A 52,046-nucleotide genomic window follows, 5' to 3' on the forward strand; every position below is an offset into this window, starting at 1 on the left:
AATTAATTTCTCGGCGGTTGCCATCGCTAAAGAAAGCCCATCAAATGTGCTTGTGCCTCTGCCAATTTCATCCATAAGCACCAAAGAGTTTTGTGTGGCATTTTTTAAAATATGTGCGCACTCTGTCATTTCAACCATAAAAGTTGACCTGCCACTACTGATATCATCATGAGCGCCAATGCGGGTGAAAATGGCATCAGTGGGACCAATTAAAGCAGATTTAGCAGGGACGAAGCTCCCGATATAAGCGAGAAAGACAACATGGGCAATTTGGCGCATGTAAGTGGACTTCCCACCCATGTTAGGGCCTGTGATAATCTGAAATTTACGGCTATTATCGAGTGTGGCATCATTAGCAATAAAAGGAGTATTGAGCGTTTGCTCAATCACAAGATGCCTTGAGGCTTCAATTTTAAGGATGTTTTTTTGGGTAAAGGCGGGTGCTGTGAGCTTAAGTGTGAGTGCACGCTCTGCAAGATTGGTATAGACATCCGTTTTTGCAATGGCTTTTGCTAATATTTGCAAGGTTGAAAAGTGCTCATTTATCTGTAAAAGCAAGCTTTGGTAAAGATGTTTTTCGTAAGAAAGTGCTTTTTCCTTTGCACTTAATATTTTATCTTCAAAGGCCTTTAGCTCATCGGTGACATAGCGCTCAGCATTTTTTAATGTCTGGCGCCTGATATAATCACAAGGCAGCTCCTTATGCTGCGCTTTGGTAATCTCAATATAATAACCATGCACTTTGTTATAGCCAATTTTAAGCCCTGAAATTCCCGTTCGCGCTTTTTCTTTTTTCTCAAGTTCCAGTAAGTACTCATGAGAGTTATGGGAGAAGCGCTTAAGTGTATCAAGCTCAGCGTCATAGCCCTTTTTAATAACCCCTCCATCTTTTATGGTAACAGGGGGCTCATCGACAAGTGCATGATTAAGCGTTTGACTTAACTCAGGCAGTAATATCAGATTTAAGCCAAGTGCTTTGATGTGCTCATTGTGTTGAAACTGATCAAGCTGTGTTTTTAATTGAGGTAAATGGTTCAGAGTATCTTTTAAAGCGACAAGGTCTTTTGGTTTTGCTGTTCCAAGGGCAATACGAGAGCTAATACGCTCAATATCTTGTATATAAGATAATGTCGATTGAATGTGCTCAATAGCGTTACTTTCCACCAAGGTTGATATAATGCTCTGGCGAGTGGTAATTACATTCATTGCCGTCGTTGGTTCTTTAAACCATTCTCTTAAAAGGCGCTTGCCAAGTGCGCTTTTGCAGTGATCCATAACACTCAGCAGTGTACGTTTATGATTACCTGTGATGGCATGATCAAGCTCTAAGTTTTTGCGACTGGCAATATCGATATTTAATAACGTATCGGTTTTTTCAATTGCTATGGAGCTTAGATGTGAAGGGATTGATTTTTGTGTTTCAATAATATAATTAATAAGTGCGCCAGCTGCACAAACTGCCAGAGGATATGCTTTTAATGCCTCTTCACTTTGCTGCCCAAAAACCTCATTAATCAGTTTTTTGCTTGGCATAAGCTGAAACTCCCATTCACCTCGTGGAACAAGAGAAATAGCATTCTCCAGTGCGAAGCTTTGCAGCTGCTCAAGCTGACTTTCATCAATTAGAACTTCTTTTGCCTTAAGTCTAATAAGCTCATCATTGAGTGTTGATTTACGCTCATTAAGTGTAATGAGTTTAATTTCCCCTTGTGTGTAATTTAAATAAGCAAGCGCTGTTTTTTTTGCTGTTTGTAAAACAGATAAAATGACATTGCTTTCACTACTGTCCAAAAAGCTCTCTTCAGATACAGTGCCGGGGGTAATCACCCGAACAACTTCTCGCGCTACAGGGCCTTTATTGCTGACTTCACCAACTTGCTCACAGATTGCAACACTCAAGCCTTGTTTTACAAGCTTAGCCAAATAGTTCTCGGCTGCATGATAGGGAACCCCTGCCATGGCAATTGGCTCGCCATTAGACTTTCCACGCGTGGTCAAACTGATATCTAAAAGCTTTGCTGCCTTATGTGCATCTTCATAAAATAGCTCATAGAAATCTCCCATACGGTAGAATACAAGCGTATTGGGGTATTCAGATTTAATGCTAAGGTATTGCTGCATCATCGGTGTGTGCTGTGTGGCAGTATCAGGCATAATGTAGATATATGAAGTTATAAAGCTGCCAGTATACACTACAGATTTAAGTGAGATCTATATTCACTTTAAAATGATTTGTAATTAGATGAGGCAAATGCATCAAACTTATTTTAATTCAAAGCCATGTGCTTTGGCGCGTTGGTGCATCATAAATGAAAAGATAAAATAGATAGCACCAAGTACAATGCAAACAATGCCAAGGCCAATAAAGTAGTTCATATAAGTTGGTAAGGACGCAAGAGCTGATACTTTCCCATCTGGCATGGCAACAAGTTGTCCAAGCTTTCCAGATAAAGCGCCGCCTGCAGCAAGGGCCAGCATAAAAAAGCCCATTCCTAGGGTGACTATTTCTTTTCTAAAGTAAATTGCAATTAAAGAGAAGCCGATAGCAGCAATAAGAAGCTCAGCAAAGGCAGCAAAAAAGAAATAAAGAATCATCCAGTTACCATTAATGAATCCATCTTTGGCGGTATAAAGGCATACAAGATAAAGTGAAATAAAAGCGATGCCTGAGAGAATGGTGCCAAAGGCATATTTGTTCGGAATATTGATCAATTTGTTATTGTGCAACTTGGTATATACCACTGCTAAAATAGGGCTTAGTATGACAAGCCAAACCGCATCTAAAGAGGCATAGGTTGCAGGAGAGACGCTCAAACCAACCAAGGTTAAATGGATGTTATGTTTAGCAAATAGTGTCAGTGTGGAGAACATTTGATTATAAATGACAAAATAAACAATCGCCTCGATGACAAGTAAAATGCCAATGACTTGCATAAAACGCTCTTTTTTGTTCTCTAGCTTCATCGAGTCTATTAACATATAGATAAACATAATGATGCAAAGCGCAATGATTAAATAAAACGAAACGTCAGTGACCTGAAACAGTAAATAACAAATAACAATCTGGATAATGCAAACAGCCCCAATGAGAAGTGCAGCGTTCTTTGTCAGTGGTTTGGTATCATGCGCGCCATTGATGTCTTTTAGTAAGCTTGCGCGGATGGTGTAATTTAAAAGTGCGACGATCATGCCAATGACTGACACCCAAAAGGCATTTGAATAGCCAGTATGCTGGGCAATGATAGGGGTGATGGCAATCCCTAGGAAACTGCCGATATTAACCCCCATGTAATAGAGTGTAAATGCTGAGTGAGAGCTTGAAGCATCATTGCTGAATATCTTTGAAATAAGTGCCGTTGGTGCGGGTTTAAAAAGCCCGTTTCCAACAATAATAAAGGACAGCGCCCATGATATTTGTGCTAAAGAATGTGATGATGCTAAAATGGCATAACCAATAAAAAGTAGTACGCCACCAATTAAAAGTGCGCGTTTAATGCCAATGAACTTATCAGCAATATAGCCGCCGATAGTAGGGGTTAGATATAATAAGGCTGCAAAGATGCCAAAGATGAGATAGGCCTGATCTTCACTGATATGTTCAGCGGTAATAAAAAGGAGAAAGAGTGCTTGGAAGCTGTAAAATGCATAGCGCTCCCACAACTCTACAAACCAGATAACCCCAAATTGTCTTTTTTTAATCGAACGATTCATTTTTATTTATCTTCTGTTGTATGAATGGCTAAAGAGAGATATTATCATGACAGAATGTATCGGTTTGTAAATACCCAAAGAATCTAAAAGGTCTGATTTTTGATCATGATGTGTTGGGTAAACTCGTGAAATGGAGTGTGTTGATGAGTATGCTTAATTGGCTTGATTATGTTTTTATTGCCATTGTCTTAATCTTTAGTGTTTGGGGCTTTGCACAAGGATTTTTACGTGGACTTTTCTCACTGGTTATTTGGCTTGTGGCGCTGGTGATCGCGTATTTTTTTGCAGATGTTGTAACCACCCATTATACAAGCAGATGGTTTGATTCAATAGATGTGGCATTTTGGATTGCATTTTTTGCGATTATCATCATTGTCTGGCTTGTGGGGCATTTGATCCGTCTTATCTTTTCAATTTTTAAAAAAAGTACGCAATCACTTACCGACAGATGCTTGGGATTTATATTTGGCTTTGTAAAGTCAACACTTGTTTTAAGTATGGTCGTTGGTGTATTAAGCTTCAATCCTGTCATTCAAAAGCAGACATCTTGGGAAGATTCTTTGCTTGTCCCATGGCTTGTAAAGGGCGCTGTGTGGGCTAAAAATCGTATGCCAGAGGGATTGCCTCAAAAGGTTCAAACCGGCAGTGCTAGTCAGAGTAAGTCATTGAATAAAAGTGCTGAAGAGCTAAGAGCAATCGGTTGAAAATTCATTTTTTTATAGTGTCGCCCATTTCTGCCGCTGTTTACATGGCTCTTGAACCCTCAAGAACCAGGTGGGTACATTAACCTTCTCGTTGGGCGTCTCAGCTAAACTGAGCTTGCACGCGTGAAAAAGTATAAACTGTTCCCTATTTATTACGCATCGGCTCAAGACTGTAAAAACTGGCCAACAGTACAGGCAACACTAAACTCTAAGAGTTAATCCAATCATAGGTTTTTCAGCACTTAAGTGCAAGTGATTTATGTCAAAAAAAATCGAGATAAAACGTTGTGACAATGATAGGATAATGCTATAGAAAAAATGTTGCATACAAAAGCGCTTTTGATGCAGCGATACGAACTAGGTAATAAAAAATATGTCACAAGATAACACGCTGCCAAGTTATGCGTCGATTAGCGACGCATTAAGGCGTATTAATGCTTTATCAGAAGCCTCTGAGGCGCATGCACTTTTATGTGCTTTATTTACTGTGGGAGCAGATGTTAGAATTCAAGCTTGGGTGGACTCATTAATGGCCTCTCCCATTGATCCAAATGATGCTATGGCCAAGCCTGCGCTTAAAGTATTATCCGAAATGTACCAAGCTACAAAAACACAGTTTGAAAGTGGTGATTTGAGTTTTGATTTATTATTGCCAGATGATGAAGAGCCATTTCATAAAAGAATTGATGCTTTAGCGATGTGGGCACAAGGCTTTTTATCTGGCTTAGGCTTGATGGAGATTAATTTAAATGATGGTTCAGAGGCCGTTGGCGAGGCAATTAATGATTTGATTGATGTCTCACGTCTGCAATATGATGATGAAGTGACAGGGGAGGCTGTGGAGGAAAGTGCCTATATGGAGCTTGCTGAGTATACAAAAGTTGCGGTCCTTTTGATTCAAAGTGAGTTTGGACTGACAGGTGAATCTTCATCAGAAGAAACAAAACATTAACTGTCATGTTGGATTTTGAGGCATTGAGCACAAATGATGTCGCTATTGTTGGCGGCGGGGTTGTTGGGATGCTCTTGGCGCTGTCACTTGATGAGCTTCACTTAAAAACACTTGTTATTGAACAAAAGCCCTTTGAATTGCTAGTCAATGATAATAGGGCAATTGCGCTTTCTTATAGCTCAATAAGTGTGTTACATAGCCTTGGTTTATGGGAGATGATTAAACATGATGCCTCTAGCATTAAGCATATTCATGTATCTGATAAAAAAGCATTTTCACATGTCAAGCTTCATGCTGAAGAAGAGTCATTACCGTTTTTGGGTGCTGTAATAAAGCTAAGCACTCTCTTAGCGGTATTACTTGATCGCCTAAAAAAATGCAAGAACGTAACATTATTAAGTGGATATACATCTTGTGATGTAAAGCTTAAAGATCAAACTGATAAAAGCTATACACTTGGGATCAGTAAGCTTACTGATAAAGATGAGATTCATTATCTGGCACCAAAGCTAATTATTGCCGCAGATGGCGCTCATTCTAAATTGCGCAAAATGGTAAAGCTAAAGGAGCATTATCATGACTATCAGCAAAAAGCTGTTGTTTGTGATGTAAGTTTAAAGCGAGATCATGGAAACTGGGCATATGAGCGTTTTGTTACCAATGGTGTATTAGCTATGTTACCTACGGCAAAAAATGCGGTCAGTTGTGTTTGGGCAACGACAAATGATAATGCAGATCATTTATGTATGCTTTCTGATGCAGCGTTTATTAACACATTGCAAAGTGAATTTGGCTATCGCCTTGGTCAAATACAAAAGGTTACCTCGAGACAAAGCTTTCCATTATTACTTGTAAAAGCAGAGCGCCTTTATCAAAACAACCTTTTACTTTTTGGGAATGCCGCACATTTTTTGCATCCAGTTTCAGCGCAGGGGTTAAATTTAAGTATCCGTGATGTTGCTGTTTTGTTTGATTTGATTAAAGAAGATGTACATTTAGAGAAAATAGCCTCTCTTTTGGAAGCATATACACTTAAACGCCAGCAAGATCATAAAAGAACGGCAATGATTACGCATGAGCTGATGGATTTATTTACAGAAGATAAATTATACTTGCAAAAAATGCGCCGTTTAGGGATGTATTTTTTAGCACGAGACAGGCATATGAAAAAAATATTTAGTCAGCTAATGATGGGGAAAATGAATTACGGATCAAGCTTGATGCAAAAGAAGGTTTTATAAATGGAAGATCTCCAATTTGATGTGACGATCATCGGCGGTGGAATGGTTGGCTTGTCTTTGTCTCTTTCCCTTGAAGCTTGTGGCTTTAAAGTGGCTTTGATTGAAACAAAAAGCTTGAATACACATACACCCTCAGAGACAAAGAAGGTGACTCGGCGTGTTAGTGCAATTAATGCAGCCTCTGAAAAGTTGTTAGAAGATCTAGGGGTTTGGCAAGATATTTTTATCAATGGATTGGGTGTCTATCGTGAGATGAAAGTCTGGGATGCTAAATCTGCTGCAAGGCTTGAAATAACAGCAAAAGAGTTCTCTTTAGATGCGCTTGGTTATATCATTGAAAATGATCTTATTAGCTACCATTTGGCAAAAAAGTTGCAAACAAGTGCTGTCAGTATTTTTGATGCCGTAAAGATAGACGCTATGACAGAAGTGGATGAGCTTTGGCGTATTGATTTGTCATCTAAAGTGCGCTTATTGTCTTCTTTAATTATTGGCGCAGATGGTGCTAATTCCTATACGCGAGATTTTTTTGGTTTTGAGTTTAATTCAAATACATATCAGCAAAGTGCACTTGTTGGCACAATTAAGCTTGAAAAGCCACATAATGATACAGCCTATCAGCGCTTTTTCCCAAATGGTGTTTTGGCGCTTTTGCCACTTCAAGATGCTCATATGGCTTCAATTGTCTACTCACAAAACACAAATGATGCAAATGAAACATGTTCATTGGAAAAGGATTTTTTTGAGGCTAAATTGCAACAGGATTTTGATCACTTGTTTGGTGAGATTGAGCTTGTGTCCAAAAGGCAAATATTTCCACTTTTGGAGCGGCATGTAAAATCCTATTATCAAAAAGGTGTGACCTTAGTAGGTGATGCCGCTCATACCATTCACCCTTTAGCAGGGTTGGGTGTTAATATGGGCTTTCAAGATGTAGTAAGCTTAACGAGAGTGTTAGCGCAAGCAAAAAGAAAAGGAAGGTTCATTCGCAGTATTGATACCTTGGATGAATATCAAAGATGTAGAAAGTTAGACAATGAAATGATGCTAAAAAGTATCAAATTGATAAAAGTGCTATTTTGTAATCAGAACCCAGTGATAACATTAGCAAGATCAGTGGGTGTTAATGCGGTTAATAAAACAAAGTGGCTTAAGCAGTTTTTTGTTTATCAAGCCAGAGGAAAATAAAATTAAAGATTTATGAAAACAGAAATATTTGACTATCAGTTACCAGAGAAGCTTATTGCAAGATATCCAACAAAAGAGCGCGATCATAGCCGCCTTTTACATTTAAATCGACAAAGTGGCGCGCTTCAAGATAAATACTTTTATGATATTGTTGATGAAATTCAAGGGAATGATCTTTTGGTTTTCAATAACTCAAAAGTGATGGCAGCAAGGCTTTTTGGGCAAAAGCCAACAGGTGCAAAGCTTGAGTTTCTGGTGGAAAAAGTGCTGGATGAGGCAACATTTACCAGTCATATTCGTGCGAATAAAGCACCTAAATTAGGATCTGAAGTTCTCATTGAAAATCACAAGGCAATTGTGCTTGAAAAGGCGCAAGGCTTATACACAATAAAGCTTGATGATATCACGATCTGGCAGCTAATGCATGAGTATGGTCACATGCCTTTGCCGCCTTATATGAAACGAGAAGATGAAAGTTTTGATGTTGAGCGCTATCAAACGGTATATAGTAAGCTTTTAGGCTCTGTTGCAGCGCCGACAGCGGGGCTTCATTTTACTAAAGCATTATTGAGAAAGATTGAGCAAAAGGGAGCGAAGCTTGCTTATATTACTTTGCATGTTGGTTCAGGGACATTTAAACCTGTGCAAGCAGAGGATATTACAGCGCACCAAATGCACAGTGAGTTGATTGATGTGCCAAAAAGTGTGTGTGATTTGGTTAATGAGACAAAGGCAAAAGGCGGGCGCGTGATTGCAGTTGGAACAACGAGTGTGAGATCGTTAGAAAGTGCAGCGATATCTGGTGCTATAAAGCCATTTTATGGTGAAAGTGATATCTTTTTATACCCGGGGAAAACATTTAATGTCGTTGATGCGATGGTGACCAACTTCCATTTACCAAAATCAACTTTAATTATGCTTGTGAGTGCTTTTTCTTCATTGGATAATATCAAAAAGGCATATGAGCATGCAGTGAATAATGAATATCGCTTCTACAGTTACGGCGATGCGATGTTTATTAGTTAAAAGTGTTATTCAAATAAGCAATGTAGGAGTAAAGTGTGACAATGAAACAAATATTAACCTTGTTATTTACGCTCTTAATCGGTTACACATATTCATTTGCGGCTGATAACTTGAGTCCCAAAGCGGCGCCTACAATGCAAGTCATTGCATCGGGCGATAAGTCACTTTCTTTAAACGAGCAATTAAGTGGTGTTGCACCGCCGCCGAAAGCTGTGCCGATCAGTACGCCAAAAGTGCAAACAATCAATTACACTGCAACAACGGGCAATGAGCCTGAAATTAGAAAATTTCAAATGGATATTGTAAATGCCTTTCATAATGCGGATAAAGAGGCAGACGATTTCACAAAGCCAGAGCAATATACGTTGTATATGCTATATAAGCAGGCAGAGCAAAATCAATTACAATTAAAACAAAATGATCAAATGATTCTGGCATTAAAGGAAATTGCGGCACAAAATGACAGGCTTATTACACTTATGGATGAGTTGAAATCAGAAAAATCGCAGCAAAACAATCAGCAAAAATAACGAGCAAGGAGTGGGTGATGGCAGTTTGTGAAATTATTCGTCTTGGCAATCCCGTATTGCGACAAAAAGCAAAGCCTTTTACAAAAGAGGAAATTTTAAAGCGTGAGACAAAAGCGCTTATTAAAGATATGGATGATACTATGGCGGCTTTAGGTGGCATTGGCATTGCAGCGCCTCAAATAGGTATCTCTAAACAAGCTGCAATTATTGAGATTAAAAAAGACAATCCACGTTATAAAAATCTAAATGTGTCTGGTCGATATGTCATATTTAACCCGATTATTAGCATTGTTGATGATCAAAAAACGGGGTTTTGGGAGGGGTGTTTATCTGTTCCTGGAATAAGAGGCTGTGTTGAAAGAGCAAGTGCAATTAAAGTTGAGTATCTAGATGAAACAGCAAACGCGCAAAGTTTATATTTAGATGATTTTAGAGCAGTTGTCTTCCAGCATGAGCTTGACCATCTCTTCGGGGTAGTTTTTTTGGATAGAATTACGGATACAACAAAAATTGCCTTCCAAGAAGAGTTTGATCAGTTTATTTCACCAGCACAATCTTAAGCAGACAATTGTTGTCAAAACACCATCAGTCATGTACATTAGTCAAGCTTTAAAATTGTAATTTCAAACAAATAAATGTATTGATAGTCTATAAAGGAGAAAGTAATGAAAAAACTATTAGCAATTTTATCTTCTGTGTTATTGCTAAGCACAAGTGCGTTTGCTGCCGGTGAAGCCTCTGGTTCAGCAATGAGCTCAATTTTAATGTTGGTAGCCTTTTTTGCCATTTTTTACTTTTTGCTTATTCGCCCTCAAATGAAGCGTAATAAAGAGCAACGTAAAATGCTCTCTGAAATTGCGAAAGGAGATGAGGTGATGACAACTGGTGGTATCGTCGGCAAAATTGTTAAAGTTGGTGAGAATTATACTGAGCTTGAAATCTCTGATAATGTGATTGTTAAAATTCAAAAAAGTGCTGTTTCTGGTGTGCTGCCAAAGGGAGCTGTGCAAACAAACTAATTTGGATAAGATAAGGTTTTATTATGCTTAATCCCAGACAAAAAGTGGCAGTAAATAAGTATCCTGTTTGGAAATATCTTCTCATACTTGTAATCACTGTTTTGGCAATTTTATATGCGCTTCCGAATCTTTTTGGAGAGACGCCCTCACTGCAAATTTCACCGAAAGATGGCACAGTTAATGCAGCGCTTATCTCAAAGGTTGAAACGACACTTGAAAAAGACAAGGTTGAATATAGCTCATTAAAACAGGTCTCTGACACCGTTATTCAAGTTCGGTTTTCAGATGCCAATGAGCAGATCAAGGCAAGAGGCGTATTGCAAAAAGCAATTGGTGATAATTATATTGTTGCACTTAATATGGCTGCAAATACACCTAATTGGTTATTAGCACTTGGTGCAGAGCCAATGAATCTTGGACTTGATCTTAGAGGTGGAATGTATCTTGTTTTGGAAGCAGATACGCAAACGGCTATTAATGCAAGATTAAATAACACCCTTGAGTCTATTTCAAATGGACTAAAAGCTCAGGGAGTTGAGAAGCTTTCTGAAGTGAAAGCAACACAGCAAAAGAACATTGCTAAAGGCGTTGATGCACCTTTATCCTACAGTTCTGTGGGTTATGTGGCTATTAATTTTGCCTCTAGCTCAGAGCTTGATAAGGCCAAGGCGTATCTCAATGATACCTACAGCAAAACGCAAAACAATCAGCTTATATATAGCTCTGTTGGAAATACACTAATCGTGAGCTTTAACTCTCAGCTGTTGATGCAAATCAAGCAAGAGGCAATCTCGCAGGTTGTGACTGTGATGCGAAATCGTATTAACGCACTTGGTGTGGCCGAGGCATCGGTTGCAGCATCAGGTGACTCGCGTGTGATCATTGAGCTTCCGGGGCTTCAAGATGCAACAAGAGCTAAGCAAATTCTAGGTGGGACTTCAACAGCGAGTTTCTATATTGTTAAGCCGGTATTGAATCGTTTGCAAACAGAAGAGCAGGGAATTAAGGTTTATCCGCTCACAGCAAATGGCCAAACGATCTACTATCAACTAGAAGGTAATGCAGTTGCTGGAGGAAGCCAGATTGTCAATGCCTCTCCTGGTGTGGATCCACAAACAGGTCAGCCGATTGTTGCTGTGCAATTAAGCTCAGATGCATCGGGTCATTTTAGAGAAGTGACCAGTAAGAACATTAACAATTTGATGGGGGTGATGCTTGTTAACACCACCTATCAAAAAGAGATGGTTAATGGCAAAGAAGTTAATAAAGTTGATAAGAATGAAAAGCTAGTGAATGCCGCAACGATTCAATCAGCATTAGGGGCAAACTTCCAAATTACGGGCCTTGATCAAAGAGAGGCGAATAACCTTGCGCTTATGATTCGATCTGGCGCACTTCAAGTGCCTGTCCATATTGCTCAAGAGCAGCAAATTGGCCCAACGCTAGGGAAACAAAATATTGAGCAAGGTGTTATCTCAATTGTGGTTGCCTTGGTGTTGGTGATTTTATTTATGGCGATTTATTATCATTTATTTGGTATTGTCGCTAATGTGGCATTGGTGCTTAATTTAATCTTGATTGTTGCTGTAATGTCTATTATTCCAGGTGCTACATTGACTTTGCCGGGTATTGCGGGCATTGTGCTGAACCTTGGGATGTCAATTGATGGTAATGTACTTATCTTCGAGCGGATTCGAGAGGAGCTAAGAAATGGCATGCCGGTGCAAAGTGCTATTCATGCCGGTTATGAAAGAGCATTTGGTACGATTCTTGACTCCAATGTGACGACATTAATTGTTGCGGTGATTTTATTTGCAATTGGTACAGGTGCGGTTAAAGGCTTTGCAGTAACGTTGATTATCGGTATTATTACATCGATGTTCACAGCAGTGACAGTTTCTCGCGCAATGACCAACCTGATTTATGGCTCTCGCCGAAATCTTAAAAAACTATCTATTGGGATATAGGAGCGAGTCATGGAATTTTTTAAGAAAAAAACTGATTTTGATTTTATGGGTATTCGCAAGTGGACAGCACTTGTATCGATTATTTTAATTGGTATATCCATTGCCTTTCTTGCTGTAAGAGGCCTGAATATGGGGCTTGATTTTACAGGCGGCTATCAAATTCAAGTAAACTATACACAAACGCCTTCTACCACGGATGTTACTAATCGCTTAAAGGGAGCTGGGCTCTCAGGCGCGCAGGTGACAACCTTCGGCTCAAGTGATAGCTTGATGATTAAGCTTCCAGTTGAGCAAAAAGGTAAAAATCAAGGCGCTATTAACCAAGATGGTGAGTCGGTGCAGCAAGCGCTAAAAGCAGAAGTATCTAAAGCACTAGGTACTCAAGCGACAGTTGCAAGCTTAAACTATATTGGTCCGCAAGTGGGTAAAGAGCTTGCGACAAATGGCTTATTGGCGCTGATCGTTGCCATGATTTGTATTGTCGGTTATATCGCATTTCGATTTGAAATGAAGTTTGCTTTAAGCGCTGGAATTGCATTAATCCATGACCCTATTGTTATTTTGGGCGTATTCTCTGCATTTCAGTTAGAGTTTAACCTTATCACCTTAGCGGCAGTATTGGCAGTTATTGGTTTTTCACTGAATGATACGGTTGTTATCTATGACCGGGTTCGTGAAAACTTCCGTAAAATGCGAAAAGCAAGTGTGATTGAGGTTATCAATCGCTCTGTTAATGATACCTTATCACGTACGATTATGACTTCAGGTTTAACGCTGCTTGTTGTCGTGGTGTTGTTCTTCTTTGGTGGTCCTTCACTACATGAGTTTTCATTGGCGCTTATTTTAGGTGTTATTATTGGCACCTATTCCTCTATCTATGTGGCAGGTGTTTTAGCAGTGTTATTTGGCTTAAAACGTGAGTCTTTACTGCCAACCGCTAAAATTGAAGATGGTCGACCATAACTATAATTTCAGTTCTTTTATGCTTGCAAATAAGGATATTTGTTGAGCAAAACTATGCTATAATTCTTAACATTAAAACAATAATAAAGATTTTGTATTCTCAATGGGTAAAGAGCTTGTTGTAAAGAAAAACACCTTACCGATTCCTGCCTTATCAGATACCGATGGATTGGATAGTTATATTCGTTTTGCTAATAGTATTCCTATGTTAACTGAAGCGGAAGAAAAAGAGCTTGCAGAGCGATTACGTTATCAACAGGATATTGATGCGGCACAAGCGCTTATTATGGCGCATTTACGTTTTGTTATCAAAGTGGCACGTGGTTTTTCAGGCTATGGGCTGCCTATTACCGATCTCATTCAAGAAGGCAATATTGGTCTTATGAAAGCAGTGAGACGCTTTGACCCTGAGGTGGGTGTGCGTTTGGTTTCTTTTGCTGTACATTGGATTAAGGCTGAAATGCACGAGTATATTTTAAAAAACTGGCGCATTGTTAAAATTGCAACGACCAAATCACAAAGAAAACTCTTTTTTAACTTAAGAAGCAGTAAAAAGCGTTTTGGTTGGCTAAATGAAGAAGAAATTCAAGATGTCGCAAAAGAGCTTGGTGTTCAGCCAGAGACGGTTGTTGAAATGGAAAAGCGAATGAATGCTTATGATATGGCATTTGATGCGCCAATTGAAGAAGGGGATGATGCCAAGGCTTATCATCCATCTTTATATCTTGAAGATCAATCTAGAAATCCAGAAGCGTTGGTTGAAGATGATGATTTTGAACAGAAGACGCAAATAAAATTGCAAGAAGCCATTGATGAGTTAGATGAGAGAAGCCGTGATATTATTTTATCAAGATGGTTTTCAGACGAAAAAGCGACTTTACATGATTTGGCTGCAAAATATCAAATTTCTGCTGAGCGTGTTCGTCAGCTAGAAGAAAGTGCAATGGGAAGACTGAAATCTTCCGTTGCACATCTGTAAATTAGAAATAGGTATAGATATCTAGGGTAATCTCATTTGAGTGTTGATGTGTATAAGTGCGTAGATAGCCATACTCAAGGCTGACAAAATTATTTTTTGCAAACATCGGGCGGGTCACAAAAGCGGTGATTTCACTTTGAATGCCGTTTACTTCGGGTTCATTTGCTTCATTGCCCGGCATTGAAAATGGTATGTTTTGCGTGTTATATGCTTGTTGATATCCCAAAGAGAACTGTGTGTTTTTATGGTAAATCTCTGGTGAGACAGTTCCTTGTACATACCATGCACCTAAACGATTATTATTGCTGTAAGTTTCTTTTTTCGTTGTGCCTGCCCAGCCGACATTTAACAGGTAAATATCATATCCAGTGTAGCCTTCAAGGTTAACAACGCCATTTTGATTGTCATTGACATGATTGCTGCTGGTAGGGTTATTTTGTACATTGCTGACAGCTCCCATGCCAGTGCCAATCCAGTTATACATGTAACCTGCATTTGCGCCATAGCTAAACTTGCCACTTTCACCGTCATAAAAGCCGCTTAGCATGAAATCTGAGCTTTGTGTATTTGATTGAAAATAAGCAGCATTTAGATTAATCCCATCTTTATAAAAGCCAAGGTTGGCTGAAACGGTATTATGCCCTGGTCTAAAAAGAACTTGTGTAATGCCACCAATCCAAGGTCCACCGTTAGCAAAAGAGCCAAAGCTTAAGCGGTTTTTACCCACAGTTAAATAAACGGGGCTGCTATCCAAATTGCCGAAAGTAACAAATGCATCTCTAATAGATGGGTTTTCATAACTGGCGCCTGTAAAGGTCATATCAGCCTGTACAAGATGGCTTAAATTAGAGATAACATACAAGGAAGCCTCATTAATATAAATCCCTTTCCCTGATTGATAATTGCTGTTTTTAGTCGTGTTTAAGCTGTCACCCCACCATGCGGTTGCATCAGTTTCTAGCACGCCGCCAAAAGCAATGCTTTGATCAGGGAAAAGATTACGTACTTTTAAAAGAGAAATAGGAATTTTGCTGCTTGAATTCTCTCCAAAAGGCTTTGTTTTAGAAGCATCCCAAAAGAGATACTGCCCAAGATCAAGCTGATGATTAGTATTAGTGTTTGACTGAGTTTTAAGCTCTTTAGTTTGTTTTTGCTGAATATCAATCACTTTTTGTTGCAGTGCCTTTATTTGTGACTCAAGCGTATTAATGTCAGTTGCCTGCGTCGTTGCAAAAGCAGATATAGATGTCCCCAAGCATAAGCTTATTGCTAGTGTTATTTTTCTCACGTTTCCCCCTTTTTTTGTATTCATTGAACTTGATACCAGCGCATCAAATTCCGCTTACATTTGCTTTTGTTTGTTCTTAAATCATTTGTACAAAATAGCCTTACATCAAATGTAAATAATACTGCCACATAAAAATCAGCGAGCAAGGCTTATCTTGTATAGTGATTGAACATCTTGGAAATGTTATTTGTATCCCCAGTATCTAGTTTGAAATGAAAGAGCGTATGTGATAAATGAGAAAAAGTTATAGTCTTGATAAAAATATGTTATTGGTTTTTAGCGCTTTCTTTGATTTATAGTGAGATGGCTTCGTATTGGAGAGGGTTAAGACTTTAATTACACTCCCTTCCTAATGTGTTTTGGTTTTCTCTTTGATATGAAGCAAAATAGGATGCTTGAAGCTGGTTTAAAAGAAGACGGTAGGAGCTTTGGTGATAGTTTAATATCTCAATGATAAGAGACTCTCCACATTGGTGAGACAGTAGTTTTAAGTGCTGCGCTTTGTGATTCAGGGAGATTGTTGAAAAAATGAAGCCCTGTGCGCTGCTCAATTTCTTTCACAGAGACTCGATAATTTGCTACATTTTTCTTGCTCACATTTGCATTAGGCATGATAAAGGCAATGTCTTTGTGCTGCTTTGGCGCGTAGATGATTTTAAAAAAGTACTCAGGAACGTAGATTTTATTTTTACCAATGCTTTTATGTGATTTGCTGTTTTTGAAAATTGGGCCGGTATAGACATAAACTTCTTGATACATGCGCGCCCAAAAGCGGACATCTTTCTCAAGCTCCGCCCAACCTTTACGGTTTAGCTGTGGTTTTTGAGGGGACATATTCGATAAATAGAATGACTGCTTGGCACTTGTTTTATCAAAGTCCATGGCGGCATAAGGGGCAAGGTGACCACGGTCATAGCCACTTTTGCGGTAATCTGAGAGCTCAGCGCGGTATGTTTTTGGCACTTCAAGATCAGGCTGGAACACATCATGTCTTTTAATGGTATGTGAAACAGAGTTTGCACTTAGATGATAGGCGACCCAAGTCGGTTGTTTAGTAGTGTAATTGTATCCGACAAGGTAGCCCTCGCGGCATAAATATTGATTTATTTGGCCCTTAGGATTTCCATAGAGTAAAAAACCATGGCAGTATGATTTTGAAACAGGTGGGCTTGCAAGTGAAAAGCTATAAGCTGTTTGAGAAACTAAAAAGCTAATACTTAACAGTACACACAAAAAAATAGATTTTAAACTGGCTTTCATCAGATTGTTGCTTGGTGTTGGTTTATGTTTAGGCTAGTAATGGAATGTATTTGATTTTAGGGCAAAGTGCAATCATTAGGCGATCTTTTGTTATTATAACCTGATTGCGTTTTTACAATTTGATTGAATATAATGAGTGAAGTATAAAAGATCAGTAATTAAGGGGTGAGTGATGCACTTTAAGACTATTTTGGATTTTTGGTTTCAGGAATTGACTGCCAATAAGTGGTATGTTAAAGATGAAAAAGTTGATAATGAAATTCGATCACGATTTTCAGATATTCATCAATCTGTTGCTCTCGGTGAATGTGCAAGTTGGCGTAAAACAGCGCATGGGTCATTAGCAGAGATTATTGTTCTAGATCAGTTCTCGCGTAATATGTTTCGTGGAACAGAAAAGGCATTTTCCTATGACTCTATGGCGCTTGCATTAGCACAGTTTGCAAGATCAAAAGGCTTTCAGAAAAATCTAAATGATGTTGAGCGTCAATTTTTGCATATGCCGTTTATGCATAGTGAGTCTCCTATTATTCAAGAAGAATCGCTTCGTTTATTTGGAGAAGATAATAGCTATGCAGTTGACCATAAGGCAGTTATTGACCAGTTTGGTCGCTTTCCTCACAGAAATAATATACTGCAAAGAGAAAGTAGCGAAGAAGAGCTCAGTTATCTTGAGACGCATAGTGGCTGGTAATTGTTGCTCATTAGCTATTTGTTGCATCTTCTGCTAAAGCAGTTTATCAGTGTTTTTACAAGTTCACGTTAGCCTAGTAAATGCTAGGTGATTATTTTTTACGGCTCATATTTTTTGTTAAAAACATGTAAAAAGTGAGCTGAAAAACTGTGTAAAATGACTGATAGTAAATATTATGACTGAAAAAGTATGAATTTTGCGCTATTTGAAAAATAGCTATTGAATAATGCGCGTTTAACACTACAATCTACAGGTATAGAGAACCTAAGGTAATACTAGGCGTCAAGTGCGCTTGGAGAGGAGTGCTTAGTATCGATGTTCAGGCAAGTTTTAGTAATTTGTGTCGGCAATATTTGCCGAAGCCCCGTTGCAGAGGAAATACTGAGAAAGCTATCACTAGCTGATAAGGTTGTTTCTGCCGGAATAGAAGGACTTTCAGGGGAGAGGGCTCACCCTTACGCAGTTGAGGTATCCAAAGAAAATGGAGTTGATTTATCTCATCATATTGCGCAAAAAGTACAAGTGAATCACATTAAAGATGCAGATTTAATTCTATGTATGGAAGAGGAGCATATTAGTGCGATTACTTCCATCTATCCTTATGCCTCAGGTAAGACATTTTTACTTGGGCATTGGGAGAATAAAAAAGAAATACATGATCCATATCAAAAGCCTAAGGAGGCTTTTATTACGATGTTTAACCACGTAGAGCTTTCAGCGATGGAGTGGGCAAAAAAGTTACAAGCATAAATTAAAATAAAACTAAAAAGCTAGGGTGAAAATGAAAACAGCAAAACTTTTATCTGCAGGGTTAGCAGTGAGTCTAATAAGTGGGTGTTCAGTTCCAGGAATGCATATGGCTGATCCAGATGATTATTCACAAACGGTAGTAAATGGAAAAGTTATTCAACCAAAGTTAATTCAAATTACGCCAGCATTAGTGATCGAACAGCATAAACAAGCAAGTGAAAATGCTAAGAAAGAAGCGCTTTCGTATAAGACGCCCGAGGGCTTTTCAACCAATACTAAGCTATATTCCTACCATATTGGCACACAGGATATTTTGAATATTGTCGTTTGGGATTATAAGAGCATGACAAACCCTGCGAATAATCAAAGTGTCAATGGCTTAAGCCAAACACGTGGGTTTACAGTGAATGCAAATGGGGATATTTTTTATCCTTATATAGGTTATGTGCATGTTTTAGGTTTAACCGTTTCAAAGGCAAGAGATCTTATCTCTGAGAAGCTTGCAGCTTATGTTAAAGACCCGCAGGTCACAGTTGATGTTATTGGCTTTAACAGTCAAAAGGTGAATGTGATTGGTGCAGTGAAGCAGCAGCGTTCACTTAAATTAACAAATGTGCCTCTAACCGTGCTTGATGCAGTAAACCAAGCAGGTGGTGTCATTAACTGTAGTAATGCATTGAAATCAACGACAGATAATACTTCACAAATGGAGTGTGCAGATACTAAAAATGTGCAGATCAAACAAGGTGGCTATCAAACAACGGTTGATTTAAACACTTTGTTAGCGCCAAATGGAAGCTCAGAGAATTGGCTGTTGAAAAATGGTGCAGTTGTTTATGTGCCAAGTAATGAGCTTTATAAAATTTACATTTTGGGTGAGTTGAAAAAAACGGGTGTTTATAATATGCTCCAAGGGAAAATGACCTTAAGTGATGCGATCGCAGCTGCCGGTGGTGTAACCGATGGATCCGCTCCAGCCTATACTTATGTCATTAGAAGTTATAATGATCACCCAAGTGTCTATACAATTAATGTACGCTCACCTGATGCGCTTCTTTTGGCAGGGCAATTTAATCTGCTGCCACACGATATTGTATTTGTTTCTACAAGTGGCTTTAAAGATGTTAACCAAGTGCTTCAATATATCAGTCCACTTATTAGTACTAGTTTCTCAACGGCAGCACTTGTCATTAGCGCAACGAAATAATGAGATAATATAAGAGGTTTTTGTGAGCTTTAAATCAAAGAAAAAAGATACAATGATGCAAGAGGATGTGATCGACATCCGCGATATTTTAGGTATTGTCTTAAATAGAAAATGGCTGGTTTTGTCATTTACCTGTTTATTTGCAATTATTATGCTTATCTATGGGCTTCAGCGCGCTCCTATGTATAAAAGCGATCTTTTAATGAATATTTCAACTGATTCAGCAAATCAGAGTATTGGAAATTTGTTAAGCGATAATATCCCATTTATGCAGTCAAAAGATGGCATGAGCTCAAAAATGCAGGAGATAATGCGTTCACGTTCTGTATTAACACCAGTGATTGAAAAACTTAGATTGGATGTTGAAATTAAGCCCTATTATTTCCCTGTAATCGGAAAAATTGTCGCAAATTATGCCTCTCAAAGCTTACCAGAGGGCGTTCCTGCGAAGCCATTTTTAGGGTTGTCGGGGTATAATTGGGGTGGTGCAATTGCAGCGGTAAGTACATTTCAGCCACCTAAAGGGCTTTATGGGGAAACATTCACCATTGTTGCACTTTCTAAAGACAAGTATAAATTAATCTCTCCAGAGGGCGAGGTGCTCTTAGCAGATGGTAAGGTTGGAAAAGACTATTCTATCGCTATGGGACAAGGCGAATCCCTTGATATTAATCTCAAAGAACTCGTTGCCAATGTCGGTGAAGAATTTGCGATCTCTAAGCTTAGAGACACAGTTGCACTTAATGCCTTAACACAAGATTTATCAATTCAAAGTGAGGAAAAAGGCAGCAACATTTTACGTTTAAGTTATCAGGGCGCAAACCCTTATATCGTTGCAGAGGTGCTAAATGATTTAGGGCAAAGTGCGATTGAAAATGATGTGGAGCGTAAGTCTAAAAATGCCAAGCAAGTGCTGTCTTTTTTAAAGACACAGTTGCCAATGGTGCAAGCAAAATTAGATGATGCGCAACATAAACTAAATGCCTATCGCTCTAAGACTGGAAATTTGTCTATTGCTGATGAGACAAAGATTATTCTTCAAAAATTCTCAGGCTATGATACACAGCTCTCTGAGCTTGAGCTTCAGCTGTCACAATCTGCACAAGTACTCACTGAAAAAAACCCAGAAATCTTACAGCTTAAATCGGCCATTAGCAAAGTGAAATCACAGCGTGACACGTTGCAGCAAAAGATAAAAGCTTTGCCCAAGTCAGATCAAGTTTATGTGAATTTGATGCGTGATGTTGAGGTGCAGGAAAAAGTTTACCAGACAATTATTGGTAAAATACAAAAATATGAAATTATGCAGGCCGCCACAGTCAGTAGTCTTGAAGTAATCGACAGTGCGCATATTCCTTATAAAAACATCAACAAACCAACCTTGTTATTGGTATTGCTTGGCGCAATTGTCGGGCTTATTTTGTCAGTTGGTTGGATTTTCCTACAGGCTTATTTAATCAAAGGATTGCAAGATCCAGAGATTATTGAAGAGATTTTAGGCTTTGGTTCAGTTGGTGCGGTGTATTTCAGTAAGTTGCAGCAAGCGCAATCAAAGAAATTTCGCAAGAAGCTTACTTCCAAGCTAAAGCTAATTCATGAAATTGATCCACATGATGTGATTTTAGAGAGTTTTCGAAGCATTAGAACGTCGATTGAGTTGAAAAAACTCACCGCTAAAAATAAGCTTATTGCTATTTCTGGACCAACGGAAAATATCGGTAAGTCATTTGTCAGTGTCAATTTGGCTTATTCATTAGCAGCAGCTGGCAGGAAGGTTTTAATTATTGATGCGGATTTAAGAAAAGGGCATTTGAAAAGCTACTTCAATAAAAAGGACGGACTGGGTTTAAGTCAATATTTATCTCAAGAGTCTATTAGCGAAGAGGAGATTATCCAAAAAACACGCTTTGATCAGATTGATTTTATTAGTTATGGTGAGCACACGACAAACTCAACAGAGTTTTTGGTCTCGCCAAAATTTGCAGCGCTACTTGATTTTGCAAATGAGCATTATGATTATGTTATTGTTGATACACCACCTGTTTTGCCTGTGGCTGATTCGACGATTATCTTACAAAAAACAGCCATTAATTTATTTGTATTAAAATGCTCAGGCCATGATAAAAAAGCACTGAAGCTGATGATGAATAAGCTTGATAATGCAGGTGTATCCAAAGAAGGGTTTATTCTAAATGGTATTACAGGCACCAGCACGTATTACCATAAGAAATATCAATATAAAAGTTACAGTTAAGCACTAGCTGTCTTATAAAGTGCTTTTAATGTGCGTCTTGTGATTTTATTAGAAGCGGTTCTTGGAAGCTTGTCGATGAGGATCAGATCTTCAATTTTAAAAAGCGGGTTGAGATTTAGTTTAAGTACTTTTTGTGCTTTTTGTTTTAATCTATCTGCATTTATTGCATTCTCTTTGTTAAGCACGGCATAAATAATCAAGCTATTTGTGCCACCTGTCTCTCCAGTAACGGCAATAGCAGCCGTTTCCAACACCTCATCAAGCCTATTTAATACGCGTTCAATTTCAGCAGAGCTTGTCTTAATGCCGCCCAAATTCATAGTGTCATCGGCGCGGCCAAATGAGCGATAATAGCCATTTGAAAGACGTTTTATCTGATCTCCATGGCGTCTCAGTTGCCCATTTTGAGTGTAAGGCATGCCTTTGAAATAGACCTTATCATGGTCTTTGTTAAGAAGCACTTGGCTAAGACCTAAACTTGGAGGGATTAGGGCAATTTCACCTTCTGTGCTCATTTCAGCGTTTATTTCACCATTATCATTAAGTATCACCATATTGATGCCAAAACATACGCTAGAGAAATGACTTGGAATATTCGGTTGCAGTAAAGTTGAAGTGATATACGCACCTCCAATCTCTGTGCCACCACAATATTCAATAATGGGTTTATAGCCACTAAATGCACTAAGATATAACATATCATCTATATTTGATGCCTCACCTGTGCTTGCAAATAAATCAATATGCTCTAGGCTCATTTTCTCTAATAGCGCTTGTGATTTCCAGTGATTTACTATGCTTGGGATGACGCCAAGTTTGTTTACTTTGGCATTGGCGGTAAACTCAATAAATGTCTTGGAAGTGGGGGCGTCATAAAAAAGTGCGATCGTTGCTTTATTAATAAGGGCAGCAAATACAAGCCAAGGCCCCATCATCCAGCCAAGGTTCGTTGGCCAAGAAAGGATGTCATTTTGGTTTATATCAAGGTAGATTTTTCCATCGCTTGCAGCTTTAAGTGCAGTAGATTGATCCCAAACAATGGCTTTTGGCGTGCCGGTTGTGCCGGAGGAAAAAAGGATATTAATGGCATCATTTGCAGTCAGTGAATAACTGTGGTGCCCTTGTATACCTTCACTTAAAGTCATAAATTCAGATAGGCTGAAATCAGTTTCTCTTTTCTTAAGTGGTGAGTTGGATTCAAGTGAAATAATTGTTTTGGCGCCAGCATCAAGTACCTTTTGATACATTGGGTAGGGTTTGTTATTTCGCATAATATAATCTTGAGTGAAAACAAGCTTTGCTTGAGTAATATCAATTCTCGTTTTGATTTCTTCACTTGCAAAGCTATCAGCAATAGACACAACAATGGCGCCAAGCTTGATAATGCCAAGATAAATTCCAACAGACTCAGCATTCATCAGCATGGAAATGCCAATACAGTCACCTTTTTGAATACCAAGCTTTTTGAGCGATAAAGCGATACTCTGACTAAACTGATCAAGTTTATCGTAGCTCCAGCTTTGTATAGAGCCATCAGCATCTTGATAAATAATAGCCGCTTTATCTTTAGGCGCATTAAAGCAGTTCTCAGCAATATTAAAGGTGGCATCAACAAGCCATTTTGGCTTTTTAGGATTATCAGCAAGATCAGCTGTTTTTGTGGTATTTTTGTGATAGTTAAGTGACAGATCCTCAATCACTTTTGCCCAGAAAGTCTCTCTATGGGTGTTACTATAATGCTGGAAATCTGCAACGTTTTCATAACCAAAATGCCGCATCAAAGTTTTCAGATAAGGTGTACTATGTTGATCGGGAAGCCAAGTTGGGCAAACGGTGCTGTCTTTATAGCAAAGCGTGTAAATTGCCTGATGTACGCTAAAGGGCACTGAGCAAGAAAGCACCTCTTTTTTAAGCTGTTGCCATTTTTTTTGTGCGTGGTCGTTGGTTGATAGAATATGGTGTATTTTCTTTTTAGTAATATCATCAAGTGCATTTAGACAATCATTTTCAAAAACCATTTAAACTCCTAGAGCATCATATATTTTCCTTTTCACTGCTCAGTTTATCGCAGTTTTGATCCATCATAAATGTAAATAATTCACAAAATTGGTTAAATAATTTTACTGTGACATGGATGAAAAAAATAAAATCCTATGATATGTTAACTTCCATATGAAATTCTGTAATATATATACTGCTTCGCAATTAATGAGATAGATGTAGGCACTCGTTATAATCCCTATATATTCGACCTCAAATGTGTCGTTGCAAGCTAAAAATTTATATATTCTAGAGTTTTCACAAGGATTTAACACGATTTAATTAATAAGGTAATGACAATGGATGAGAAAGTGGAGATTAACCCTGCTGGAACGAAGGGGTTTGCTTTTTTAGAGTTTGTGACCACGCAGGCAAGTCAGCTTAGAATGTTGTTTGTTCAGCTTGGCTTTACACATATAGCCAACCACAAGGAAAAAGAGATAGAGCTATGGCAGCAAAATAATATCAGCTTTTTATTAAACCTTGAGACAGAGGGCTATGCTCGGGATTTTCGTGATTTGCATGGAGGGGGAGCGCTTGGCATGGGTTTTGCTGTAAAAGATCTTGCTCATGCGTACTCTCACTGTATTACGAAAGAGGCAACGCCTATAAAAAGCACTGCTGATGATTGGCACAATGCTAATTGTAAGGCAATTGAAGGCATTGCTGATACGCGATTATATTTAACTGAGTTGGATAATATTATAGAGAGTAACTTGTTTGAATTGATTCCGGGGCGCTTGGAGAAATTGCACTCCAATGCAGCAGAGCTTTTATATATCGATCATCTAACGCATAATGTCTATCGTGGCAATATGGATAAATGGGCGAAGTTTTATGAGGATTTGTTTAATTTTAGACAAATTCGCTATTTTGATATTGAGGGTAAGTTAACTGGGCTTATCTCTCGAGCAATGACCAGCCCTTGTTTGAATATTAAAATTCCAATTAATGAATCTGTTGATGATAAATCTCAGATTGAAGAGTTTTTGCATGAATTTAATGGTGAAGGGATTCAGCATATTGCGCTTGAAAGTGCGAATATCTATGAGACAGTTGAAAAGTTAAAACAAATGGGCATTAGTTTTATGAAAACGCCAGATAGTTATTATCAAAATATTCATAAGCGCTTACCCTACAATGAAGAGCCATTAGAAAGGCTGCATAAAAATAACATATTGGTTGATGGTGCACCAACCAAAGATGGTGGCTATCTGCTACAAATCTTTACCGAGACAGTAATAGGACCTGTGTTTTTTGAAATTATTCAAAGAAAAGGGGATGATGGTTTTGGTGAAGGGAATTTTCAGGCGTTATTTGATTCCATTGAGCAGGATCAAATTGAGCGTGGCGTGCTGTAATATCTAGAGAGCCAGCCAGCCTGATAAGCAAGATTTGCGCTTTTGAGCGACGGTGTTCAAAGCAATAATTAAATCACATCATGTTAATCACTGTAATATAAAGGGACAAGAGGATGATTTTATATGATTATTACCGCTCATCGGCGTGTTACCGTGTGCGTATTGGACTGAATCTAAAAGGCATTAACTATCAAAGTAAAACGGTTCATTTATTAAGAGATGGCGGTGAGCAACTCTCCTATGAATATCATGCGATTAATCCACAACAAAGAGTGCCATGTATTAGGCTTGATAGTGGCGAGGTTATCTCTCAGTCAATGGCAATCTTGGAGTATTTGGAGGCAAGTTATCCAACGCCAAGCTTTTTCACGACTGACCCGGTGATTAATGCAAAGATACGTGCTATTGCAAATATTATTGCTGCGGATATTCATCCCTTGAATAATTTATCGGTATTACAGTATTTACAAACTGAGTTTGAGATTGATCAAGATAAAAAGGCAATGTGGTATGAGCATTGGGTTCGAAAAGGATTTGATGCGATTGAAAAGAGGCTTTCTCATAGTGCAGGGGAATTTTCTTTTGCCAGTCAAATTACATTGGCTGATTTATGTTTAGTGCCGCAAGTCTACAATGCAAAGCGTTTTGATGTGGATATGAGAGCCTATCCTACAATTCAAAGAATTTATGAAAATGCACTGATGGAAAAGGCCTTTTTTAACGCTTCTCCTGAGCAAGTTGAAGCAGAAAATGTAAGCTGAAAGTTTCAGTGAATTGATTTGGTATTATAGTATTATATAGGAGTGGATAGTCGTGCCAGTATATCATTCTGGGTTTCATAGTTATGTTGAAACTGAAGCGCTAAATGGAGCGTTACCAAAAGAGCAAAACTCCCCGCAACATCCGAATTTGGGTTTATTTGCAGAGCAAGTAAACAACAGTGCCTTTACAGCGCCAAGATCGGAGAATTTTAAAGCATGGCAATATCGTATTCGCCCTTCGGTTTTACACTGCTCAGAGCCAGAGCTTATCACACAACACCTTATTCGAGATATCCATCATAAAGACAGTGTCTTAACGCCGCCAACGCAGATGCGCTGGAATGCCAGAGAGATTACTGAGGAGAAGGTAGATGTTATCTCAAGTCTTGTGACGATGGTGTATAACTCCGTGGCAGCAGTTCATTTATATGCAGCCAATAGCTCAATGGATAAGAGTTACTTTTATAGTGCAGATGGTGATTGGCTTTATGTGCTTGAAGAAGGGGCATTAAGATTTAAAACTGAAATGGGCATTATAGAAGCGTCAGTTGGTGAAATTGTCGTTATTCCTAGGGGTATTCGTTATCAAATTGAGCTTTTAGAGGATGTGGCAAGGGGATATATTTGTGAGAGTCAGCAAGCCTTTTATTTGCCAGAGCGAGGTCCTATCGGTGCAAATGGTTTAGCTGAAGAGCGCCATTTTCTTGCGCCAGATGCAAGTTTTGAAAATAAAGAAGGTGATTTTAGCTTATATGCTAAATTTCAAGGACAACTGTGGAAAATGAAAATTCCATATTCACCTTTAGATGTTGTGGCTTGGCATGGTAATTTATATCCTTATAAATATAACTTAAAGCTATTTTCCCCTGTCAATGCTGTGCTAAAGGATCACTCAGATCCAAGTATTTTTACGGTGTTAAGTGCGCCATCACTTAGTAAAGGGACGGCAAATATAGATTTTGTTATTTTCCCACCAAGATGGGTAGTGGCAGAGGGGACATTTAGACCGCCTTATTATCACCGTAATATTATGAGTGAATTTATGGGACTTATTCAGGGGCAATATGATGCAAAAGAAGAAGGGTTTTTAAAAGGATGCTCAAGTTTGCATAATCCGATGTCTGCTCATGGTCCTGATATGGATGTTTACACTAAGGCATCCAATGAAGAGCTCAAGCCTGTTCGTTATAAGGATACATTGGCATTTATGTTTGAATCAAAAGAGCCTTGGCAAGTGACAAATTTTGCTTTGAACTCAGTGTTAAGGCAAAAAGATTATTTAACATGCTGGCAGTCTTTGGAAACATCGTTTAAAGAGGTAGTGGTTGAGAAATAAAACTAACATAAAAGATATAAGAGATATTAGAGAAACCTAAGCTTTAATATCAGGTGTAAATACAGATAGAGTGAATATTAAGGTAAATTATGACAAGAGCAAATGATCCGACATTAAAATCATTTATTAAGATAGATAAAAAGAGTGACTTCCCGATTCAAAACCTACCATTTGGTATTTTTTCACCATGCAATCAAGACAGTGAAAATAACAAAAGAATGGGGGTTGCTATTGGAGAGTATATATTGGATGTGCAAGGTGCTTTTGAGCATAAGCTTCTGAATATAGAGAACTATCCTAATTTAGATATCAATGCCAAGCGTTTAAATTCATTGATGACACTCGGCAGGAAACAGGTTAGAAGCTTAAGAGAAGAGATTAGTGATCTTTTAAACGTGAATACTGCAACTATTCGTGATAATCAAAAGTTGTTTGATGCGCTGCTATTCAAACAGAGTAATGCAAAGATGCATTTGCCTTTTGAGGTAAGTGGTTATACGGATTTTTACTCTTCAAGGGAGCATGCTGAGAATATTGGGCGCATGTTTCGTGATAAAGATAATCCACTGTTACCAAATTGGCTGCATTTGCCCGTTGCTTATGATGGCAGGGCAAAAAGCGTTGTTGTCAGTGGTACGCCAATTAAAAGGCCATCTGGTCAGATTAAACCTGACCCTGAGAGCCCGCCTGTATTTTCCCTGTCAAAAGCGTTAGATGTTGAGGTGGAAGTTGGTACGGTAATTGGCACAAGCACTCAGTTTGGGGAGCAAATTTCAATGGATAGTGCACCGGATCATATCTTCGGGATGGTGCTTGTCAATGACTGGAGTGCAAGGGATATTCAAAAGTGGGAGTATGTTCCGCTTGGGCCTTTTTTGGCAAAGAACTTTGCAACGTCAATCTCTCCATGGGTAGTGACCTTGGATGCGCTTGAGCCATTTCGAGTGGCCTCGCCAAAGCAAACCCCAGAAGTACTGCCATATCTTCAGCGTAAAGCACATTGGGGGATTGATTTACAGCTTGAGCTTATGATTAAAACTCAAAAAAGTACATCTTTTGAGCGCATATCTAAAACAAATTTTAAATACATGTATTGGGATATGATGCAGCAGTTAGCACATCATAGTGTGAATGGTTGTCCTATGAATACAGGAGATCTCCTTGCCTCTGGCACGATAAGTGGATCACAAGAGGACAGTTTTGGTAGTTTAATTGAGTTAACAGAAGGTGGTAAAAAACCAGTTAAACTCAAAGATGGTAGTCAGCGTGTGTTTTTACAAGATGGGGATGAGGCACTCATACATGGCTATTGTGAAAATGACCACTATCGTATTGGTTTTGGTGCGGTAAGTGGGCTCGTTGTCGAAAATACACATGGAGTATCTAGTGATGAAAAAAACCTCGAAATACACCTCTAAGAAGCCAGATCAAGCGGGTTATGTTGACTATACAACAGAAGAACATCAAATATGGTCGGAGCTTATGCGACGGCAAATGCCAATTGTGCGTGAACGTGCATGTATGGAATATTTAAGTGGACTTGAAATTTTAAACTTCTCAAAATATGAAATTCCACAAATTCCAGAGCTTAACGAGCGTTTAAGTAAAGTGACAGGCTGGCAAGTTGAGCCTGTTCCTGCGCTTATTGGATTTGATAAGTTCTTTAGTTTATTAAGTGAACGAAAATTTCCCTGTGCAACGTTTATTCGTACAAAAGAAGAGCTTGAATACTTAGAGGAACCTGATATTTTTCATGAGCTTTTTGGGCATTGTCCTATGCTAACACATTCAGTTTATGCTGATTTCATGCAGGATTATGGCAAGCTTGGGGTTGGTCAATCTCATGAGATACAAAAGCTCCTAGCGCGGTTTTATTGGTTTACCGTTGAATTTGGTTTGATCTCAACTCCACTCGGACTCAAATGTTATGGCGGAGGGATTTTATCTTCCATTGGAGAGAGTATTTATGCGATTGACAGCCAAGTGCCACAAAGGCACAGCTTCTCAGTGATGGATATTTTAAGAACCCCCTATCGAATTGATATATTACAGCCTGTTTATTATTGTCTTGAGAGTTTCTCACAGTTATATCAGGCAGTAACAGCAGGCTTTGTAGACAAGTTAGCAAAAGCAAAAATTATGCCTGAGTTTCCACCGCAGTTTAGAAGTAAGGATATGAGTATTTCATAGCATCTGTAGCTTAAATAAGCATAGCAAATAAGATTGTGAGACAAAAATGAGTGACAAGAGGAAGCAGAAGATGGAAGTATTAAGTGAAAAAAAGTGTCAGGTATGTGAGATTGGCACCGGTAAAGCGATGAGTATAGACGCAGCAATGCCTTATTTGTCTCAGTTAAATGAGTGGCAAATAAGTGAAGATGGCAAAAAAATTACTAAACGATTTTCCTTTAAAGGATTTTATAAAACAATGGCATTTGTTAATGCGGTTGCTTGGGTCGCCAACACAGAAGGTCATCACCCAGATATGCAAGTAGGGTATAACTATTGTGTGATTGATTTTACCACCCATGCAGCCGATGGTCTGACAGAGAATGATTTTATCTGTGCAGCAAAAGTTGATAAGTTAATGTAATTACAGTAGGAGAGGGAAGTGAGTTTAGCCATATTTCAAAATAATATCGTCGATCGCTTAAAGGCATTCTCAGCACAAGAGCCTGAAATTGTCTTTCAGTGGAAAGATAAGCGCTCCTCAGCAAGAGGTTTTTTAGTTATTAACTCTCTAAGAGGCGGGGCAGCAGGTGGTGGAACGCGTGTTCATGAGCATATTACTTTAGATGAAGTTACAGCACTTTCAAAGATCATGGAGATTAAGTTTGCGCTGTCTGGACCTTCGATTGGCGGAGCAAAGACGGGGATAAAATTAGACCCAGCACACCCAGAGAAATATGCTGTTTTAGAAAGGTGGTATGAAGCAATTACCCCATTACTTCGCGAATATTATGGCACGGGAAGTGATTTGAATACAGATATTCATCGCATTAATGCGCTTTTGCAAAAAATGGGTATACATAACTCTCAAGAAGGCATCATTCATGCGGTAAGTCATGGCGATCATCAAATTGAAACACGTGCGTATGAAAATATGCAGCTTCTGGATCAGGATATCAATTTAGAAGGAATCAGCATTAAATTGGCAGAGCTTGTAACAGGCTTTGGTGTAGCAAGCGCTGTTGCAAGTTACTATCGCAATAAAGAAGAGCCACTTAAGGGTAAGCGTATCTTTTTACAAGGCGTTGGTAATGTTGGTGCGGCTGCGGCATATTATCTGAGTCAGCAAGGCGCTGTTATTGTTGCGATGAGTGATCGCGATGCGGGTGTGATCTCTCAGGTTGGCTTCTCTGAAGAGGATATCTTAACAACGCTCAGATCAAGGCGCGTACTTAATGTGCTTGATGATAATCTAACGCATGATGAATTTAATCGTAAGCTTCAAAGTTTAAACATTGATATCTTTATTCCTGCTGCGGGGTCTAACATTGTGTCTAAAGCGATGATTGAATCTCTTATGGAAAGTGGATTAGAGCTGGTATGCTCAGGTGCAAATCATCCTTTTGTGGAGTCGGAGCATTGCTATGGACTTTGCTCACAATATCTGGATTCTCGATTAAGCGTCTTGCCTGATTTCCTTGCAAATATGGGAATGGCGAGGACTTTTTATAAGTTAATGTCAAGTCGACGTTTGATGACAAGTAGAGAGATTTTTGATGATATTGCCTCGATTATAGATCATACGGTATCAAGCGCGTATGATTTAAATAAAGGGCAGCTCATGACTGCTTCATTGTACGATTTGGCGTTAAGCAATATCGAAAATGATGTGCCAATATATCAGGTTGAAAACGAGCTTCATTAGAAGGTGAGTCACGCAGTCAAATTTCGTTGTTGCGAATGAGTTTAGATTAAATGCAAGCAAAAAATGAGAATTTTATGATCAAATGTTCTTTGTCTCTTGTCAGTGCTGGCAACATCGTATAAGCTTTCTGTCTAATTTATTAATTGTTTTATTTGATGCTATGTTAAACTTGGCATTGAATAAATGACCTTGTATAGGCGAGGTTAGTGAGTAACAAAGGGCGGAAAGTTAAGTATATCAATTGTTTATAAACAGCAGTCTGTTTTTGTATATACTTAAGTTATAACAGTGATGATAAAGAATTTATTGGATATGAATAAATGCACAAAACTTATTGGAGTGAGTTCACTTTTAGCACTACTTTTAAGTGGTTGTGCAACCAAACAAGATAGAGACCCATGGGAAGGGTATAACCGCGCAATTTTTAAGTTTAACCAAGTCACCTATGACTCTGTGTTAATTCCTGCTGCAAAGGGCTATGATTATGTTGTTCCAACGCCAGTGCAGCTGGGTATTGATAATGCCTATAACAATATATTAGAGCCAGGAAGAATGGTGAATGATTTGTTGCAGTTGAACCCAGATTATCTCTGGCGTGATACAGCACGTTTTGTGGCAAATACCATTTTTGGTGTTTTTGGTTTATTTGATGTTGCTAAAACGATGGGTCTACCAAGAAGAACACAAAACTTTGGCTTTACTTTGGCCTATTGGGGATATCGTTATTCGCCTTATTTTGTTGTTCCAATTCTTGGGCCAAGCACGTTTGGTAATTCAGCAGGCTCATTGGTTGATACTGTGTTTAACCCGATTAGTTACTCTGCGGTTGCACCGCCGCTTATTAGCTGGAGTGCTTATGGTGTGTATAAGGCTAATGAAGGCGTTGCCTACTTGCCAACCTATCAGAACTTAGCGCAAAGTTCGATTGATCCATATGTTGCAATACGAAATGCCTATCTGCAAAATTATGATTATAATCTAGATAAGACACTAGAGGTAAAAACTTCTTCTCATAAAGAGGGGAAAAGTCAAAATCAACAGGCGGTTCTTGCCATTTTAAATGCTGAACAAGATGGATGATTAAGCTTTTTATTTTGATTCAGCTGCATTAAACTCTCTACAGTTAATTTTTAATTTTGATATCAAATGATAATAGGAGTTATCGATGAAAAAACTAAAATTACTCAGCACACTATCTATTGCAGGTGTTTCTGCACTTTTAATTGCAGGCTGCTCCAGTAACCCGAATGTCAGCTATGTTGATCCACAAGGTGTTGATACAACCTCGATTAATTTTAACTCCACAGATCTACAAACAACAACGCAAAAAATGGTTTCAGGGATGATGTCTTCCCCAGCTGTTGCTAGAATCACAGCAGATGGAAAGCAGCCGGTTGTTTTCTTCAGCACAATCAGAAATGAAACGGCAGAGCATATCAATACAAATATGTTAGCAAACACAGTCTCTACAGAAGTCATTAACAGTGGCAAGTTTAGATTTACTGATATGTCTCAGGTAAAACAGATGAAGCAGCAAATGGACTATCAGGCTGAGTCAGGCATGGTGGATCAAAAAACAGCGACTAAGATGGGGCAGCAAATTGGTGCTCAGTACATGATATATGGTAGCATTGCTGATATGCAATCAATGAACTCTGATCAGCAGTCACTCTTTTATCTTATCACCCTTAAAATGATTGATATTAAAACAGGCGTGATTATTTGGCAGGATCAAAAACAAATTCGCAAAGTGCAAAAACGCAGTAGCTTTGGCTGGTAAAGCTTATTCATGTATTAGGATGCTAAATGCCAATGACATTAAGAGTGTGATGTATGAAAATTAATAATCAAAAATGGCTATATACACTAAGACCTGATGCAAAAGTATCAAAAAGTAATTATACCTTAGAAGAAGATGAGGTTTTAGATAGTGACGATTTACAGGAAGGAGAGCTGATTATTAAGTCACTTTATTTCTCTGTAGATCCATACATGAGAATCCAGCAATCAGCCAAAGATAGCTGGGAGGCGCCTCATCCGTTAAACTCAGTGCAATTGGGTGGTGTAGTGGGTGAAGTAATTGCGATCAATGATAAAACAAGCAATCTTGTTGTCAGAGATAAAGTGCTTTCCTATAGCGGGTGGCAGAGCTATGCCAAGTGCAAAAGCAATGAGGTAACCCCCATAGATGAATCGCTCATCCATCAGCTATCTTATGCCTTAAGTATTCTTGGGATGCCAGGAAGAACTGCCTATTTTGGACTTTTTGATGCGGGTAGACCAAAGCCTGGGGAAACTCTTATTGTATCAGGAGCAGCTGGTGCTGTTGGTTCTATTGTTGCCCAGCTTGGATGCCTTGCTGGGTGTAATGTTATTGGTATTGTTGGTGGAGAAGAGAAATGCCAATATCTCAAAGAAAGGCTTGGCGTTAATGCTGTTATTGATTACAAGAAGCATGATAATTTGAAGGCAATGAATCAGGCCATTCAAGATATTGCCACCGATGGTATTGATGTCTATTTTGATAATGTAGGTGGTTACATTACCGATGCGGTAATTAATAATATTAATGTTAGGGCAAGAATCGTCATTTGTGGGCAAATTTCACAATATTCTGGTGGCTTGGATCATCCTGAGCTAGGGCCAAGGTTTTTGCATAAGATGCTTTATAAACGTGCAACACTTCAAGGAATTCTTGCCCGTGATTTTGCGAATCGAAATCAAGAAATGATTAGTGCTTTAAGCAAAATGCTCAAAGCAGGAGAAATCCAATATAATGAAACCGTTATTAATGGATTTCATAACCTCCCAACAGCTTTAGCAATGCTATTTGAAGGGAAAAATACAGGTAAGTTAATTGTCAAAGCATAAATGAGACGAAAGCCATCAATTGATAGCTGATATTGTTTAAATAATGGATTCTAAGAATATGACTAAAAAATTAATACTACGCACAATGATGTTGGTGCTCGTTTTGTTGCCATTTTACTCTGCGGCGAATATCACGCAAAAAACAACTATGACCACAGCATATGGGAAAACATACCAAGATGCACTTCAGCAAGCCTTAACACAATCAATTGGCCAAGTTAAGGGGGTTTCAATTGATGCTGTTTGTGCCATCTTTAATAAGTTGAGTGTTACAAATGGCGTTGTTGTTATTGATGGCGTACAAATGCCTGTAGAGTCATATCTAAACTCACAGGGTTTTATTTCCGCCATTAGAAGTGCCACAGGTGGGGTGATCGATAGCTACCGTGTTCAAAAAAGTGTGCAGAAAGATAAAATTTGGACGGTAACGGTTGAGGTGACGTATTCAGAGTATACATCGTTAGTTTCTAAAAAAGAGCAACAGAAAAATACCTTGGCTATTTTGCCATTTCAATTTTCACCCGGCAGCGTATCAGGAGAGCTAAACCCACTTCAACTGAGGGATCTTCTGTATCAAGACATACAAAATAAACTCACTGCATCTTCATTATTTCGTGTGATGGATAGAAGTAATATCGACCAAAAGGCCTATGAAAAAGAAATGGCTTTAATTCTCTCAAATCGTACATCAAGTGAACAAAAGGCACGTTTTGGTGCTCAAGTTGGTGCAGATTATTTGCTGGTTGGCAATGTGCAGCGTTTGGTCTTTAAAAAAGTGAAAAAAGACTTCTATGGTGGGGATTTTAGTCAATGGCATGTGCAAATGACTGTCAATTACAGATTGCTTGAAACTGCAACGATGCAAGTGTTAAAAACGGATAATATTCGTACATCTATTTCGCCAAATGAGGTGAATAAAATACTTCAAGATCCAATGAACACAAAAGATGATGTTTTAAATCGTTTGGTGAGTGAAGCAGCGAGCCAATTAGCAGAAAGTGTATCAAGTTATCAACAGCTTAAGAAACAATAATGCGATATAAAAGTTACTCTCTTATTCAAGTTTTTCTGTTAATATTATCAGCGTTGTTACTTTCATCTTGCGCAACCTTCAGTAGCGCCTATCCAAATAAAATGGCAAAAGCAAAAGCAGCACTTGATCAAGGTGATGCTAAAGGCGCTGAGAAGCAATTTGTTGATGAGATGGGCAAAAAGCCAGATGGCAAGCTTTATCTGTTGGAACAAGGGCGCCTAGATCAATTAAATGGGAATTATAAAGGCTCTAAAGAAGCGTATGAGAAAGTCATCTCTTCAGTGGCAACTAGCAAAATGGCCGCTAAAATTCAGGTGTCACATATTTTGCAAAATGCAGGTGCGATTCTGACAAATGATCGTGAGTTACCTTATAGCGTACCTGATTATGCCATGACCTTTTTGTATCCCTACCAAGCTTTAAATTATCTGGCAGAAAATGATTTAAGTGGTGCTTTGGTTGCAATCAGACAGCTTACAAATGCACAGTATTGGACGTATCAACAAAAGCTAATGGCTGGCGATTTGCAATCAAAATACAAAGCAAAAACAGACCAAGTTGGGATTTCGCAAGAAAAGCTAGGGCTTGATAAATCTAAAGAGCTAACAGCAATGTTTAAGGCAGCAAGTAAAATTGAAAATGCTTATGAAAATGGTTTTGGCTATTATTTAGCTGCTATTTTATATCAGGCGTTTGATAATAATTTTAACAATGCCTTTGTCTCGATTAAAGATGCCAAAAGACTTCTACCGGATAATCCTTATGTTGAGAGTACCTATCAGGAAATCAAAAGAGGTTTTGATGGCGGTCAGGCATATGAAGTTGATAAAGGGCGCTTGGTCATTATTTATGAGCAAGGGTTTGTGGAGCCAAAATCAGCATTTAAACTGCCATTATTTTTAGGAAGATTGGGTCTTCAAGAGATTGCTGTACCTTATTACTCATCACACTATCCATTACTACCGCCTGCAAGCATTTATGTAACTGAAAACGGTAAAATTAAATCTAAAGGGCGCTCAGCTATTTTGGTGAATACGACACAAATGGCAACAAAGTCACTCTCTGAGGAATATTCGGTTATTATCACACGAGAGGTGATTCGTTTGGTGATCAAATCACTCGCTACTTTAGAGGCAAGTAATAAAGCAGGAGGCTGGGGAACTTTAATTGGCTCTATTTACAGCTTTGTGACCGCGCAAGCAGATCAAAGAAGCTGGCTGCTGTTGCCAAATAATGTGCAATTATATGAAAAACAGTTTGCCAAAGGTCATTATGCAGTTGATATTCACGGAAGCGAATATCAGATAAACATCGTTCCTAATAAAACAACGCTTTTATGGGTGACTCAGATGGGCGCTTACCATGCTAAGCACATGTTTGTGCTCTAAGGTGAAGTGAATGCTATCTTCGATTATTCTGGTTTGGAATAAGCGTCTGGCTTTTCAGATCCTTCGCCAAATAAAAACTTCTCCATTTCAGTCATAAGAAACTGTTTAGCCTCAGGTTCAAGCAAATTTAAACGATATTCATTGATAAGAATGGTTTGATGCTCTAGCCATTTTGACCACGCTTCTTGTGATATCTCGCCCAATATTCTCTTTCCAAGCTTGCCAGGAATCGGTTGAAAGGCAAGTTTAGCCCCTTCTTTTTGTAATTTGTTGCAAAATACAGTTGCCATTTGTTGATAACCTATATGTGAAATTATGCTCGCATTTTAACATGATCACTATGAAGAAAATAGCGTAAAAGAAGTGTTTGTCTTTGGCGTTGATCTAAAATGAAATTTTTTAGCATCTTAGTGTATCTATTTGCCAATAGCTTTGGTAAAACTGTAGATTCCATGTAAATCAATCAACCTGAATTTTGATAGCAAATTCAGGAAAATAAAATGAAGAAGGTTAAAACACAATGGGACATGTTGTACATAAGTTCGGAGGAAGTAGTTTAGCAGATGCCAAAAAAATCCAGAATATTGCGAATATTATTAGTGGGATAAATGAAACCGTGGTGGTTTCTGCAATTGGCAAAACTACGCGAATGTTACAGCAATCCATTGATGCTGCTCTCAAAGTGCAAGCGTATGATGTGAGTTTAAAGCAAATATTATCGATACATTTAGATATTATAGAAAAGCTAGGTATACAAAAAAATCACCTTGATGCGATCCTCAGGGAGGATATTGAACAAATCTCACAAATGTTAAAAACAATTTCATTGACAAAAATTTGCGCGGAGCCACTGAAGCATTTTATTTTAGGCTTTGGTGAGTTATGGTCTGCAAGGGTGCTAAATGCCTATTTAAATAGCCAGTCAATTCATTCAGAGTTTATTGATGCCTCAGATGTTCTTTATGTTGATGATAGCAGTTTTCCTGTCAGTGTTGACTGGGAAAAAAGCCAAAGTCTTTTAAATGCATCTCTAGAAAATAGAGAAACTAAAGTACACATCATTACTGGGTTTATTGCACAGAATCTAGAAGGGCAAAGAACCATTTTAGGGATGAATTGCAGTGATTATTCGGCAGCAATTTTTGCCAAGTTATTACAAGCAAAAAAACTCATTATTTGGACAGATGTTGCAGGGGTTTATAGCGCCAATCCACAAGTAGTGCCGGAGGCAAGGCAGCTTCAAAGATTATCTTATAAAGAAGCATTGGAGCTTGCTTATTTTGGTGCTTCAGTTGTGCATCCATTAACCATAAACCCAATGATGGAAGAAGAAATTCCCATTTATATTAAAAGTAGTTTTGATCCGCAAAATGCTGGAACAATTATCACACATCCACTGAAAGAGCCTTCAAAGGCAAAGTACTGGATTAAAGGGCTGACAAGCACTGCTGATGTTGCAATAATGCGCTTGCAAGGCGCTGGTATTATTGGCGTTTCAGGTATTGCAGCAAAGGTGTTTTCTATTTTAGAGCAACATGGTATTTCAGTCATGATGATTTCTCAATCCAGCTCTGAATATTCTATTTGTTTTGCAATACATAGTAAAATGGCCAATAAAGCAGTTCGAGCTTTAGAAAAAGGCTTTAAGGCTGAGATTGATAAGGGAGATATTGAGCATATCTACTGTGATAAAGGCTATGCGCTGATTACCGCTGTTGGTGATGGAATGCGTTCTCAGCCAGGTGCACTCTCGAAAGTGATTAAACCACTTGCTGATGCAAAAGTGAATATTCATGCGATTACGCAAGGCTCCTCAGAGCGAAGCATTACCGTTACAGTGCATGAATCTGATGAAGCATTAGCATTAAAATTAATTCATGCACAAGCGAAAAATGCACCGGTTATTGAGCTTGCTATTGGGATCATTGGTGTTGGTAATGTGGGTAAGGTATTGATTGAACAGATGCAAAATCAATATTTAAGCTTGCTAGAGAAGAACTTGCGAATTCGTGTTGTCTGTATGATGAATTCAAAAAGGTTTATTCAAGGGGAGAACTTATTATTGGATAACTGGCATGAAGCGCTTCAAAGCCCAGAGAAAAAGGCAAACTTAGCTTTAATGAGCCAGAGTCTATTAAATACCCCTGTAGCACAGAAGGTGATTATTGATGCCAGTGCAAATTTGGAAGTGTCAGAGCATTATTTGGAGTTTCTTGATAATGGTATTCATGTGGTTACCCCAAATAAGCATGCTAACACACAAAGTATGGAGTATTACCGTGAATTAAGACAAGTTGCGCTTGATAATAATGTCAGTTTTAAATATGAAACAAATGTTTGCGCTGGCTTGCCACTTGTTAATACTTTGCAAACTATTCAGTTGTGTGGTGATACAATAAATAAGATTCAAGGGGTGTTTTCAGGAACATTAAGCTTTATCTTTAATCAAATGAATCAGGGGAAAACTTTTGTTGATAGTTTAATGCTGGCATATGAAAAAGGCTATACTGAACCTGATCCACGAGAAGATTTATCAGGGATGGATGTTGCAAGAAAAGTGGTGTGTTTGGCAAGAGAAATTGGTCTATCGATTGAGCTCTCTGATATCGATGTGCAAAACCTGACACCTAAGGCGCTACAGGATGTGCCATTGGCTAAGTTCTTAAAAGAAATAAAGCATTATGATCAAGAGGTTACTGACGGGCTATTGGCAATAAAACAAAAAGCAAAAGCACTTCATTTTATCGGTGAAATTGATGCTAAGGGTAAGATTTCAGTTGGCGTGCAAGCGTGTGAAAATACAAGTCCATTTGCCGGCTTATCCAATGCAGATAATATGGTTTTGATATATTCAGACTATTACTGTCACTCACCGATGGTTATCACAGGCGCCGGTGCTGGTGCGGAGGTAACAGCAGCAGGGGCATTTGGCGATGTGCTTTCTTTGGTTAACAGGATGTGATTTAGCATTAAAAAGGATTGTGATAAATGATAAAAGTGAATGATAAGCTTCAAGTGGTAACAGCCTATGCCCCAGGAAGTAGCGCAAATTTTGCAGTTGGTTTTGATTTAATTGGTTTTGCCGTGGCTGGTGTTGGCGATCGTGTCACACTTGAAAGACGAGAAGATGATCAGCTTCATATTAAAGAGATAACAGGGGTGGTGCCAGAGGGAGTGCTCCCTTTAGATGTAAAGAAAAATGTTGCTACAGCAGTGATAAGAAAGTTCTTAGCAGATTATAATTTACCTATTGGCTTTGATGTCAGCATCGATAAAGGCATTCCTATGGGCTCTGGTATTGGTGGCTCTGCTGCCTCAAGTGTTGCGGCTATTTTAGCTGTGAATGCATTTTTAGATGCGCCTTTGAGTAAAGATCAGCTAATTGACTATGCAATATATGGTGAGAGTTTAATTTCAGGGGGTGTTTATCATGGCGATAATGCAGTGCCTTCTATGTTCGGTGGTTTAGTCCTTCTTCAAAGCTCCAAACCATGCCAGTTTGTGAAATTGCCAACATTAGGACTCTACGCTTTGATTGCTTGTCCTGAGATTGAAATCAAAACAAAAGAGGCAAGAAAACTCTTAGAGGCACCTTATGTTATAGGCGATGTTGTTAAACAATGTGCAAATCTTGCAGGTGTCATCAGCGCATTATATACAAATAATCTTTCGCTGTTACAAGATACACTTGAAGATCAATTGATTGAACCTAGAAGAAAGTCTTTGATTCCGGGATTTGATGCTCTAAAAGAGGCAGCAAAAAATAAAGGAGCGATTGGCGTTGGCATTTCAGGTTCTGGACCTGCTGTGTTTGCTATTGCCAGCACAAAAGGCGCGCTTGGTGAGATTGCTAAGGCAATGGATAATGTCTTTTTAGAGCGTCAAATTAATGTCAATTATTATATATCATCGCTTAATTGTGATGGTGGCTATATAGAGAGTAAGGTTGAGAAATAATGAAATTTGTCAGTACACGTAATTCAGAATTAAAAGTTAATTTGTCAGAAGCACTCCAAATGGGGTTGGCAAAAGATGGTGGGCTTTATATCCCTGAGTATTTTCCGCAATTTGATTGGGAATCACTAGACCCCAATATCAGCTATCCAGATTTTGCTTGTCAATTACTGAAACCTTTTTTTAATGAGGATGAATTAAAAGAGAAGCTCCATCAAATTTGTAAAGAGAGTTTTACATTTGAAGCGCCTGTTATCACGCTTGATGAGCATAATTATGTTTTAGAGCTTTTTCACGGTCCAACTTTGTCATTTAAAGACTTTGGGGCGCGCTTTTTAGCTTCATGTTTAAGTCAGATAAAATCGAATAAAAGCTTCAGCATCTTGGTGGCAACTTCAGGAGACACAGGCTCTGCTGTGGCAGCTGCTTTTTACCAGAAGCCAAATATTAATGTGGTAGTGATGTTTCCAGAGGGAAAAATTTCACATAGGCAGGAGCGACAAATTACTTGCTGGGGCGATAATGTGCTTGCCTTATCTGTAAAGGGTAATTTTGATGATTGCCAAAGACTCGTTAAAGAAGCTTTTGGAGAGAACTGGTGGCATCAAAGAACATATCTAAATACTTCAAATAGCATTAACATTGGCCGTCTTTTGCCGCAGTCGACTTATTATGCTTATAGTGCGTGGCAGTTTTATCTAAAACATAAAAAACAGGCAAACTATATTGTCCCCTCTGGCAATATTGGTAATGTCACGGCATGTTTTTGGGCAAAAAAAATGGGGCTGCCAATAGGGGATATTGTGATCAGTCAAAATGAAAATAATGTCATTGGGGAGTATCTTCAGACACAGCTGATGCCTAATAAGAAAAGTATTGAAACGCTGGCGAATGCTATGGATGTTGGCAAGCCCAGTAACTTTGAGCGATTATCTAAATTACTTGGCAGTTTTGATGCATTTAAAGCAACGATTACAAGCTATAAAGCAGCGGATACAGAGATTATAGAGACAATCAAAAAAGCCAAAGAGAAATATAATTATATCGCTTGTCCCCATACGGCAACGGCTTTTTTTGCTAGAGAAAATCAACCCTCTGAGGAAAAACTAAAGCCTTATATCATGGTGGCAACGGCAGATCCTGCAAAGTTTAATGATGTTGTTGAACCTGCTCTAGAGGAAAAGGTTGAGCTTCCACAGCGTCTAAAGCTACTTTTAGAGAAAGAGCAAACTGCCAAGCATATTGCACCAGATATGCAAGAGCTAATGAATGTGTACTCAACTACATTTGATAAAATCCCTTAATCTTAGGCATCATTTAGGGTGATCGTAACAGACTTTGTCTCATTTGCTTTGATCACAATAGCAGATTGCTGAAAGTTAGGTTTTGTAGCGCCGTTACTAAAACCATATTGCTCTGTCGGCATGCCAAGCCAGTTTTTATCAAGCTTGTCATTATCATTAGCATCATGAAAGCTCACAACAGCATATTTTCCTGCAGGCAGGTTTGTAAAGCTGGTTGTAATGGTGTTTGACAGGATAGGTTTGGATTTAGTGGCCTTATATTTATCCTCAGCCTTAGGGAAACCATCTTCTTTATTATAAATAGCCGTGATAATTTGCCCCTTTGTGTTATTGATATTTTTAATAGTGACATTTAAAGTGCCTGCTACTGAGGCACTGACTCCCATAAAAAAAGCGATACAGGTGAAAATGTATTTCTGCATAAGATCATTCTCTTTAGTTTGATGGCTTATTCAATAGATTAAATCATTAGATTTTGTTTGTCGAAATATATTTGATTCATATTTGTAGCATCTGTCATAAATAGAGTAAAAATTTGAAAAAAGGGGCATTGTTATCTATGCTCAAAGGCACTAGGGAATGAGCTATGTTGCTGATATGATCTGGAATAAAACTGTTACATTGATGTTATCAAGTGCTTTAATTATCTCTGGCTGTAGTATTACGCCAAAAGCGATTGACAATCAAACACAGTTAAAAAACACACAAGGCAGATTAGATAAGATTTGGACAAAGCAAACAAAGCTGAGTGAAAAATTAAGCTTGTCCGAGGCAATTGCCCGTGCACTTAAATATAACCTAGAGTATAGATTACAGCAGGCTGAATTAATGTTGCAAAACGGCAATTTAACGATGGCATACTTGCAAATGCTGCCGGCGTTAAACGTTGAAGGAAGTTATACTTTTAGAAACAATGATCAAATACAGAACTTGGTGAGTAGCTCCGGTGGTCTTATTGATGGTACGCAAAGTACCACACCAAGAGAAGTTAGGGATGTTTTTGTTGGCCTACAGTGGAATATCTTAGATTTTGGTTTGAGCTATACAAGAGCTCAGCAGCAGGCTAACCGTGTAATGATTGCCAAAGAGCAAAGCAGAAAAATCACCCAAAAAATCATTCAAGAGACAATAACAGCTTATTGGAAAGCATGGACGGCACAAGAGATTAAAGATAAGGTTATTAATGTTAAAACATTGGCTGAGAAGGCGCTTGCTGCATCAAAAGAAGCATCAGATCAAAAGCTAAGTTCAAATGAGATTGAGCTGAATTATCAAAATTTGCTTATTAAATCAGTTCGTAAAGCAAACAAATTACTCATGAAAATCTCAGATGCATATTATCATCTATCTCGTTTAATTAATGCGCCGATGGGCACTCGCATGATACTCAGCTCGCCAGTGGAAAATTTCTCGAGTTTGCCAGAGCTTAAACCTGAGTTTAAAAAGCTTGATAGAATTGCGCTTATCTATCGCCCAGAGCTTCGTAGTGCATCGTATGAGTTAAATATTGCTAAAAAAGGGATTCAAAGTGCCATATTGGAAATGTTGCCAGGACTTGATTTCTCTTATGGATATAATTACACCAGTAATAAATTTATGTTAAATCAGGAATGGATGGGCGGCGCAATTAACGCGAGTGTCGACTTACTCGGTGCGATTATTAAAGGACCAACTGCAATCGCTGTTGCAAAAAATGGTGTAACGTATCAGAAGTTAAAACAAGCAACCATCACCATCACTGTATTAACTCAGATTCGAATTGCCTACACAAGTTATGTATTATGGCAGGAAGAGTATCGCTATGCTAAGGAAGAAGCGAGTGCCACTCAAAAGCTTTATGCTTTATCTCAAGCGCAGGCAAAACATAAACTCTCTCATCAACAGAAGATTGTCAGACGTGGTGTTGATGCGCTCAATGCTGAGTTTAATGAGCAAGTAACCTTTATTGAAGCATATGAAGCCTTATCGAAGCTTTACCAGTCAATTGGACTAGATTTACTGCCACCTGAATCAAGCTTTTTATCTCTTGAAGCATTAACAGTTGAGGTGAATAAAACGCTTAAAGCTCAAAGTACAGGCGATTTTAATCAATGGGTAGAAGAAGAATATCAAAATATCTCTCCAGTAGAGAAGCAATAAATATTAAATGTGAAAGAGCAAAAAGCTAAAGATAAATAAGCTCGTTGTAGCAGATTATAGAAGGCTTTGAAGTAATATTTTTAGGGAATATCAGTGCGTATAAGATATAGCAGTATAAAAGAGATTTTTAAGCAGATGCTCTGTGTGGGCGCTGTTGTATTGTTATCTTGTAAGCTGGTATATGCAAAGGCGCTACAGATTGAGACGTATGCAACATTAATTCCTGTCAATGAGGCTGAGCTATCAAGTGATGTTACTGCAAAGATAACAGCAATATACTATCAAGCAGGAGATCAGTTTGACAAGGGGGATAAACTTGTCCAGTTTGATTGCACACATATTGAGGCGGAAATAAGTAAAATCAAGGCAAAGCTCAAACTGGCAGAGGTCACATTAAGAAGTAATCTAAAGTTGCAGCAATTAAACGGCATAAGTGATATTGATCTTGCGAAAAGTCAAAGTGAATACGATCAAATCAAAGCAGATTTAACTATTTGGGAGAATAAACAAAAAAATTGCACAATCTATGCACCTTACTCAGGGGAAGTTATTGCGCTTTTTGCGAATAATAATGAAGTGGTTAAAGCAGATGATCCTGTGATTGGTATTGTCAATAATTATGATTTGGATGTGCAAATGTACTTGCCATCAAAGTGGTTAAATCAATTAAAAATTGGGAGTCAATTTCAGCTTAAATTGAAGGAAGTTCATGCCCACATATTTACAGGGAATATTACCAAGATCATTGGTCGCATTGATCCAGCTAGTCAATCGATGCTTGTGATTGGAAAGCTAGGTGACAGCTCAGGTTATACGCTTTTCTCTGGGATGTCAGGTGTTGCCCATTTCAAGGTTGATGCAATGGAAAATAGTGATGATAAGGCGAAAGAGAAATGAGCGATAAACTATTAGATCTTTTGACGCTCTATCAGAACTTATTTCGTCAAAAAACACTCAAAGAGCTCTCTTTTACCATCGCGCAGCAAAGTGTCAATGTTTTGCCATATGAAAACAGTGTCGTATTTGAAGTGTATAGCAAAAGCACGATCAATATTCTTGCCATTTCAGATATTGTCGAGATTGACAAAAATGCACCTTACTCACTTTTTATCAAATCGCTTGCAAAAGAGCTGTTAAAAACAAAAAAAGAAACCACAAGCTTTATAGAAGCTGATAATACACAAAGCTCATTTATAACAGCTAATGCCGATCAGTTAAGTCAATCTACTCAGGAAAGTTGGCACGATCAAAAAACGAAACATTTTTTATTTGCCCCATTTACGAGTGTATCTGATGAGATTATTGGTGGGGCGATTTTCTTCAATGAAACTGAATATAATGACAATGACTGCCAGCGTTTTTCAATGATATATCAAGGGTATAATCACCTATGGCAAAGTCTATATCAGGCCAAAAGATATAGTGTTTTAAGGTATAAGCGGCTGATCAGAAATAAAAAGTTTTTGTTGTCAGCTTTGGTTGTTCTGATTCTTGTCATGTTTATTCCAGTCAGACAAAGTGCGCTTGGACAAGCTGAAATCATTGCGCAAGATCCAAATATTATTGCTACCCCGCTTGATGGGGTGATCGATAAGGTATATGTGAAGCCAAATCAATGGGTTAATAAGGGAGAGAGATTATTTTTATTAGATCAAAGAGATCTATTAAATGCTGAACTTGCAGCTAAGGGGGCTTATGAAACAGCCAATGCGGAATATCAAAAGGCAGTACATAGCTCATTTAAGGATGTTAAAAACAGAGCTGAAGTTGAGATTTTAAAGCTAAGGCGTAATGAAAGAGAAATTGAAGTAAATTATACCAAGGAGAAGTTATTACGCTCGGATGTCACATCTCCAAGTGTAGGCATTGTCATTATGAATGATCCATATGAGTGGGAGGGCAAACCCGTTCAGACCGGTGAGAAAGTATTGGAAATTGCCAGCCCTCAGAAAGTTGAGATAAAAGTTTGGCTACCTGTTGATGATTATTTAAACTTCAAAGCGGGAGATGAAGTTTCCTTGTTCTTGAATAATCATCCATTAAAAGCCATTGATGCCACCATTAAATCAGTGGGAATACATGCTGAAATAGGACCACAGAATATACTTGCCTATCCTGTAATTGCTGAGTTTGATCATAAGTCATCTCAGCATTTAAATCATCTGCCAAGGATTGGCTCACAGGGCACAGCAAAGCTCTATGGCAGTCGCGTTAGTTTATTTTTTTATCTATTTAGAAAACCCATAACGGCCGTCAGGCAGTATTTCGGGTGGTAATATGAAAAATACCTTGCCCGATGTACTTCCCTCGCTTCGAAAGAGTATTTGCATTTATGAAGGGGGTATTGACTATAAAGGGGCGCCAACTTGGGTAATAGAGGACACTTTAAATAATCAGTATTTTCATATTGACTGGAAGAGCTATCAAATTATTAAACATTGGCAGCGCTCTTCTCAAGCATTGATTGCACAAATAAAATCACGCTGTCATATAGAGATTAGTGAACAGCGGATTATAGACATGCTGCAGTTTTTGCTGAGAAATGCTTTAGTACATCAAAGTTATGAGCAAATCAGTGCACTATATCATTTAAAGGAGAAACAAACCTCCCAGAGTATTTGGCTAAAGCTGGCTAAAAATTACCTTTTTTTTCGTATCCCTGTTTTACATCCTGAAAAGATGCTAAATCAGCTGTATGCGTATATAGGATGGCTGTTATCAAAGCGCTTTTTTTATTTCATGATGTTTCTGCTCATATTGGCAATTATTCAATTACAAAGTTTATGGGAGAGCTTTACCCACAGCCTCTTTGAGTTATTTTCCTTTGAGTATATTATTATCTTTTTATTGGCATTGTTACTTGCAAAATCAATTCATGAGCTGGGTCATGCCTTAGCATCAAAAAAATATGGACTTAAAGTGCCCACGATCGGAGTTGCATTTTTGGTGCTGTTCCCGATGCTATATACCGATACGCAGCAAAGCTGGAAAGTGAAAGATTCAAAAAATCGGCTGAAAATTTCAATAGCCGGCATTTGGATGGAGTTGTATGTTGCAATTATTGCGCTCTGGCTATGGATGTTGTTGCCAGATGGTGCCTTTAAAAGTGCTTGCTTTTTCCTTGCGACTTATAGTTTGCTAACGAGTATTTTGATTAATATCAGCCCCTTTTTACGCTTTGATGGTTATTATGTATTATCAGATTTAATGGCGATGAGAAATCTGCAAACACGGAGCTTTGCACTGACAAGATGGAGATTGCGCGAGATATTATTCGGCTTTGGCTTTCTGCCACCTGAGTTATTTTCCAAAGGTAAAGCGCGCTTACTAATACTGTATGCTTTTATGACATGGCTATACCGTTTTATATTATTCCTTGCCATTGCGTTTATAGTTTATCATTTATTTTTCAAAGCGCTGGGTATTGTATTATTTCTGCTTGAGATTTATTTTTTTATTCTTAAACCTATTGTTAATGAGATCAGCAAGTGGTTGCAGATGAAGGAAAGTATTAAGTGGAATAAAAACACACGGATGTTTTTATGGATTATCATACTATTGATTGTGCTCTGCTTTATTCCTTTTTCATCTTCTATCCATTTGCCAGCAACGTTAAGCTATTACAATAAGGTGATTTTTACCCCAGAGAATGCGCAAATTAAGCGTGTTTTTGTTGAAAACAATGAGCGTGTAACAAAAGGTGAGCCGTTGTTATCACTGAGTATGCCAGATTTAGATTATCAAAAAGAGAAGCTAATAGCACAGAAAAATGCTTTAGTGATAAAGCTTAGAAACATTGGTGTCTATCAAAGTCAAAACACCAATAAGGCCATTATCCAATCGGAGCTTGATCAAATAACCCACGCATTACAGACAATTGAAAAAAAACAAGCGACTTTAAACATTAAATCACCTGTCTCTGGGGTGATAACAGGATTTCAATCAGGGATAAAAAATGGTCTATGGCTCAAAAAAAATCAAGCAATGTTTAGTGTGTATAAACCAAATGAAATTAAAATAACAGCTTATATCAATGAAAGTGAACTTCGTTATTTGAAAGAAGGAACAGAGGGATATTTCATTCCAAATAATTTTGCTTTAGGGCGTATTAAGGTACAGCTAAGGCATATTGCAACATATCCAGTGAGTCATATTAATGAGAAGTGGACTGGTTATAACTATTATGGGTCTGCGCCACTTAGCCTACAGAGCTATCATGCCTCTATTTATGGTGGAAGCATTCCTACAACAGAGTCAAAAGAAGGAATTGAAGCTGTGAGTAATATGTATCAAGTGAGCTTTGTGATACTTGATAGAGAGACCCATCATCATTTTCCAACGCAAAAAGGGCGTATCTTTCTTTATACACAGCGCTCATCTTTGGCCGTCAGGCTTTATCAGTACCTATATGTCTTTTGGCATAAGGTGGTTGTGTTTTAGGTTGCTTTGCTCGCAATGTTGCTAAGCAGTATATATTTTATTCTATTTTGATAAGGCATTAACTTATTTCTATACTAGAAGGTGAGAATTTGAGCCATTGATGTACTTAATGATTAATACCAATCTCAAGTTAGGCTCAATTTATGCTGATGATAATGAGGTCACCAATATATGCGTAGAAAGACATCGAAACTAGAGCATCAAAAACATAAAAAAGAGAGTAGTGAGATAGGCTCTTGTCATCAAGATAACAAAGATGATGTGCTTTTAGAGCGCCTAGAGCCGAGGTATATGTATGATGGTGCGATGTTAGTGACTGCGGTGGATGCAGTTGAGAATGCTGAGGACACATCGGGGGAGATGCTGTTAAATGTAGGTTCAGTGGTGGACAGTGAAGATAAAGAAAAAGCATTTGATAGTGAAGGGATTTTATCAGATGAGTTTGATCACTATCAGCACTATAAGGAAGTGGTTATTGTTGATGAGCGAGTTCAAGATGTTGAGGTGTTATTAAAAGATATTCCACAAGGTGCGGCAATTGAGGTGATTAGTAGTGATGTAGATGGTGTGGAGGCGATCTCAGAGCTATTACAAAAATATCAAAATCTTGACGCTGTGCATATTATCTCTCATGGTCAGCAAGGTGAGCTGTCTTTGGGCGAGACAAACTTAAATGGAGAGAATATTGCCACCTATAGTGACACCCTTGGCACTTGGGGAGGTGCAATAAAAGAGGGTGGGGATTTGCTTTTTTACGGTTGTAATGTAGCTGAGGGAGAAATAGGCGAGAGTTTGATTAATGCGTTATATGGATATGTAAAGGCAGATGTGACTGCATCAAGTGATTTAACCGGTTCAAGTGATTTGGGTGGGGATTGGGATCTAGAGTATTCCAAAGGTTCAATTGAGTCATCCAGCATCTTCTCAAGCTCATTGAAATATAATGCACTTTTAGATAGTAACCTAACCCCAACAAAAAGTGGTTCTGAAACGCTTATTAATACACAAACAAATGCAGATAAGAATGATCCTATTGTTATTGATCTAGCATCCGGTCAATATGCTGTTTTTTGGGAGAGCTATGATTCGGCAACCACTTCAAGAGAGATTAAAGGGCAACTCTATGATGCAACACATAATAAATCAGGTAGTGAGTTTACAGTTAATACAAATACTTCAGGTGTTCAAGATACCATCGATGCTGTGAAATTATCTAATGATGGATTTGTTGTTGTATGGGAAAGCTCTGCCTCAGGTAATAATGAAATAAAAGCTCAAAGGTATGATAGTAGTGGGGTTGCACAAGGCTCTGAAATTAGCGTTAATACAGAAACCTCTGATAACCAAGATACACCGGCGGTAGCGGCTCTGACAAACGGCGGGTTTGTTGTGGTATGGGAGTCAACAGGACAGGATAATGGTAGTACTGATGGTATTTATGGGCAGCGATATGATAGTAGCGGGGTTGCACAAGGAAGTGAGTTTCTAGTAAATACTACAACAACCAATAATCAAGATGATCCAGATATCGTAGGCTTAACAGGCGGTGGTTTTGTCGTTGCCTGGGAGTCTCAGGGGCAAGATGGTGGCGGAGATGGTGTTTATGCTGCGGTATATGATAATAATGGCAGCGTAACAAAAAGTGAGTTTTTGGTGAATGTTGATACTTCATTTGCACAAAATGAACCAGCTGTTGCAGCATTATCTGGCGGTGGTTTTGTTGTAACTTGGGAGCATTCAGATGCGGCAAATGATACTGAAACAAGCATTTATGGAAGAATATTTGACAGTGCTGGAACCAATCAAACAGGAGATTTAGTACTAAAAGCCTATAGCGCTACTGAGCTTACCAACCCTAAAGTGTCTGATTTAGCAAGTGATGAGTTTGTTGTTACTTGGGAAGATAACACAGATATTTTTGCACAAAGGTTTAACTCATCAGGTGTTGCAAATGGCAGTGAGTTAGCGGTAAATACAACCACTTCAAATTCACAAACACATCCTTCTATTGCTACCTTATCTACAGGGGATTTTATTATTGTCTGGGATTCTGAAGAAAGTGCTGGAGATGATGTACGTATCCATGTATATAATGCAGATGGGACAGATGAACAGGCAGAGTTTGCAGTTGGTGCAACTGTAGGGACAGATCAGGATGAGGCTGCAACAGTTGCACTAACTGGTGGTGGTTATGTGATTGTGTGGGAATCTAGAGATAATGATGGGGATGTTGACGGTATTTATGGGCAAATTTATGATGCAAATGGCGCGACTTCCGGAAGTGAGTTTTTAGTAAATACAACAACAAGTGACTCACAAAATGCTCCAAGTGTTGCTGCGCTTGATAATGGTGGCTTTGTTGTTGTCTGGACATCAGAAGGGCAAGACGCTGGAGATAGTACCAATGAAACAGGTATCTATGGTCAGCGTTTTGATAGCGTTGGGACAAAGGTGGGTAGTGAATTTCAAGCAAACACCACAGAAAGTGGCAGTCAAACTGAGCCACATGTAGCAGCATTAACAGGTAGTGCCTTTGTCGTTGTTTGGACTTCTGGGACGGATGTTTACCAGCAGCGCTTTGACAGTAGTGCAAATAAATCTGGTAGTGAAATAAGGGTGAATACAACCACAGCAAATAATCAAGGAAAAGCACGTGTGGTTGAGCTATCTGGTGGTGGCTATATTGTCGTTTGGGAGGCAGATAGTGCACAAGATGGTGAGTTAACAGGCGTATATGCTCAAGCCTATGATGCAAATGGTGATGCCTCAGGCAGTGAGTTTTTAGTGAATACCACAACGGCAAAAGAGCAGCAAGATCCTGATATCGCTGCATTAAATGATGGCGGGTTTGTTGTTGTTTGGGAGGCTAAAGGTTCTGAAACGGGATTATCGAATAGTTGGGGTGTTGTAGGACAGTTATATAATGCCAGCGCAACCAAAGTGGGGAGTGAGTTTGTTGTCAATACAACAATCAATAATACACAAGATGACCCTTCAGTGAGCGCACTGGCAGATGGTGGCTTTGTTGTGGTATGGGAGGACTCTAATGCTGATGGTGATAATAATGGGATTTATGGGCAGCGCTACGATTCAAGTGGTACAGCCTTTGGTAATGAGTTTCAGGTAAATACCTATACGACAGGAGAGCAAGATGACCCTGTTGTAGCAGGGCTTGTGAATAACAATAAATTGGTTGTTGCTTGGGAATCTGATGGACAGATTTCTTTAGGTGAAGAAATATATGGACAATTTTATAGCTTTAAAACAAAACCAACTGCTGCAAATAATACGGTTACTGCTGAGGAGGATATCGCTTATAGTTTAACTGCAGCAGACTTTAATTTCTCTGATCTAGATAGCGATACACTAAGTAGCGTGCAAATTACCTCACTTGAAAGCGTAGGCTCGCTACAATTAAATGGTGCAGATGTCACATTAAATCAGGTTATTTCAAGAGTAGATATTGATGCAGGCTTATTAACATTTACATCAGCAAATAACCAAAGTGGTTCAAGCTATGACAGTTTTGGATTTTCTGTGAATGATGGCACCTATGACAGTGTCTCAAGCTATACAATGACAATTGATGTAACAGCTTTAAATGATGAACCGACGTTAAGTGCCAGTGGATCAGANCCAACCTTTACAGAAAATGGCGCATCGGTAAGTTTATTTAGTGGGGCGAGTATCTCGACAGTTGAATCCGGTCAAACGATCAGTGCAATGAGTATGACAATCAGTAATGTGGAGTCAGCTGATTCATTGACAATGGATGGCAGCACAGTGAGCTTAACAGATGGCAACAGTGTGAC

Annotated in this window: 42 protein-coding genes and 1 other RNA gene (1 of these 43 running past the window's edge); 35 read left to right on the forward strand and 8 right to left on the reverse strand. The window is 38.6% G+C overall.

The genetic code is table 11. The features are described 5' to 3' along the window. Positions 1–2,154: the 5' portion of a DNA mismatch repair protein MutS gene (gene mutS, locus A37Q_RS0101170; protein WP_018298430.1), read on the reverse strand. Its footprint begins 429 nt before the window's first position; only the first 2,154 of its 2,583 coding nucleotides appear in the window; its start codon is at positions 2,152–2,154; its stop codon lies off the left edge, out of view. 108 nt (positions 2,155–2,262) lie between these two features. Continuing rightward, entirely contained in the window at positions 2,263–3,711 is a 1,449-nt protein-coding gene (locus A37Q_RS0101175) for a peptide MFS transporter (protein ID WP_018298431.1), read from the reverse strand. A 143-nt stretch (positions 3,712–3,854) separates the two neighbouring features. Here A37Q_RS0101175 and A37Q_RS0101180 point away from each other — a divergent pair, with 143 nt between their 5' ends. Beyond that, positions 3,855–4,415, forward strand: a complete 561-nt coding sequence (locus A37Q_RS0101180; protein ID WP_018298432.1) for a CvpA family protein — start codon at positions 3,855–3,857, stop codon at positions 4,413–4,415. A 17-nt stretch (positions 4,416–4,432) separates the two neighbouring features. On the opposite strand, the gene ssrS is transcribed toward A37Q_RS0101180, so the two are convergent. Beyond that, a non-coding RNA gene (gene ssrS / locus A37Q_RS16055) (6S RNA) lies at positions 4,433–4,616 on the reverse strand. A gap of 172 nt (positions 4,617–4,788) precedes the next feature. Between ssrS and A37Q_RS14310 the strand changes: the two genes are divergently transcribed. The 10 genes from A37Q_RS14310 to rpoH all read left to right on the forward strand — a co-directional run bounded on the left by A37Q_RS14310 (position 4,789) and on the right by rpoH (position 14,280). Beyond that, positions 4,789–5,367: a UPF0149 family protein gene (locus A37Q_RS14310; RefSeq protein ID WP_018298433.1), complete on the forward strand. Its 579-nt coding sequence runs from the start codon at positions 4,789–4,791 to the stop codon at positions 5,365–5,367. 5 nt (positions 5,368–5,372) lie between these two features. Then, entirely contained in the window at positions 5,373–6,608 is a 1,236-nt protein-coding gene (locus A37Q_RS0101190; protein WP_018298434.1) for an FAD-dependent monooxygenase, read from the forward strand. Then, complete coding sequence (locus A37Q_RS14315) at positions 6,609–7,796, forward strand: UbiH/UbiF/VisC/COQ6 family ubiquinone biosynthesis hydroxylase (protein ID WP_018298435.1); 1,188 nt, start codon at positions 6,609–6,611, stop codon at positions 7,794–7,796. 12 nt (positions 7,797–7,808) lie between these two features. Next, positions 7,809–8,822: a tRNA preQ1(34) S-adenosylmethionine ribosyltransferase-isomerase QueA gene (gene queA, locus A37Q_RS0101200; protein WP_018298436.1), complete on the forward strand. Its 1,014-nt coding sequence runs from the start codon at positions 7,809–7,811 to the stop codon at positions 8,820–8,822. A 35-nt stretch (positions 8,823–8,857) separates the two neighbouring features. After that, positions 8,858–9,352: a hypothetical protein gene (locus A37Q_RS0101205; protein ID WP_154648596.1), complete on the forward strand. Its 495-nt coding sequence runs from the start codon at positions 8,858–8,860 to the stop codon at positions 9,350–9,352. A 17-nt stretch (positions 9,353–9,369) separates the two neighbouring features. Then, the gene (gene def, locus A37Q_RS0101210; RefSeq protein ID WP_018298438.1) at positions 9,370–9,912 is read left to right on the forward strand and encodes a peptide deformylase; all 543 of its coding nucleotides are present in this window, start codon (positions 9,370–9,372) and stop codon (positions 9,910–9,912) included. 105 nt (positions 9,913–10,017) lie between these two features. Further along, entirely contained in the window at positions 10,018–10,371 is a 354-nt protein-coding gene (gene yajC, locus A37Q_RS0101215; protein ID WP_018298439.1) for a preprotein translocase subunit YajC, read from the forward strand. A gap of 23 nt (positions 10,372–10,394) precedes the next feature. Next, positions 10,395–12,338 (forward strand): protein translocase subunit SecD, encoded by a 1,944-nt coding sequence (gene secD, locus A37Q_RS0101220; protein WP_018298440.1) that lies wholly within the window; start codon positions 10,395–10,397, stop codon positions 12,336–12,338. A gap of 9 nt (positions 12,339–12,347) precedes the next feature. After that, entirely contained in the window at positions 12,348–13,301 is a 954-nt protein-coding gene (gene secF / locus A37Q_RS0101225; protein ID WP_018298441.1) for a protein translocase subunit SecF, read from the forward strand. A gap of 103 nt (positions 13,302–13,404) precedes the next feature. After that, positions 13,405–14,280, forward strand: a complete 876-nt coding sequence (gene rpoH, locus A37Q_RS0101230) for an RNA polymerase sigma factor RpoH (protein WP_018298442.1) — start codon at positions 13,405–13,407, stop codon at positions 14,278–14,280. Position 14,281: 1 nt separating this feature from the next. Here the strand turns inward: rpoH and A37Q_RS0101235 are convergent, their stop codons facing one another. After that, positions 14,282–15,568 (reverse strand): DUF3573 domain-containing protein, encoded by a 1,287-nt coding sequence (locus A37Q_RS0101235; protein WP_169710220.1) that lies wholly within the window; start codon positions 15,566–15,568, stop codon positions 14,282–14,284. 447 nt (positions 15,569–16,015) lie between these two features. After that, the gene (locus A37Q_RS0101245; protein ID WP_018298445.1) at positions 16,016–16,828 is read right to left on the reverse strand and encodes a DNA/RNA non-specific endonuclease; all 813 of its coding nucleotides are present in this window, start codon (positions 16,826–16,828) and stop codon (positions 16,016–16,018) included. Between the two features lie 172 nt (positions 16,829–17,000). Here A37Q_RS0101245 and A37Q_RS0101250 point away from each other — a divergent pair, with 172 nt between their 5' ends. The 4 genes from A37Q_RS0101250 (at position 17,001) to A37Q_RS0101265 (ending at position 21,733) form a co-directional block, all read left to right on the forward strand. Beyond that, positions 17,001–17,522, forward strand: coding sequence for a DUF924 family protein (locus A37Q_RS0101250; protein WP_018298446.1), 522 nt, complete (start codon positions 17,001–17,003; stop codon positions 17,520–17,522). 315 nt (positions 17,523–17,837) lie between these two features. Further along, positions 17,838–18,272, forward strand: coding sequence for a low molecular weight protein-tyrosine-phosphatase (locus A37Q_RS0101255; RefSeq protein WP_018298447.1), 435 nt, complete (start codon positions 17,838–17,840; stop codon positions 18,270–18,272). A 31-nt stretch (positions 18,273–18,303) separates the two neighbouring features. Continuing rightward, on the forward strand, positions 18,304–19,479 hold the full coding sequence (locus A37Q_RS0101260; protein WP_018298448.1) for a polysaccharide biosynthesis/export family protein: 1,176 nt from the start codon (positions 18,304–18,306) through the stop codon (positions 19,477–19,479). A gap of 22 nt (positions 19,480–19,501) precedes the next feature. Continuing rightward, complete coding sequence (locus A37Q_RS0101265) at positions 19,502–21,733, forward strand: polysaccharide biosynthesis tyrosine autokinase (protein WP_018298449.1); 2,232 nt, start codon at positions 19,502–19,504, stop codon at positions 21,731–21,733. Here A37Q_RS0101265 and A37Q_RS14320 read toward each other — a convergent pair. Beyond that, positions 21,730–23,751 (reverse strand): AMP-binding protein, encoded by a 2,022-nt coding sequence (locus tag A37Q_RS14320; RefSeq protein ID WP_018298450.1) that lies wholly within the window; start codon positions 23,749–23,751, stop codon positions 21,730–21,732. The genes A37Q_RS0101265 and A37Q_RS14320 overlap by 4 nt on opposite strands. A gap of 321 nt (positions 23,752–24,072) precedes the next feature. Here A37Q_RS14320 and hppD point away from each other — a divergent pair, with 321 nt between their 5' ends. The 12 genes from hppD to A37Q_RS0101330 all read left to right on the forward strand — a co-directional run bounded on the left by hppD (position 24,073) and on the right by A37Q_RS0101330 (position 36,397). Next, positions 24,073–25,134, forward strand: coding sequence for a 4-hydroxyphenylpyruvate dioxygenase (gene hppD, locus A37Q_RS0101275; RefSeq protein WP_018298451.1), 1,062 nt, complete (start codon positions 24,073–24,075; stop codon positions 25,132–25,134). A gap of 113 nt (positions 25,135–25,247) precedes the next feature. Then, positions 25,248–25,895, forward strand: a complete 648-nt coding sequence (gene maiA / locus A37Q_RS0101280; RefSeq protein WP_018298452.1) for a maleylacetoacetate isomerase — start codon at positions 25,248–25,250, stop codon at positions 25,893–25,895. Between the two features lie 52 nt (positions 25,896–25,947). Further along, a complete protein-coding gene (gene hmgA / locus A37Q_RS0101285) occupies positions 25,948–27,231 on the forward strand; it encodes a homogentisate 1,2-dioxygenase (RefSeq protein ID WP_018298453.1) in 1,284 nt (427 codons plus the stop codon). An 89-nt stretch (positions 27,232–27,320) separates the two neighbouring features. After that, positions 27,321–28,649: a fumarylacetoacetase gene (gene fahA / locus A37Q_RS0101290; protein ID WP_018298454.1), complete on the forward strand. Its 1,329-nt coding sequence runs from the start codon at positions 27,321–27,323 to the stop codon at positions 28,647–28,649. Beyond that, the gene (gene phhA / locus A37Q_RS0101295) at positions 28,621–29,421 is read left to right on the forward strand and encodes a phenylalanine 4-monooxygenase (protein ID WP_018298455.1); all 801 of its coding nucleotides are present in this window, start codon (positions 28,621–28,623) and stop codon (positions 29,419–29,421) included. The genes fahA and phhA overlap by 29 nt, the downstream gene beginning before the upstream one ends. Before the next feature lie 46 nt (positions 29,422–29,467). Further along, positions 29,468–29,824, forward strand: a complete 357-nt coding sequence (locus tag A37Q_RS0101300; protein WP_200403967.1) for a 4a-hydroxytetrahydrobiopterin dehydratase — start codon at positions 29,468–29,470, stop codon at positions 29,822–29,824. Between the two features lie 18 nt (positions 29,825–29,842). Then, positions 29,843–31,105, forward strand: coding sequence for a Glu/Leu/Phe/Val dehydrogenase dimerization domain-containing protein (locus tag A37Q_RS14325; RefSeq protein WP_018298457.1), 1,263 nt, complete (start codon positions 29,843–29,845; stop codon positions 31,103–31,105). Positions 31,106–31,417: 312 nt separating this feature from the next. Further along, a complete protein-coding gene (locus tag A37Q_RS14330) occupies positions 31,418–32,185 on the forward strand; it encodes an MlaA family lipoprotein (protein WP_018298458.1) in 768 nt (255 codons plus the stop codon). 85 nt (positions 32,186–32,270) lie between these two features. Continuing rightward, positions 32,271–32,885 carry a penicillin-binding protein activator LpoB gene (lpoB, locus tag A37Q_RS0101315; protein ID WP_018298459.1) on the forward strand — a complete coding sequence of 205 codons (615 nt, stop codon included), beginning with the start codon at positions 32,271–32,273 and terminating at the stop codon, positions 32,883–32,885. 53 nt (positions 32,886–32,938) lie between these two features. After that, on the forward strand, positions 32,939–33,976 hold the full coding sequence (locus A37Q_RS0101320) for an NADP-dependent oxidoreductase (protein ID WP_018298460.1): 1,038 nt from the start codon (positions 32,939–32,941) through the stop codon (positions 33,974–33,976). Positions 33,977–34,034: 58 nt separating this feature from the next. Beyond that, positions 34,035–35,009: a CsgG/HfaB family protein gene (locus A37Q_RS0101325; protein ID WP_018298461.1), complete on the forward strand. Its 975-nt coding sequence runs from the start codon at positions 34,035–34,037 to the stop codon at positions 35,007–35,009. After that, positions 35,009–36,397 (forward strand): COG3014 family protein, encoded by a 1,389-nt coding sequence (locus A37Q_RS0101330; protein ID WP_018298462.1) that lies wholly within the window; start codon positions 35,009–35,011, stop codon positions 36,395–36,397. Before A37Q_RS0101325 ends, A37Q_RS0101330 begins: the two co-directional genes overlap by 1 nt. A gap of 23 nt (positions 36,398–36,420) precedes the next feature. Here the strand turns inward: A37Q_RS0101330 and A37Q_RS0101335 are convergent, their stop codons facing one another. Continuing rightward, positions 36,421–36,687: an oxidative damage protection protein gene (locus tag A37Q_RS0101335; protein WP_018298463.1), complete on the reverse strand. Its 267-nt coding sequence runs from the start codon at positions 36,685–36,687 to the stop codon at positions 36,421–36,423. A gap of 230 nt (positions 36,688–36,917) precedes the next feature. Between A37Q_RS0101335 and thrA the strand changes: the two genes are divergently transcribed. The 3 genes from thrA to thrC are packed head-to-tail and all read left to right on the forward strand — an operon-like array spanning position 36,918 to position 41,655. After that, the gene (thrA, locus tag A37Q_RS0101345) at positions 36,918–39,359 is read left to right on the forward strand and encodes a bifunctional aspartate kinase/homoserine dehydrogenase I (RefSeq protein ID WP_018298465.1); all 2,442 of its coding nucleotides are present in this window, start codon (positions 36,918–36,920) and stop codon (positions 39,357–39,359) included. A 26-nt stretch (positions 39,360–39,385) separates the two neighbouring features. Then, entirely contained in the window at positions 39,386–40,354 is a 969-nt protein-coding gene (locus A37Q_RS0101350; protein WP_018298466.1) for a homoserine kinase, read from the forward strand. Further along, positions 40,354–41,655, forward strand: a complete 1,302-nt coding sequence (gene thrC / locus A37Q_RS0101355) for a threonine synthase (protein WP_018298467.1) — start codon at positions 40,354–40,356, stop codon at positions 41,653–41,655. The genes A37Q_RS0101350 and thrC overlap by 1 nt, the downstream gene beginning before the upstream one ends. 2 nt (positions 41,656–41,657) lie before the next feature. Here the strand turns inward: thrC and A37Q_RS14335 are convergent, their stop codons facing one another. Further along, positions 41,658–42,077, reverse strand: a complete 420-nt coding sequence (locus tag A37Q_RS14335; RefSeq protein ID WP_018298468.1) for a DUF2141 domain-containing protein — start codon at positions 42,075–42,077, stop codon at positions 41,658–41,660. Positions 42,078–42,234: 157 nt separating this feature from the next. Between A37Q_RS14335 and A37Q_RS0101365 the strand changes: the two genes are divergently transcribed. From A37Q_RS0101365 to A37Q_RS0101385, 5 genes are all read left to right on the forward strand, one after another. Next, positions 42,235–43,794, forward strand: a complete 1,560-nt coding sequence (locus tag A37Q_RS0101365) for a TolC family protein (protein WP_018298469.1) — start codon at positions 42,235–42,237, stop codon at positions 43,792–43,794. A gap of 93 nt (positions 43,795–43,887) precedes the next feature. After that, a complete protein-coding gene (locus tag A37Q_RS0101370; RefSeq protein ID WP_018298470.1) occupies positions 43,888–44,691 on the forward strand; it encodes an efflux RND transporter periplasmic adaptor subunit in 804 nt (267 codons plus the stop codon). After that, positions 44,688–46,070 (forward strand): efflux RND transporter periplasmic adaptor subunit, encoded by a 1,383-nt coding sequence (locus A37Q_RS0101375; protein ID WP_018298471.1) that lies wholly within the window; start codon positions 44,688–44,690, stop codon positions 46,068–46,070. Before A37Q_RS0101370 ends, A37Q_RS0101375 begins: the two co-directional genes overlap by 4 nt. Before the next feature lies 1 nt (position 46,071). Beyond that, a complete protein-coding gene (locus A37Q_RS0101380; protein ID WP_018298472.1) occupies positions 46,072–48,234 on the forward strand; it encodes a site-2 protease family protein in 2,163 nt (720 codons plus the stop codon). A 360-nt stretch (positions 48,235–48,594) separates the two neighbouring features. Further along, positions 48,595–52,046, forward strand: a 3,452-nt coding sequence (locus A37Q_RS0101385) for a DUF4347 domain-containing protein (RefSeq protein WP_476702574.1), incomplete at its 3' end; no start/stop codon positions are given.

Source organism: Fangia hongkongensis FSC776 = DSM 21703 (assembly GCF_000379445.1).
Taxonomy (GTDB): Bacteria; Pseudomonadota; Gammaproteobacteria; order Francisellales; family Francisellaceae; genus Fangia; species Fangia hongkongensis.

What these genes read in the sequence shown, in the direction of transcription:
- A37Q_RS14315 (WP_018298435.1), top strand. Translation starts at nt 6,609, where the DNA reads ATGGAAGATCTCCAATTTGATGTGACGATCATCGGCGGTGGAATGGTT.
- A37Q_RS0101330 (WP_018298462.1), top strand. Translation starts at nt 35,009, where the DNA reads ATGCGATATAAAAGTTACTCTCTTATTCAAGTTTTTCTGTTAATATTA.
- maiA (WP_018298452.1), top strand. Translation starts at nt 25,248, where the DNA reads ATGATTTTATATGATTATTACCGCTCATCGGCGTGTTACCGTGTGCGT.
- secD (WP_018298440.1), top strand. Translation starts at nt 10,395, where the DNA reads ATGCTTAATCCCAGACAAAAAGTGGCAGTAAATAAGTATCCTGTTTGG.
- A37Q_RS0101325 (WP_018298461.1), top strand. Translation starts at nt 34,035, where the DNA reads ATGACTAAAAAATTAATACTACGCACAATGATGTTGGTGCTCGTTTTG.
- A37Q_RS14335 (WP_018298468.1), bottom strand. Translation starts at nt 42,077, where the DNA reads ATGCAGAAATACATTTTCACCTGTATCGCTTTTTTTATGGGAGTCAGT.
- A37Q_RS0101260 (WP_018298448.1), top strand. Translation starts at nt 18,304, where the DNA reads ATGAAAACAGCAAAACTTTTATCTGCAGGGTTAGCAGTGAGTCTAATA.
- A37Q_RS0101320 (WP_018298460.1), top strand. Translation starts at nt 32,939, where the DNA reads ATGAAAATTAATAATCAAAAATGGCTATATACACTAAGACCTGATGCA.
- rpoH (WP_018298442.1), top strand. Translation starts at nt 13,405, where the DNA reads ATGGGTAAAGAGCTTGTTGTAAAGAAAAACACCTTACCGATTCCTGCC.
- A37Q_RS0101175 (WP_018298431.1), bottom strand. Translation starts at nt 3,711, where the DNA reads ATGAATCGTTCGATTAAAAAAAGACAATTTGGGGTTATCTGGTTTGTA.
- A37Q_RS0101250 (WP_018298446.1), top strand. Translation starts at nt 17,001, where the DNA reads ATGCACTTTAAGACTATTTTGGATTTTTGGTTTCAGGAATTGACTGCC.
- A37Q_RS0101255 (WP_018298447.1), top strand. Translation starts at nt 17,838, where the DNA reads ATGTTCAGGCAAGTTTTAGTAATTTGTGTCGGCAATATTTGCCGAAGC.
- thrA (WP_018298465.1), top strand. Translation starts at nt 36,918, where the DNA reads ATGGGACATGTTGTACATAAGTTCGGAGGAAGTAGTTTAGCAGATGCC.
- A37Q_RS0101180 (WP_018298432.1), top strand. Translation starts at nt 3,855, where the DNA reads ATGAGTATGCTTAATTGGCTTGATTATGTTTTTATTGCCATTGTCTTA.
- phhA (WP_018298455.1), top strand. Translation starts at nt 28,621, where the DNA reads ATGAAAAAAACCTCGAAATACACCTCTAAGAAGCCAGATCAAGCGGGT.
- fahA (WP_018298454.1), top strand. Translation starts at nt 27,321, where the DNA reads ATGACAAGAGCAAATGATCCGACATTAAAATCATTTATTAAGATAGAT.
- A37Q_RS0101350 (WP_018298466.1), top strand. Translation starts at nt 39,386, where the DNA reads ATGATAAAAGTGAATGATAAGCTTCAAGTGGTAACAGCCTATGCCCCA.
- A37Q_RS14310 (WP_018298433.1), top strand. Translation starts at nt 4,789, where the DNA reads ATGTCACAAGATAACACGCTGCCAAGTTATGCGTCGATTAGCGACGCA.
- def (WP_018298438.1), top strand. Translation starts at nt 9,370, where the DNA reads ATGGCAGTTTGTGAAATTATTCGTCTTGGCAATCCCGTATTGCGACAA.
- yajC (WP_018298439.1), top strand. Translation starts at nt 10,018, where the DNA reads ATGAAAAAACTATTAGCAATTTTATCTTCTGTGTTATTGCTAAGCACA.
- A37Q_RS0101375 (WP_018298471.1), top strand. Translation starts at nt 44,688, where the DNA reads ATGAGCGATAAACTATTAGATCTTTTGACGCTCTATCAGAACTTATTT.
- A37Q_RS14330 (WP_018298458.1), top strand. Translation starts at nt 31,418, where the DNA reads ATGAATAAATGCACAAAACTTATTGGAGTGAGTTCACTTTTAGCACTA.
- queA (WP_018298436.1), top strand. Translation starts at nt 7,809, where the DNA reads ATGAAAACAGAAATATTTGACTATCAGTTACCAGAGAAGCTTATTGCA.
- secF (WP_018298441.1), top strand. Translation starts at nt 12,348, where the DNA reads ATGGAATTTTTTAAGAAAAAAACTGATTTTGATTTTATGGGTATTCGC.
- A37Q_RS0101365 (WP_018298469.1), top strand. Translation starts at nt 42,235, where the DNA reads ATGAGCTATGTTGCTGATATGATCTGGAATAAAACTGTTACATTGATG.
- A37Q_RS0101335 (WP_018298463.1), bottom strand. Translation starts at nt 36,687, where the DNA reads ATGGCAACTGTATTTTGCAACAAATTACAAAAAGAAGGGGCTAAACTT.
- hppD (WP_018298451.1), top strand. Translation starts at nt 24,073, where the DNA reads ATGGATGAGAAAGTGGAGATTAACCCTGCTGGAACGAAGGGGTTTGCT.
- A37Q_RS0101380 (WP_018298472.1), top strand. Translation starts at nt 46,072, where the DNA reads ATGAAAAATACCTTGCCCGATGTACTTCCCTCGCTTCGAAAGAGTATT.
- A37Q_RS0101190 (WP_018298434.1), top strand. Translation starts at nt 5,373, where the DNA reads ATGTTGGATTTTGAGGCATTGAGCACAAATGATGTCGCTATTGTTGGC.
- lpoB (WP_018298459.1), top strand. Translation starts at nt 32,271, where the DNA reads ATGAAAAAACTAAAATTACTCAGCACACTATCTATTGCAGGTGTTTCT.
- thrC (WP_018298467.1), top strand. Translation starts at nt 40,354, where the DNA reads ATGAAATTTGTCAGTACACGTAATTCAGAATTAAAAGTTAATTTGTCA.
- A37Q_RS0101245 (WP_018298445.1), bottom strand. Translation starts at nt 16,828, where the DNA reads ATGAAAGCCAGTTTAAAATCTATTTTTTTGTGTGTACTGTTAAGTATT.
- A37Q_RS14320 (WP_018298450.1), bottom strand. Translation starts at nt 23,751, where the DNA reads ATGGTTTTTGAAAATGATTGTCTAAATGCACTTGATGATATTACTAAA.
- A37Q_RS0101300 (WP_200403967.1), top strand. Translation starts at nt 29,468, where the DNA reads ATGAGTGACAAGAGGAAGCAGAAGATGGAAGTATTAAGTGAAAAAAAG.